Origin of the sequence: Bacteroides intestinalis (assembly GCF_003464595.1) — a bacterium.
GTDB classification, from domain to species: domain Bacteria; phylum Bacteroidota; class Bacteroidia; order Bacteroidales; family Bacteroidaceae; genus Bacteroides; species Bacteroides intestinalis_A.
The window spans coordinates 461,369-509,849 of record NZ_QRZF01000004.1 but is presented as its reverse complement, the minus strand read 5'-3'; the positions used below and the strand labels follow the sequence as shown (position 1 = coordinate 509,849).

The following is a 48,481-nucleotide window of genomic DNA, read 5'->3' as shown; positions in this document are numbered from 1 at the left end:
CGGTGAACATTACGCCGTTGGCGGCCATCTGGTCGATGTGGCGGGTTTGGATATGCGAGTCTTTGTTGTAGGCGGAGACATCTCCATAGCCCATGTCGTCGGCGAGGATGAAAATGATGTTCGGCTTTTGCTGGGATGCTGACTTTGCTTGTTCTGCGGTTTGTGCAGACACATGCTGTCCAAGGCAGAAGGGAACGGATAATAATCCGAGATAGGTGAGGTTTTTCATGATATGATGTTTGGGGTTTGATTTTACTTGGTTATTATGTACAAAATTAGCTGTTAGATGGAAAGGGCTTTATTAGTTCTGTCTCAAAAGTTTGAGATATTGTTGCAAATGCAGAGTGGTTATTACGAATTTAAACAAGGGAAGAATTCTGTTAATGTATTATTCTTTTTCTGATCCCATAAAAAAGCATTCTTCCTTTTGGCTATTCCCTGCAATTCATCTATCTTTGCATTAGCCGAAGAGAAATGCGGCGTGTTGAAGCTATTTTTGACAAGGAGAAAACTGGTAATTTTATTTAAGTCAAGAAACAGAACTTCAATAAAGATGTTTCACGCAGACCATATAGGGTCGGGCGTGCAAGCGTATTTATTGGTTCTGTGGGTATACCAGTACCTCTCCTTGGATAAATATGAACTATACGTCCGACTTCTTTTTGTATAAGGGGGATGAGGGCGATTTTAATATTTAAAATCCGAAGAAGACATGAATACCCCGAAGGATGAAATGATAACAGAGGCCATCCGCTGCATGGTAGAACAGAGGAAACACGAGATATGGGAAGTGCTCTACCCATTAAGTATAAAATATGGTTTTACGCTCGACTCCGACTATGCCAGCATCAAGCTGGAACCTCCCTGTAAAGACTTTCCGGAAGAAAAATGCGGATGTAAATTACCGCTTGATTCCGTGTACAGTGCCTTTGTGAAAGGTGATTTTCTTTATGTGATGTGCCGTGGGAAAGTGTATTTTATCCTCGATCTGGAAAGTGGTTTGTGGAGGCTGTATTTGCCAATGCACCGACCTCCAAGGCTGAAAGTACTGTGGTGGAGGATTCAAGAGACGGTAAGGGATTTGGTGTGGTTGGTGAGGCATTGGAAGGACTGAAATAATTCACTACATAGTCACACCTCTTCTACTCGTGCCAACTCCCATCCGGAGAACTGCATCACGATGCAATGCAGCGTTGTCCCTTGGCACATCAACTGTACCTTAGGGCCTTCGGCATAGCGGTGAATTTGTGCTACGGCATCCTTCCACTGGGCTTCGCCTTTGGCGTCATAGTCCTTGGCAGGAAGATATTTTAACTCCAGAATGTAGCTGTGTTCCACTTCGGGATAGCGTTGTAGGTCAGGCATCAGGAACAAATCACAAAAGCCGTGGTTCAACTCTACTTCGGGCGCAGTAAGGTAATAGGAATTGATGCTGAGATAGGCTTGGAAGAAGCCCTGAATGTTACGCTCGCCTTCAATCAGACTGCGTACGGAGGAATTCTCTTTGTAATCGTAGGCAATCTTCTCCATGGCAGGACGCCAGTCACCGTCGAAGGCCATGTTATCGTACAGGTTCTTCAGGTCGTTCAGGCTGATGCGCTCCTTATTCTGATATTGCTCCAGCATATAATCGTAGTATTGTTTACGTACATTATTATTAGGGATGCCCAGAATGAGACGGTCGCCACGGGTACCGATGATGGTAAGCATACCGTAGTAGAACAGTAGGCTGGTGAACAGTTCCGGGTTAACCAGGTCCTTGGCGGGAAAGGAGAGGGCTAAGTCTGCTACAATCTGTCCTTCTTCCGCGATACGGCGGATGACGCCTTTACGGTCACCGTCCAGATGGTCGAGGTTGAGGAGTTTTTTCATCTTGCTGTAGTCCGTGCGGGTATTGGGATCAATCATCTGCTTGGGAGAGTATCCCAAGTCTATTTTCTGTCTCAGATAATAAAGCACCATGTCGCAGTTGAACATCTTCGGGTCACGGTTCAGGCTCTCTTTAGAGAAGCAATAATTGTCATACCACGGCTTTATCTCAGTTATCATTTCGTCGATGTCACCCTTTAGTTGTTCGCAATCCTTGTAATATTGGAACATCTGGCGTACATCCGTTTCGGAGAATCCCAGCATGGTGTTGAATTGCTGTTTGGTACTAATGTTCCAGCCAATATTAAAGCCGCTTGTCAGGTCGTCCAGTGTGACGGGGCTGACGCCCATCATAAGGATGCGGTCGGAAGTACCCTTGAACTTTTTGAAAGCATTACGGTAAAAAACGTCGGCATGGGTGAGGGTGTGATAAACGTTTTCGCTATGCTCGTTCAGTACCACATTAGTGAAGTTGTCGTACTCATCGACGATGAGATAGAGGGGATAATTGCGTAGGTGGGCTTCTCCCAGTATCACTTGCAGCTTGGCCTCGAAGGTGGGAGCTGCTTCGAACTGAGCTCGGATGTGGTCGGAATAGAAGTCATGGTATTTGTTCATGAAGATGTTCAGCTCTCCGGTGCAGTAAATCTGAAAATTCACTTCCAATTGTTCCCTGCTACCTCCTACCCGTGAGAAGTCGAACGACATGATTTGATACGTCCCCTGCAAACGGGTGGGGTGACTACCTATCCAAAGGTTGCCGAAAAGACGTTCGAAATCATTCTTCCGGGCAATGTCATAGTATGCACTCATCATGCTCAAGAAGATACTCTTGCCGAAACGCCGGGGACGGATGAGGAACAAGTTACTGGGCTGATCCTCCAACAAAGGCAGGTACATCGTCTTGTCCACATAATACTGGTTCTGTTCAATGACATCCACAAAGTTGGACACACCGTAAGGTATTCGTTTAACTCCTTCCATGTACATCATAATTGTCGGGATAAATGCAACAACACTACAAAGATAGGAAAAGTTCCTGGAAATCGGGGAGCGGGTATGCCGGATTTTTCCGGTCTTATAAAAGAATACGGGGTCAGGAGCTTTCCCTGTCTATCAGTAACTCTTTAGTTTTTCCTGTATATCGGCAGCTCTTTCCCCAACTTCGTATGAACCACCTCGAAATTGACAAAGCCATTCACGGACTCCGGTTCTAACAGCGTTACCGCAAGGTTCGCATTTTTCTGTGAAAGACGAATGATGAAACAACCTGCCGGGAAGCTCTTCTTTTCCTTTACCATCCGTGTAGATACTGTGACCGGATAAATCTTTTCCCATTCCTTAGTAGCTTTCTTGTATCCGGTAACCATATACTTCTCTACAGTGGCGGTGAAGGGTTTTCCTATCTCTTCTACCTCTATTCCTAAAGCCCGCAATTTTTCTGCTTGCATCTGGCAGGTATCCGGCAGAATATATGCTTTGGGACGTTTGCGTACTAACTCAGCTTTCAGTTGAAGCGCATCGAAAGTAGGCAGAGGCTCCGTAAAACGTTCGTTCTTAGCAAGGTCAATAAAAGTAACGGGAAGCTCTGTCCGTGCAGATTGAAAAGTGACGGATATATCACTCTTTCCGCTGCAAGTCTCTTTCGCTGCCTTTCGTATCCCACTTCTTACTTCTTTTGAATGAAGAGCCGCTGTTTCCAAAAGACTGCGGGATACCAGAAAACCACATTCTGCACGACGGGTAAAACACGCTCTTCCCAATCCTATTCCACGGATTTCTATGAATAGAGATACCGCATTGGTGAGTCCCTGAAACGTGGAACTAGATTGTGGACTCTTAGCATCTTTCATTGCATACAAACTATCATTCCTGACATTGGGTGTAAAGTAAAAGCCTGAATGAGAACCGTTAGCCTCCAATGCTTTCTCTGCTTCTTCACGGAATAAGCCGTTGGAAAGTGTACGTATTCCGGCAGGGATATTCAAATGCCCGCTGGGTAGGAAAAGGACATCGGCGGCCGTAGCTGCTTTAGTACCCCGCAGCAATTCAAACTCCTTGCGGAAAGGATTGAATTCGTGGATGTCCAGCGCTATTTCGGGGTTCCATTTCTTGTACGCTTTTTTAAGAAGAAGAGTCACCGGATCGGCAAGTTTACTTTGATCCCGGTTCAAATCATAGCCATTGCCCGATTTACGGCTTTGCATGGCATAACCATCCGTATTGGCTACAGGTACAAGCGCAAGAGACACCTTTTTCAACAGTTCGGCACCTTCGGGTGTATTCAGTAAATAATCGACAAGCATACAGGTTGCTTCCGGCCCGGCAGGTTCGTTGCCGTGCAGTCCTGCTTGTATCCAGACTCTTATTTTCTTTTTCTCGTTGGGAGTTCCGAAATAGAGTACGGGGATATCCCTGCCCTGTGGAGTCTTTCCTATATCGGACAGCGTAACCTTATCGGGATGCCTGTCGGCTAAATCCTTCAAATACCTGTTTATCTCGAACAAGGAAGCCAGACCTTCTTCAAGCGGTTTGCCGAGGGTGGGAGTGGAATATTGCTGCTCTGGTTCGGGATAGAAACGGCGGGCTACCTCTTCCGGTTGTACCGTGGGCTGGATATTCCAGAGAGAAGGGTTGCTGAATACGGTTTCTTGTGCAATGCGTTGCAGATAGAGTGCTTCCTCTTCGGGTAGTCCGGCATAATAAGTACCTGTATAGGGTTTCTGAAAAAATACGCTACAGAATACATTGGCGACAAGATAAGAACCCTGTCGGGAAGGGTGGCTGTGATCGTTATTGTAAAGCGTGATGCTTGGATTTTCCGTGCGGACACGCTTCCAGGCTATGCCGACGGGGGCACACCAAGCATTCAGTTGTGCGGTCATCTCCAAATAACTTTCAGCCAGTCGTTGCTGCATTTCGGCATACGTGTCGATGTCGTGTCCCCAGGTCATGTAGAAGACGGTTTTTCCTTTCGGATTGTAGAGGCGGCGCAGGCTGTCGAGGGAATGGGCAGGCTTGTACACATTTTCCCGCACCCATTCCTTTTCGCGGGCAGGCGCTTTACTTTGGTCTTGCAGGATGACGAAATCCCAGTTTCCTTCACGAATGGCATCCAGGGTTTCAGGGTTGGCGGCATGTTTCTTCAATGTCCAGCCGCCGTGTTCCACTAATTTTACAGAAAGCTTGTGACCGGTGGAGGCGGCAAGGGCCTGCACTTGTCGGACTAAACGGTTGTATTGTGTGTAACTGTTACCTATGAACAGCGCACGGAGAGAGTCTCCCAACATGACAGGAACGGCACGTCTGCCCATTCCGGTGGAGTGGTGTCCGATGCCTTGTTCTTCTATTTTCTGCCAGTTGCAAGGCCAGTTGTGTTCGGCTGCTATCCGGTGGAGGTATTGGTAGAACTGATTGCCGCGCTCGTAACGGTTGCATCCCTGTGCTTCGGCTTCGGGAGTCTTCCTTAAATATGATTCACGGATGGTATCTCCCGTAGCCAGTTGGAGGATAATCGGTTTGGCAAGATACTTCCTGATTGTTTCGGGGGTGACATACGGAATGTTGCGTACTCCGTAGGGAAAATCTTGCGAAGCATCGGGGAAAGTGTACCATCCCGGACTGCCGATAACAGCTTTCTCCACATACGGGCTGTCATGGAAAAGCATGAAACGCTGCACAAACTGCCCTCCGGCTGAGTGACCGTAAATCATATATCCTTTCCGTTCACTACCTGAAGATTGGCGGACGTACTCGAAGATTTTATCAACCAGTGCCGGAGTTCGCTTTTCAGCCGGACGTATCGTATGATCCTTGTCGTCCATGACACCGATTTCCTGATAATCGGGTAAAGGAAACCTTTCCAAATCGAAGTGAGGAATGAAGACCATGAATTTATGCTTCTCTGCCTCCTGCTTCCAGGCTTTGAGTAGATAAGTGTAACCGCGGTCGGCACCTTCGAAGACAAAAACAATGGGCATACGGCGCACATCGCCCGAAGCCGGAATGTAGTAGTGCACATCTACCGGACGGTCGGCAAAGGGGGGATAGTCTTTGTAGGTGAACTTGCCCTCACCTACAGGAAGCACGGAGGCGGCACGGAGTCCGGTGCCCAGAAAGACAATAGCAAGAAGTAGAATTAATCTTTTCATTCTTCATACCTCCCTTTTTTAATGACTTCCTTGTCTTTTAGGACGAGTTTGCCGCATGCTATGACGTGCGTCAGTTGAAGTTCGGAATCAAGAAAACAAAGGTCGGCATCGAAACCGGCGGCTATTCTGCCTTTGGTGCGCAGTTTGAGGTTGCGTGCCGGATTGCTGGTGATAAGGGTCAGCGCCTGTTCCAGAGGCAGAAGGCCTTCTTTTACGAGCAATGTCATCTCCTGCAAGTTGAGGTGCAGGGGAGCGGGTCGATAGGTCGTTTCTCCTGTTTCGGGATTGGTGCGGCGCACTCCGCCACGGCCGTCACTGGAGAAGGTGATGCGGTCGAGGGGCACGTGGGCTTCGAGGGCTTTCATGACGCAGCGGTGGGGAGCGTCGAATTTGGTTCCTCCGGTGGAGAAATCTACCATACCACCCATGCAGGCAAATTCTACGGCTTGCCGGAATAAGGCTTCCGTGCGTATCAAGTGGGTGGGCGAGAGGTAGGAAATCAGCGTGGGATACTTGCGGGCGATATCCAGCAACGGGGCGATACCGTCGGGCAAGGCTCCCAGATGAATATGCAGGATACCTCCTTTGCCGGAAGTGAAACCGCCGAGGCGTACCTGGTTGATGAGGCGCAGTATCTCCAGTTCGGTGGGGAAAGCGCTGCGGTCGTCACTCATGGCGAGTTTGCAACCGATCACTTTGTCGATGAAGATGAGATCGTCGGCTACGCAGGACATCAGTGTTTTGGGAGGCAATCCGTAGAAACTGGTAAGCATGTAGGCACTGAGGCCATCGTCTTCCAGGGCTTTGGTTTTGGCGTAAAGGGTGGTCAGTTCTTTTACGAAACCGTCCGTGCCGAGTAGCCCTACCACGGTGGTGGTTCCACAAGCCACTAGTTCGCTCATGGAGACGTCGGGGACTAAGGAAGCATAGCCGGTTTGTCCGCCGCCACCGGTGATGTGGACGTGCTGGTCGATAAAGCCGGGGGTGACGGCACACCCGCCGGCGTCTATGGTATTCAACGGAATACCGGTCAATTCTATCTTCCGGTCTATGAGGGCTATTTTGTCATCTGCCAGTAGAACGTCGTTCATGCCGAGATGCTCCGGAGAGTATAAGTTTGCATTTTTAATGAGTGTGAACATGATTCGGAGTTGTTTTATAGTGTTATGAAATGATAAGCTATCAGGAACAGGATGCTGCCTATAAGGGGCAGGGTGTTTCTCTTTGCCAGTTCAATGGGCGATACACCCGCCACACCGGCAATGGCGACAATGATTCCCGCTATGGGAGATGCGGCACGCCCCATGCTGGCGGATAACTGCAAGGGAAGCACGAGAGAATAGGCAGGCATACCCAACTGTCCGGCAATTCCGGGCAGCAACGGGCCGAACGAGAAGAAAGCCGCGTTTCCGCTTCCCATCAGCATGGCCGCACAGAAGATTATCAGGGCGAAGACTGCTGCGATGGCAATGCCGGAAAGTCCTATATGCGTGGAGTAATCTACCAGTGAGTCGATGAAGCCGAGGCTAATCAGTCCTTTGGAGAATATCTCGGAGGCAACAATCAGTGTCACGACACTTCCGAAGACATTTCCCATCCCTTTCCAGAAGCTGGAGAAGGCGTCAAAGGTTTTCCGTATATTGCGTGTGTGGCAACCTACGAATACGAGTGAGACAAAGAGGGAAAATAGCATGGCGGTCGTTGTATTGAGCGTTATGGGAGGCTGGAACAGACCCACATAGGGCGAAAATACAATGAGAAGCGCAAGCGGAAGTATGGGAAGCATGGCGAATATCAATGGAATATCCGGTTTGGCAGAGGTCTGCGGGACTTCTGCTGTTTCGCTATTTTCCGTACTCTGCCTGGCGGCTTCTTTTTTATCGAAATACCTATTGTTGAAGTAAAACAGGGTCATGACTACCAAGGTGGTAGGGATAACCAATGGGAGTTGGTGGGTAATGAAATAAGCTACGTTGGTCTGGTCAATAAGTTCGGCGGCAAGGGCTGTATTTGCCGAGCCGGGGCCCTGGTCGAACAGCGTTGCGGCGGCAATGACGGATAATGCGGTGAGGCGGCTTACTCCCAATCCGATGAGGACGGGGTAAACGGAAGCGACAAGCAAGAGTCCTAATCCGGCTGCCGAGGGGGTAGTGATAAAGAGCAACTGGCCGATGGGAATGGTGACGGTAGCTGCCAGATAGGGATAACGGCGAAAGAAACCCAACGGTTTCATGGAGATGTGCACCAGGGCATTGGTGGCTTTTATGTGATTCATAAAGGCTACATAGCCGCCGATGGTCATAATCATCAGTCCTGCGCGGGACAGGTTGCCGATGAATGTTTCTTCCACCACTTTCACCAAATCGAAAACAACGCTGCCGGTGGATTTATCCGGAATGATGGGTTGGACATTGAGAATGAGGGCGAATGTCAACATCACAAGTCCGGCCAGCATCAAAACTCCTTGCGGGTTCAGTTTCCGGTAGAGGTAAATAGCGGTGACGGTGGTCACCAATATACAGAGGAGGAAGGCTACGACTGACATAATCTGGTTGGTTCTGGGTTATAAATTGTTTTTTGGGGGATTGATTTTTCTTGGGGATAAGGAGGAGGATGAATCAAATGATAATTTAGGGGCGCATAACGCAAAGTTAAAAACGTAAAGAATTAAGAGAAATGCCATATGTTCTGCTTTCTAAGTAATACATGCTCTATAGACTATTCTGAAGGGGGTAGGAGACTTGTGCTAAATGTCACTGATACTTGTGCTAAGTATCGGGCATACTTGTGCTAAGTGTCAGGGATACTTGTGCTAAGTGTCAACGACACTCATTTAGGTCTTCTCCCGTTTGTATCAGATGTCCGAATTTATTTAATTCTTATCGAATGCAAGCTATGGCAACTCTTTTAATTCATGGCGGCAGCCCGCTAAATTATCATTTCGTTCATTTCCGTACCATTCTTCTATAAGTACCCCGGATTATTCTCCAACTGGCGACCTGTATTGGAATCAATGAACTCTTGCGGAATCGGGAACAACACAGGCGTATCATACGAATTCATGCCTCGTGCCTCGCGTCCTGCAATCTCATTCAACTGCCGCATACGACGTTTGAAGTAATTGTTCACATCACGTTCATCTCCACCTTTCTCCTGACTTACGCGAATCAGGGTGTGGCGGCGTTCTTCTTCGGAAAGAAGTTCACGGCTACGTTCGTCCAGAATGAAATCTACGCCTCCTGCGGTGAGTTCAGCTTCTGTGATGCTGACTGCATTGGAACGATTGCGCACCTTATTAATCCATTTGATGGCTTCACCTGCCTGGTTGTTTTTCAGCAAGGCTTCCGCATAAAGCAAGTACGTGTCGGCGAGGCGGAGATAAACAATATCCTGATAACATCCATCCTTGTCACCATTTGCCAGTAACGGTGCCACGTAATCCCATTTGCGGGTAGTGGGCCAGTTATACTTCTTGATGGTTGTCTTATTATCATCCAGCATAGCGGCGGTTACAGTGGTGTCTACCACCATCTTACCGTTGTTAAGGAATTCCGTAATCTTGCCGTCGGCACCCTTCTCGTTAATAGTCCATACCACTGCATAATCGGATACACGGTCGTCCTGAGTTCCCTGATCTTTATAGTTGTAGAGACGGAAAGCACCCCTTGAAGGCACGCAACGTCCGGCACCTTTACCACCGTTGTTTATCCAGAACACCTGAGGCCAAGTGGCTGCACCGCTTGTATAGTCGGGATCGTACTTGTTGCTCTTGTTGATGACGCCGTCGTTGGAGTAATAGTTCTTATATGTACTCTTCATATAAACCTCGGCTGTACCGAAAGCACTGTTTTCCGGTTCCGTGTTGACAAAAGCGTATAAAACCTCCGTGTTTCCGTCCGCATACATCGGTGTGCGGAATACGTCGATGAACGGACAGCCCGGATTGGCGGAGTTCTTGCCGAAACGGTTGGTTATCAAACTGTATTCGGAACCTTCTGCCAGTGGCTTCAAAACTTCGACTGCCTTGGAGGGCTGGTCCATTGCCAGATATAGTTCACCCAGATAATGGCGTGCCATGGCTCCTGAAATCTTGCTGTTGCTTTCTTCACGCAACGGTAAATTGTTCATGGCGAAAGCAAAGTCCTGTTCCATGACTTCACGGATGGATTCTACGGAGTTGCGCTCCCAGTCGTTACGGTAGTTCATACCTGTAATTTCTTCGGTGGACAAAGGTACGGCACCGAATGAATACGTCAGATGGCGGTAAGCCCATGCGCGGAAGAAGCGGGCCTGTGCGATGATTTTATTCTTGTGGGCGGCAGCTTCGGTTTCGGTTCCTTTCCAGTCGATGCCACTGCCTTCGGCACGTGAAATCACCATGTTTGCCGTGTTGATGATGCGGTAACACCATTGGAAGATGTTTTGGAATATCTGCAAGTCCGTCTGGTTGATTTGCGACGGATAGTACATGTATTTAAAGTCGCTGTGTGAGTTATTACTCCATGAATTGTCCACACCGCAACCCCATGCAGAGTGCAGAACGAGCGGCAGACCGCCACCGAGTGCATCGGCACGGCGGTATTCGTTACGCATCATTCCGTAGAGGCTGGTTACCATGGATTGGAACCCGCTGTAATCTACTAACAGATTTTCAGGGTAGAGTGAAGCACGCGGATCTTCTTCCAGGAAGCTGGATTCATTGCATCCGGTCATGCAGAGCACGAGTAGTGCTATCAGTGTATATTTTAGCTTTTTCATACTGTTTCTCTTTGTTTTAGCGGTTTATAAATCAAGTTTCAGACCGAATGTGAATGAACGTACCTGCGGAGTGGACTGTTGGTCGCTGATAAATTCCGGGTCGAGGCCGGTCCAGCTTGTCCAGGTTGCCAGGTTCTTGATGTTCATATATACTTCGAGGCGGTTCAGGGAAATCTTCTTTAACCAACGCTGGGGAACACGGTAGGCCAGCGTGACATCCTGCACACGGAGGAAGTCGGTCTTTTCGTAGAAACCTGCGCTCATCGGGTTTACAGAAGTATCCAGTGAGTTCTTCGGGTACTTGTTGGTAGGGTTCTCCGGTGTCCAGAAGTCTACCATGAGGCGGTTCTGGCGATAGGAGTTGTGAGATACGTCGTAAAGCCAGTTATTGGCTGTCTGTCCCAGTTGGGCATTGAGGAATACGCTCAGACTGACATTCTTGTAGCGGAAAGTATTCGTCATACCCATTGTTACTTTAGGAATTGCCGAGCCGATGATTTCCTTGTCTGCCGGGGTGATGTCGTTCACACCGTCCTTGTCATGGTACTTCATATATCCGGGGATGGAGTAGCGATAGTTCGGGTCTTGCTGTCCGTTCGGATTGGACGGATCGGTGATCTGCCAGATACCGATGAAGCGGTAGTCGTAGTTCACGCTGATGGGCTGACCGATGAACCATCTGGAACCAATGTCATCCATGGGGTTGCCGTTGGCATCGTAGAGACCTACATTCACGATCTTTGTTTTGTAGTGAGATAGGTTGAAGGTAGTGGACCAGTCGAAATCTTTCTTGGCAATGTTGTTGGAAGTAATCTGCAACTCTAAACCGCGGTTCTTGGTCTCACCGATATTCTCGGTAATGTTTCCCGTACCGTTGATGGTGGGGATGGAGCGGTTCAGCAACAGGTCGCTTGTCTTCGACCAGTACATGTCGAATGTTCCCTGGATACGTCCGTTCCACAGTTGGAAGTCGATACCGGTATTGATGGATTGTGTAGTTTCCCATCCCAGCGAAGGAGAAGCCAGCTTGGAAGGATAGAAACCGTAGTTTGGGGTATGGTCATCTTTCAGATAATTGAAGGTGGAAAGGTCAGGCAATGTAGTGTAGGCGCCTACCGCTTCGTTACCGTTCTTACCCCATGACAGGCGGTATTTCAGGTTGCTCACCACTTTAGCCAATGGGCTTGCCTGGAAGAAATGTTCATTGGAAATGTTCCAGCCGATAGCCATGGAAGGGAATACACCGAACTTGGATTGGTTGCCGAATGCGGAGTAACCGTCACGGCGTGCAGTCAGTGTCAACAAGTAACGGCTGTCGTATGAGTAGTTCAGACGTGCCATCTGAGAGATGTGGTTTTGCTTGGTATAGCTGGAACTGCCGGACATGGTGGCGGCTTTGGAAATCTGGTAATAGTACATCACGTCGTTCGGAAAGTCTTTGCCTTCCATTCCGTTGCCTTCTTTCTCGTAGCTTTGTGCAGAATACAGACCGGTGAAGAAGATGCGGTGCTTGCCGAATTCACGGGTATAAGTGATGATGTTTTCCAGAATCCACTCTTGTGAATGCCAGTCGTCGGTGTTCAGAATACCGTTGGAGCGTGCGCCGTAGTAAGTATCCATTCCCTGGTACTGTTTCCAGCTACTGTTCTGGTACGTATAGCCGGTATTGAGCTTATAGCTGAGTCCGGGGACGAACGGCAACTTTATTTCTACCACGTTGTTGGTGATGACTTTAGAGCGTATGTCGTTGCTCTTGTTGTTGAGGCTACTTAAAGGGTTTACAGAGAAAGCTTCGCTGGAATCTTCCCAGGCGGCGGAACGGATGTTGCCTTCTTCGTCATAAGCTTCTGCCAGGGGATTCATGCGGAATGCTCTGGAGAAAGAAGCACTGCTGCCACTTCGGTCGTAGCGTCCCAACTGGGTGCTGGTAGAGAACTTAAACCAGGAAGTGAACTCCTGATCAAGGTTGAAACGGATGTTGTAGCGTTTGAATTGGTTGCCTATGGCAGTACCTTTCACATCGGTATAGTTCAGTGAGACAAAATAGTTGGTCTTATTGACGCCACCACGGAAAGAGATATTGTGCTGCTGCTTGAAACCGGTGCGAGTTGCCAGGTCCAGCCAGTCGGTATCCATGCCGGCTTCGTGCATACGCAATTCTGTAGCGGTCATAGATCCCATCCACGGTTCGGGATTGCTTTCAGTGGGCGGGGTGGTGTTGGCATCTTTCAATGCTTCCGTCTTATACTTCCAGAATTCTGCTCCATTCATGAGGTTGGGGAAGTTGATGGGATTGTCAATGGTGATGTAGGTGTCGTAGGATACGGTCAGTTTGCCTTTTTCACCTCTCTTGGAGCTGATGAGGATGACACCGTTCGAACCGCGTGCACCGTAGATGGCAGCCGAAGAAGCATCTTTCAATACTTCAATGGATTCGATGTCGTTCGGATTGATTTCGGACCAGGGACCATCAAAGGGGATACCGTCCAGAATAACCAGTGGTTTGTTGTCTGCCGTGATGGAGTTCTCGCCGCGGATACGGGTCTTGGTGGAAGAGCCTTCCGCATTGGTTCCGGTCACTGAGATATTCAGGCCCGGTACAGCACCTTGCAAAGATTGGATGATGTTGGTCTGCGGGCGATTCTCCAGTGTTTTGGTATTTACGGAAGCAACTGCACCTGTCATATCCGACTTGCGCTGCACACCATAACCTACCACTACTACCTCATCCAGCATCTTAGTGTCTTCCTTCAGGATAATGCTGACGGGTTTCGTGCCGTTGACTTTCACATCCTGGTTCAGATAGCCGATAAAAGAGATTTCAAGAGTGGCGCCATTCTGTATATTCGCCAATGAAAAGTCTCCTTCTACATTGGTGACACTTCCTGTACCAGTGCCTTTTACAATGACATTAGCTCCGATGATGGGTTCTCCCTTTTCATCTTTCACGTTTCCGGTAACAGTGACTTGCTGTTGTGCAAATGCATTTACCGAAATGAACAGTAACAAAGCGCAGCAGGCAAGAATGAGTCTGCATGAGCGTTTTTCTTTTCTTTTGTTCTTCATGATTCGTTTAATAGTTAACATAAGTTTTTAGTTTGGATCTCTGTGGCAAAGGTATGCGCAATAAGGGTTGCTTACTCTGCGAGGTAAACAGGCGAAGTAAACTGTTAAAACTGATAAGTGTTTGATTATTAGTGTTGTTTTCTGAAAATGAGAGGCTCGGAAGTAAACTCTTTAAGTGGAATCGGTAGTAGAGAGCAGGGCTTACGCTTTGTATTTTCCGAGCTTTTTCACTGCATTTATAAAATCTTCTTTCGGGATAATGGATTTATTCCGGGTGCGGAGCCGGTTGTTATAAACCGTTTGTGCGGAACAATGGAGGAAGTCCGCTATCTTCACGCTGTCTGTGATGCCGAGTCTTATCAAGGCATGTATGCGCAGTTCGGTATTAAGTAGTTCGCCTTCTTTCAGTTCGATGCGCTCTTCGGGTAGCAGTAAGGCGTTGAAGTCACCTACAAAATCGGGATAGAGATGCAGGAAGATGGTATCGAAATTCTGGTAGAACTCTTTCAGTTCGTTGGAGGCTGTTGCGGAAGAGTCCGTCATTGCTTTTACATCTTCTATCTGGCCTACTTTCAGTTTCCGGTTGATGTTCTTGCGAAACTCTTCCAGCTTGCTGATATAGGTGGAGCAGATGTTGAATACATAGCCGATATATTCTTCTTTTACGTAATTAGATTCCCGCAACTGGTCGTTGACTTCCTGTAATTGCGTATTCAAGTCTTTCAGTTGCATGTTTACTTCTTCCAGACGTTGATGTGCTGTAGAGAGGGCATCCATATTGACGGACAGCTTCTGGTTTGTACTGTCTAACTTCAAGTTGGCTTCTTTTAGCCGGCGCATTTGCTTGCGGATGAACAGGAAGGCGCCGATCAGTACGAGGAATAAGAAACTGACGGCAATCAGGGAGGCTTGAAGGCGCTTTTGCTGTGTGCGGCTCTGTTCCTGGTACGCTTTGTAGATTTGGTTTTGCAAATGAGACATTTTGACTATTCGTACCCGGTTGTGGAAAAGCATGGCTTTTTGAGAACAATAGAGGATGTAGTTATAGGCGCGGTCTATTTCTCCATGCTTAAATAGGTATTCCGCTATTTCCTGCAAAGAGCCGATATCTCCGTTGACAGACCGGATGTCTGCCATAGCCGAAAGAATGAGGTTCTCCAGATATTTGCTCTCGTTGTTTTCGCTCCGGTAAATGGCGGAGAGATTATAGGTAGCTATGGAATACTTGCGGCTGTCGTTAGACAATGTTTGCTTGTTTTCCTCAAATGCCTGTTTGACGGGCTCTATTTCCGGGGTTCCCAGGTAGAGCCATGCCCGGCAATTCCAGTAGCGCAATTCGTCGGGAGTGGCTGTGAGGTATACCGAGTCTCGGAAAGCCTTTTGGAGATTATTGTAATGTTCCGACAGTTGGGAGTTCTCACTGGAGTAATCTCGCAGGCGGGAATAGAGTGTACATAACCTGCCAAAATACTCGGAACGGAGATTTTGGGGTAATTCTTCCGGTTGAATGTCACTGACGGCTTTCAAGGCTTCGGTCAGTAGTCCGGAGGAGGTGAGGACAAATGATTGTTCGAGCAAAGAGACCACTTCCCAGGTACGGTTGTCGGTCTGTTGTGCCAGTTGTATGTTCTTGTTGATGTAATGCAGGGCGGAATCCGCATCATAAACCCGATACTCCAAATAGACCATTCTATTCATGGCATAGAGTTCCTTTACATCTTTGACCCGGCTATACTGCATTTTCAGTTGCTTGATGCGCTCCTCTTTTACTCTGACAAATAGATCCTGCTGTTCCAGCAGGCTATCTAAAGAGTGAAGCAATTTCCTGTTTTCTTCTAATGCATGTTTAGAAGTGTCTGCACAGACGTAGGTAGGAAAAAGAAGGCATACAATGAGTATAAAGAGGCCGCTTTTCATGGCGCTACAATCCTAAAACGTCCGTTTGTCTTGGCTGATTGTCGTATTGTCCGCTGATTCCTTGGATTTCTTTAGGGTTCAACTCCAATCCTTTCTTCATATCTTCTGCAGAGCCTGCCGTGTCACCATTTAGCAACTTGGCGCGACCGCGTTCATGATAGGCTTGTGCGAAATTAGGGTTCAGTTCGATGGCTTCGTCAAAGAGTGCGATAGCTTCGGGATACTTCTTCTGGACGATATAAAGTTGTCCCAGGCAAAGAAAAGCCTGTTCGTTGAATGGATTCAATTCTGTTACATAGCGATAATCGGTTTCGGCTTCTTCCTGCTGTCCTGCTGCTTCTTTCACTTTACCGCGGAGTAGTAATGCAGCTTCTTCATCGGGATCTTGGGAGAGTATAGCGTCGATATCTTCGGTAGCTTCCTTGTATTGCTGCATCTTGATTAAGGCTTCGGCACGCAGCAGGCGGGCTTCGGTGAAGTCGTCTTTCAGTACAATGGCTTTGGTGAGATGGGCAATGCTCATGATACCGTCGTCCATACCTTGCTTGGCTCTACCCAGAAGATAGTGTGCCATGGCATTTCCTTCTTCTATTTCAATAGCTTTTTGTGCGGCGTCTGCCATTGCCTGATAGTCTTCTTGCAGGTAGCATACGTTGGCAAGGGTGAGGAAAGTGGAGGTGTGGTCCGGTTCCTGTTTTGCCATGCGTTCCAGCAGTTCATGCGCTTCGCTGAGGGCATTGGTTTGAATGTAAACCTGGCTCAGATAGCTCATGGTTTCAAAGTCTTCCTGAAGGGCGAGGGCTTCCGTGAAGCATTTGATTGCATAATCGGGACGCCCCATGCGTTGTGCACGCATGCCGTCATACTTGAATATCTCGAAGTTCTTTTGATCGTTTTTCTGTTTCTCAGTTTCCGGTTTCTCTTGTTTGCCGGAGAAGAAAGATTTAAAGAATCCCATAATCTGTATTTCTTAGGTGTTTTGTTTTTATTCTTTTTGCAAACTTACATAAAAATCTTGTTTCCATACCAAGAACTCCGTCTAAAAAGAAAAAACATCCGTGTTATTATTGATGGTATCATTTAAAATTTGTTCTTTTGCGACACATTTACCAATTATATTAATTAATCATCATTTCTAAATTAAAAACACAAGAATGAAAAAGATTTTCATGAAGTGGGCCTTCTTTATGTTATGTATGGCCGTGACAATGCCTGCAATGGCTCAGTTTAATGTAAAAGCACTGAAAGGTGCGGCTAAAGCTGTTAAAGCTGTTACTCTGACTGACGCTCAGATGGCAGAATATGTAAAAGAGTATATCGACTGGATGGATAAACACAATCAGGTATGTGCCGACGATAATGAGTATACAATTCGTCTGAAAAAGCTGACTGAAGGCTTGACGGATGTAGAGGGAATTCCTTTGAACTTCAAAGTTTATTATGTGATAGATGTCAATGCATTTGCTTGTGCTGACGGTAGTGTGCGCATTTTCTCGTCTTTGATGGATATCATGACGGATGATGAATTGCTGGGTGTAATCGGACATGAAGTAGGTCACGTGGCACACAAGGACTCTAAGAATGGGTTTCGTACGGCATTGCTGACTTCAGCTTTGAAGGATGGTATTTCTTCACAAGGTGGTACGGCAGCTAAGTTGTCTGATTCTCAGTTGGGTGATCTGGGTGAGGCTCTGGTAAACTCTACATATTCACAGAAGCAGGAGAGAAGTGCTGATGACTATGGATATGAATTCCTGAAAAGTCATGGTAAGAATCCCTGGGCAATGGCTTTATCTTTCCAAAAGCTGAAGAAATTGCAGGAAGAAGCCGGTGCGCAGAAAAGTAGTAAGCTGAATCAATTGTTCTCTACTCATCCTGATTTGGATGCCCGTATCCAACGTATGGAAGAACGTGCAACCAGTGAAGGTATTGAGAAACCGGCGGTAGCGGAATAATATTTTGATATAATAAGAAGAAGGGCGTGCAATTCACTGTACGCCCTTTCTTATGCCTTCAGGCTTATGATGCCGTTCTCCGCTTTCAGATCTTCATCTTCCAGCAATTCGCGGATGCATTGAGAGATGATTTCTTTATCTGCTTCTATCTGTGAGGCAATATCGGCAGGTGTCAGAGGTTGTTTGCGAAGCAATTCTTTAATTTCTTCTTTTATTTGTTGGGAGGAAAGCTCGGGAGTCTCGGCACGGTGGCTGAGGCAGACATCGCATATTCCACAGTTATGTTCATTCTTCTCTCCGAAATAGCGTAGAAGCATACGGCTGCGACAAACGGTTTCGGTCGTTACATAATCTACCATTGCCTGAATGCGGGCTTCATAACGTTCCTTACGCTCCTCGTATATACTGCGGGAGATTTGCAGATGTTGCCTGTCTACGCGTTCGCGCGTGTATATGATATAAGGTGTCTTTTTATGTGGAATATAGTCGATGACACGCATCTTGGATAGACGTATCAGCAAGTCGTACACCCGTTGTCGCGTTAATCCGCTACGTACCGCAAGTGAATTCTCGTTGATAAAGGTGTAATCCGTGAATACTCCGGTGTAAGAGCGCAGAACGATTTGAATAAGTTTGTCCATGTCCTCTCCCAGTTCGCGTAATTTATACAGTTCATCACGGCGGACGGTGAAGTAAAGACGGGAGGCATTGTCCTGTTCGTCGGTATATTCCAGGTATCCTGCTTGCGTCAGAATCTTCAATGCACTGTCGGCAGGTACAGGGAAGTATTTGAATTTCCGGCAAAAGTCTTCCAGATTGAATTCTCTGACACATCCCAAACCGTCTCCCATTGCCATCTGGTAATAATATTGCAGATGTTCATACACCTGTTTGATATAGTCTTTCTCCGGAAAGGTGTCCGGGATACGTTTATGAAGGGTGACTTTGTCCGATTTGGCATAGAGTATTACGGCATACGCTTTGTTGCCGTCACGTCCTGCACGTCCTGCTTCCTGGAAATAAGCTTCGGGAGAGTCCGGTAAATCGAGGTGGATTACGATACGTACATCGGGTTTGTCGATACCCATGCCGAAAGCATTGGTGGCAACCATTACACGGCTTTCTCCTGTCTGCCAGCGATGCTGACGTATATCCTTGGTGGCATCATCCAGACCGGCATGGTAGAAGTCGGCGGTAATCTCTTCGTTAATTAAAAGTTCGGTGATTTCTTTGGTTCGCCGACGATTGCGTACGTAAATAATGGCACTACCCGGCATACGGCGTAGGATGTGAAGAAGTTCTCCGGTCTTATTTTCTGTTTTGCGGACTATGTAGGCAAGGTTCTTCCGTTCAAAACTCATGCGGAAAACATTTTCCTGCCGGAAGCACAGCCGCGCCTGGATGTCCTTCACGACTTCCGGAGTAGCGGTTGCAGTCAGTGCCAGCACAGGGACACCGGGTAGGAGATCACGTATTTCGGCTATCTTCAGATAGGCAGGACGGAAATCATATCCCCATTGTGAAATGCAATGGCTTTCGTCAACGGTTATCATGCTGACGTTCATTTTCCGTAGCTTGGTGCGGAAGATTTCCGTATCCAACCGTTCGGGCGATATATACAGGAATTTATAATTGCCGAAAATACAGTTTTCCAGCGTGACGATAATCTCTTGCCGGGACATTCCGGAGTAGATGGCAAGTGCTTTGATTCCTCTTTTTTTCAAGTTCTGTACTTGGTCTTTCATCAGAGAAATCAGGGGAGTAATAACTATGCAAAGCCCCTCTTTGGCAAGTGCAGGCACCTGAAATGTGATGGACTTTCCGCCGCCCGTAGGCATCAGCCCCAGGGTGTCTTTGCCTTCGCCAATGCTATTGATGATATCTTCCTGTATGCCCCGGAAGTTATCATATCCCCAGTACTCTTTGAGAAGTTGAGAGTTGAGAATGGAGAGTTGAGAGTTAGGCTGCGCAGTCATAGGGTGTGGTATTATGGGAAGTTGAGAGTTGAAGGTGGAAAGTGAGTAGTCAAACCGTATGGTAACTCTCAACTCTCCATTCTCAACTCTCAACTTCTCCAACTAATTAGGTTGAATATCCTCTATCTGCAACTGTACCTCGCCCCGTTTATGGGTATTCTCTTCAATGGTGTAGCAGATATCAAACGAACGCTTGGTTTTGATGAAACGTACATGCGAACTTTGTCCGAAGGCGATGCCGTTCATTACATTATTCGATTTGTTGTCTACCAGTTCCAGCTTGATATGCTCCTGATCACGCCCCACTACTTTACTGGTACCGTAATCATAGACATTATGTGTACAGAATATCGGTTTCGGATTATCCGGACCATAAGGATTGAATTTCTTCAGGTCATTAAAGAATTTCGGAGAAATATCCCTGAAATCTATCTCTGCATCGATATTTATGACCGCACTTGTCTGTTCCGGTAGGATGTTCTGTGAAACGAATTCCTCGAAGCGTTTGGTAAAGGCGGGAACATTCTCCACTTTCATCGAAAGACCGGCTGCATAGGTATGACCACCGAAATTTTCCAGCAGATCACGGCAATATTCAATCGCCTTATACACGTCAAAACCGGATACGGAACGGGCGGAACCTGTTGCCATATCGTCCGTACGGGTCAGCACTACTGCGGGGCGATAATAAATTTCCGTCAGGCGGGAGGCAACGATACCGATAACACCTTTGTGCCAATCTTCGTTGTATAGCACGATAGAACGGCGTTCGGCAAGTCCTTCCAGATCAGCTACAATCTGGTTGGCTTCCTCGGTCATGGTCTTATCGAGATCTTTCCGGGTTTCATTGTATTGATTGATTTGATTGGCTTTTTCCAAAGCCATGGAGAAATCCTTCTCAGTCAGCAGGTCGACGGCTTCTTTTCCGTTCTGAATACGTCCGGAGGCATTGATGCGCGGGCCTATCTTGAACACGATGTCGCTGACGGTAATATCCTTTTCTGTCAATCCGCATACGTCGATAATCGCTTTCAAACCTACGCTGGGATTACTGTTCAACTGTTTCAATCCGTGGAAAGCAAGTATCCGGTTTTCTCCCATGATGGGAACAATGTCCGAAGCGATACTTACGGCAACCAGGTCGAGCAGTGGAATGAGGTGATGGAACTCGATGCCATTACTGATGGCAAATGCCTGCATGAATTTGAAGCCTACGCCGCAACCGGAAAGGTGCTCGTAAGGATACGTATTATCTAAACGCTTGGCGTTCAGGATAGCGGCGGCAGGTGGAAGTACATCGTCGGGCACATGGTGGTCGCAGATGATAAAGTCAATGCCTTTTTCTTTGGCATAGGTTATCTCCTCTACAGCTTTGATGCCGCAATCCAGTACGATAATCAATCCTACACCGGTTTCTGCGGCATAGTCTACCCCTTTGGTAGATACCCCGTAACCTTCGTTGTAGCGGTCGGGGATGTAATAGTCAATGTTCGAATAGAACTGTTGAATAAACTTGTAGACCAGTGCCACTGCGGTAGTGCCGTCTACATCATAATCACCATAAATCAGAATACGCTCTTTCTTTCCCATTGCCTTATTAAGGCGCTCCACGGCCACATCCATGTCTTTCATCAGGAATGGGTCGTGCAAGTCGGGCAACTGCGGGCGGAAAAACTTCTTGGCATCCTGTGCCTTCGTTATTCCCCGCTGCACCAATAATCCGCCAAGAATCGGGCTAATCCCTAATTCTTGGGCCAACTTTTGGCTTGTCTCTGCCTGTTCGGGTGTAATGGGTTGATAATTCCATTTGTGAGTCATTTTATATATTGTTTTTTCCTTTTTTCAGTCTCGTGGTTGGAAGAGGTTTCGTTTCTCTCGGGAAAAGCCTGTATTTTTCCAACAAGGCGTAAAAGTACGAAAAAGTATGGAAACAGAGGAAGGTTATGCGGAAAAACTTTGCGCAAAACTTTTTCATGCGAGCATGAAAGTTCTACATTCGATTTGTATTATCTTTGTTTCCTAAAAAACTTTGAACGTGATATGTTGACATTCATCTCTTGTGCCAAAACGATGACGGCACGCACATCTGTAGGAGTCCCTGAAATAACTGTTCCGTACTTTCAGGCGGAAGCAGTACAGAATGCCTTGGATATGGGGCAATTTTCAGCTGCTGACCTGGAACGTCTGTTACGTATAAATTCCAAGATTGCCGCTGAGAATTATCTGCGCTATCAGGATTTCTTTTCGGAGGCAAATTCTGCAATGCCCGCTATCTGTGCCTATACCGGTGCGGTGTTCAAACGTATAGTACCGAAAGATTTTTCCGAAGATGATTTTCGTTACGCTCAAGAACACATGCGCATCACTTCCTTTCTGTACGGACTGCTTCGTCCGTTGGACGGGATAAAGCCTTATCGTATGGAAGGAGATATACGCCTGCCCGAAAGGGGAGGGATGACTATGTTTGATTACTGGAAACCTTTGCTGACGGATTATTTTATAGCGGATATCAAACGTCAGGGTGGCATACTCGTTAATCTTGCCAGTGGTGAGATGAGAGATCTGTTCGACTGGAAGCGAGTAGAAGAAGAAGTCCGTGTCATTACTCCCGAATTCCAGGTATGGAAAGGCGGGCAGCTAAAGACAATTGTGATATATGCCAAGATGTGCCGCGGAGAAATGCTACGCTATATTATTAAAAATCGCATTGAAAATCCCGAAGACTTGAAAGCATTTACGTGGGAGGGCTTCGCATACGATGAAGGACGCAGTACGGATGAACATTTGCAATTTACGCTGGTGTGACCAGCGAAGGTAGTTATGATTGCAGAAACTCCATATATTCTTCGTAGCTGATATATCTTCCTCCCATCGATTTCAGATGGGGAGTTTCGAACTGGCAGTCTATCAGTACTCCGCCATGCTCTCCGAAGAATTGTGCCAAGTGGATGAGGGCTAACTTGGATGCACTGGGAACCAGTGAAAACATACTTTCACCGAAAAAGCAGCGCCCCAAGGTGACTCCATAGAGTCCGCCTACTAACTGTTCCCCTTCCCATATTTCCACGCTGGCGGCAAAGCCCTGTTCATGCAGAAGTGTGTAAGCCTCTATCATCTCCGGACCGAGCCAGGCGCCTTCCATATCCATCCTCAGTTCTCCGCACTTACGGATGACTTCATCGAAAGCCTGATTGATAGTGACATCGTACTTCCCTTTGTTTATGAGCGTTCGCATGGAGTGGGAGATATGGATTTCGTCGGGGAAAATGACGAAGCGTTCCAGCGGGCACCACCATTGTATCATTCCCTCCTGAAAAGTGTACCAGGGGAATATCCCGTTGGAGTAAGCCAGGATGAGGCGGTCGGTCGACAGGTCACCGCCTACTGCCAGCAATCCGTCCGGATCGCCGTAGTGCGGATCGGGAAATGTAATTTCGTCAGTTAGTGCAAAGACCATAGTATCACTTTGTTGAAAGTTGTAAGACTAATTGATCTTTGTCTGCCTGTATGCAAGTTTTACCACCGGATTTTAAGGAACCGAATAAGATTTCACGCATCAGGAGTGGTTTCAGATGCGAAGCTATCACACGGTCCATTTCGCGGGCGCCATATTCGGGCAGGAATCCACGTTGCAATAACCAGTTGCGGGCTTCCGGGCTCAGTTCCATCTCTATCTGGCGTGCGGCAAGCTTGCTGCTCAGTTCCCCAAGCTTCTTGTCGAGGATCAGTGAGGCCATTTCCCGACTCATATCGTGGAAAACGACAGTAGCGGACAGACGGTTGATAAACTCCGGCTTGAAGGTCTTCTTGACCTGTTTCAACATGGCTTCCCCGGCTGTAATCTGACTGCTGAATCCGATAGATGCCTGACGGGCAAATTGTGCACCGGCATTTGAAGTCATGATAAGTACAACGTGGCGGCAGTCGGCTTTTCGTCCTTTATTATCCGTAAGAACAGCATAGTCCATTACTTGTAGCAGAATATTGAATACATCGGGATGGGCTTTCTCAATTTCATCAAGCAGCAGTACGCAGTTGGGAGTTTTGCGAATGGCATCGGTTAATAAACCACCGTCTTCATAGCCTACATATCCGGCGGGTGAACCGATTAATTTGGCTACGGTATGCTTTTCGGTATATTCGCTCATATCGAAACGTTGCAGGGAAATACCCAGTTCGGAGGCCAGCACTTTGGCTACTTCGGTTTTACCTACTCCGGTAGGACCGACGAAGAGCAGGCTTGCCAGCGGTTTGTTTTCATCCAGCAGTCCGGCTTTGGACATTTGTACGGCTTCCACCACTTGGCGCACTGCCTCTTCCTGGCCGTAAATTTTGGCACTGATACGTGCATGCAAAGTTTCCAGTGAGGTGGTATCTTCTTCTTTCATGGCGAGTGCATCTACTTTGCAGATACGGGCGAGTACATCGGTTATCAATGTCTTGTCTACAATTTGCTCTCCGGAAGGTATAGGGTGAATTTCGCGGTAAGCTCCTGCTTCATCCACCAGGTCGATAGCCTTGTCGGGCAGAAAGCGGTCGCTGATGTAGCGGACACTCGCTTTGACGGCGTAAGGGATTACATCAGGATGATAGGTTACTCCATGAAATTTTTCATATTTTTCTTTTAGTCCTTCTACAATATGGATGGTTTCCTCAATGCTTGGTTCAAGTATATCTATTTGTTGGAAGCGACGCACCAATCCCTTGCTGCGGGCAAAGTAACGGTTGTATTCCTCGTAAGTGGTAGAGCCGATGAAACGGATGTCTCCGCTTTCCAGATAAGGTTTCAGCATGTTGGATGCATCCATGGAACCGTCTCCTGTACGTCCGGCACCTATCAGATTGTGTATCTCGTCGATATAGATGATGGCACGTCCTTCATTACGGACACCTTCCATAATGGTTTTCAGGCGTTTTTCAAAGTCACCCCGGTATTGCGTACCTGCCAGTAGAGTACCTAAATCCAGTTCGTAGATACGGCAGTCGAGGAGTCGTTCGGGGACCTCACGTGCTTCGATGCGGGCAGCGAGTCCGTAAGCGAGGGAGGTTTTGCCAACGCCCGGTTCGCCTACATGCAACGGATTGTTTTTCTCTTTGCGACAGAGTACCTGGATGGTTCGTTCCAGTTCAGCTTCCCGTCCGATGAGTGGATTGTGGTCTTGCAGACAGTCATTCAGACAAGTTACAAAGTTTCGCCAGGGTTCGCTTTTTTCCTGTGGAGAGGTTTGCAGATCGTCTTCTTCCTCCACTTCTTCATATCGGGAGATGAGTTGGCTGATAAATTCGGGTAGTTCTTCTTCAAGAGCTTCTTTCAGAATATGGCATGCCCAGGAGTCTTTGAGCTGAAGCATGCTTTGCACTAAATGGGGGACGTTCAATGCTTCAGCACTTGAATAGTCTATCATCAGATAGGCATGTTGTATCAACTCGTTGAGCTGGGTTGAAACTTCCAGTTCATAATCCATGTCTGCGGGAACGCTTTCCAGTTCTTCCGTGAAATAATTCTCTAAAGAGAAAGCAAGTTCCTGGGCATCACAGAAACACATATTTAAAGCATTGGCAAAGGGACTCTGTTCCAGAAATGCACTCAGCAAATGCTCAGGTGTGATAAATTCATGGCGATAAGATATTGCCTTTTTTTGTGCATAGGTGAATGCGCTGTTCACATGCACTGTATTTTGTATATCCATAATCTTCTCCTAATTCTTATTCTTCTTCCGGCACAACGGTGAGCCGGAGTGGAAAATTCTCTTCGCGTGCCATACGGGTGGCTTTCTGTACTTTCGATTGTGCAATGTCGTATGTATAGATGCCTACCACTGCTGATTGACTCTTGTGTACCTGTAGCATCAGCGTTTCTGCTTCTGCTGCCGATTTAAAGAATATGGTAGTAAGTATCTTGACGACAAACTCCATCGTGGTGAAGTCATCGTTATAGATGATCACCTTGAAGTGCTGCGGTTCGCGTAGATCTGTACGTTCCTTTTCTTTGAAAGATGATTGTTGCTGTTCCATAATGGGGGCAAATTTATAAAAAAAGAGGCAGATTAAGGCTGTAACGAGTATTAAACTTACTGTAGCAATATGTCGATTATTGCCTGTGTATTCATATCTGTATAGAACTAAATTAAATATTACTGATGAGATTTTATAGTTTGTTGATAATCAATTGATAACATTTACCTGTTGTTTGCTTCAAGATGTAAAAGCATTTACTGCCGCATGTAACGGTCTTTACCCCTTATTGTAACGCCATTTACCTCGGTATGTAACGACCTTTACCTCGGTGTGTAAATGGAGTTACCGTGTGGGGTTAACTCTATGGTTATACAAAGTGAATGATTTAATGACTCTTTAATCAAAAGTGTCTCACTTGATGATTTTTTTGTTTTGATATTTGATTTACGATTTTTGCATATATTAAAAATGGTATTTGCATGATTCCTATTGCCCAGATAATGAAGCAAACGGTAGTAAATGCGAATACTATTTGCTGGATTATATGAATATCGAAAGTCTGAATTCTAAGAAAACCGGAAAGGGGAATTAGAATGATTGGAAGCACGAAGCATAGCATACTCCATTTCCAACAGAAACTGAACAATTTTCTATGGATTTCATAATTTCTTCCAAGATCCGTCCATGCGGCTGCAATGGCAATTGTACCAAAAATGTTAGTCAGATAAAGGCCGATTCCTGCACATTCAAGATAATTTCCACAGTCTGCTACTCTTGCCCAAAAGAGATAGCTGAAACATGTTGGAAGCAGACATGAGTAACATGTAAAAAGGGGAATCTTTTTTATGAGTTGAATAAATATGTTGATGAAGATAAAGAAGAGAATAACATAGAGCACTATTCGGTAATAGTCGAAAATTGAACCTGCCGGTGGGAATGTGTTAGTCATTATTCCTGTATCACTCACTGTTTGTACAGGCATATTGATAAGACTGAATTCTCCTCTTAAAGACTCTTGTGGTGATGTGATGTTTAGCCAAGGCAGTAGGCAACTGATAAATAAAATGGCAGAACAACCGGCTTGCAGCAGTGTGGAAAAGGAAAGTTTTTGTTTTTTCATAATATTAGTCGCTTTTATGTCATATGCAGTATGCGTACAACAAAACTATACAATATATTTGTGTTATCCAAATTAATGATTTGTATGGGATTGACTAATAGTGTTTTATTAGAAAACAGGAGTTTGTCGCTATGTATAAGAAATCCCCTTCACATGCAGTCCTTATGTATAAAGGAATGGTGCAGTAGAAGGGGACTTCTTGTATTCTATTTTTTTTATTTTTTCTTTCTTAAATCCCTTCCTTCGTATTTACAGATTGCCCGAATCCATTCTTCCTCCAGAGGTTTAGATTCATGCTTCTCAAGATTGAAAGCTACCATAATGGAGGTGCATATGCACTTGACCTCCTGTGTTTCCGTATCAATCACCCGCTGTGCGAGATGAAAACTTTTGGTGCCGATTTCAGTAACGGCTGTTTGTACAGCGATATGATCCGAGCCATAAATCTGTGCAAGAAAGTTCGCTTCTATATGTACGACGACAATGCCGTCTTTCTCCCAATCGACGTCCGGGCATACGGAAGCAAAGTACTCGGTTTTTCCCAAATCATAGAAAGAGAAATAAACCGTATTATTCACGTGGCCGAACTTATCGACATCATTAAATCGTAGTTGTATGGGCAGGGTGTGGTTAAATTGAATTTCTTCCATTGTTTTCTCTTAAACTTTTCTATTAATCCGTGCAAAAATAGTACTTTTGCGTGTTAATCACTGTATTTATACACCAAGAAATGATAGAAGATATTAAAAAAGCCTGTCAAGTGATGAACGAAGGCGGAGTCATTCTGTACCCCACCGACACCATTTGGGGCATAGGTTGTGACGCTACCAACGAAGAAGCTGTGCGGCGAGTGTATCAGATAAAGCAGCGTTCGGACAGTAAAGCGATGCTTGTGTTGGTCGATTCTCCTGTAAAGGTGGACTTCTATGTGCAGGATGTGCCGGAAGTAGCCTGGGATTTGATTGAGGTGGCAGACAAACCGCTGACAATCATTTATTCCGGTGCACGAAACCTGGCATCCAACCTGATTGCCGAAGATGGCAGTGTAGGTATCCGGGTGACGAATGAAGAATTCTCAAAACGTCTCTGTCAACAGTTTCGTAAGGCGATTGTTTCTACGTCAGCTAATATCAGCGGGCAACCTTCACCGGCAAATTATAGTGAGATCACAGAAGAACTTAAGTCCATGGTCGACTACGTGGTAGGCTATCGACAAGAAGAAATAGGACATCCGAAACCATCCAGCATTATAAAACTGGATAAAGGTGGAGTTATAAAAATTATTCGGGAATAAGATAACGGGCTATAAGCTATTGTTGGTCTTATCTCTATAAGTTCACTTATGCTCTGAGCTTGTCGAAGAATTTTCTCTCTTATTAAATAGATATGAGAGTAAATTCTTTATTTCGTTTAGAATGGTAAATATAGGTATATGGAAAAAGAGAAGAGAAGTTTGTTTCAGCGTTTCCTTTTATGGCGTGAAAAGAATATAAAGGAAAAACAGTTTATCCTGATACTCAGTTTTCTGGTAGGTATTTTTACGGCTGTTACAGCTTTGATACTGAAGATGTTGATACACTGGATACAAAATTTCCTGACGAATAATTTCAATACAACGGAGGCCAACTACCTTTATTTGGTTTATCCGGTAGTGGGAATTTTTCTGGCAGGCTTGTTTGTACGTTATGTCGTGAAGGATGACATCAGTCATGGAGTTACAAAAATCCTTTATGCCATTTCCCGTCGGCAAGGGCGGATTAAGCGACACAATACATGGTCGTCTGTGATTGCCAGTTCCATAACCATTGGTTTTGGTGGTTCGGTAGGAGCGGAGGCACCTATTGTACTGACAGGTTCTGCTATTGGTTCCAATCTGGGAAGTGTCTTCAAAATGGAGCACCGTACTTTGATGCTTTTGGTGGGTTGTGGTGCTGCCGGTGCCATTGCAGGTATTTTCAAGGCGCCTATTGCAGGATTAGTGTTTACGCTGGAAGTGCTTATGATAGACCTGACTATGACCTCTCTGCTTCCGTTGCTGATTTCTGCGGTGACAGCTGCAACGGTTTCTTATATCACTACCGGAACGGAAGCAATGTTTAAGTTCCATCTAGATCAGGCATTCGAGATGGAGCGCATTCCTTACGTTATTATGCTGGGTATTTTCTGCGGACTGGTTTCACTCTACTTTACCCGTGCCATGAATTCTGTAGAAGGTGTTTTCGGCAAACTGAAAGGCCCTTACCAGAAACTGGCTTTAGGTGGTATTATGCTGAGTATCCTGATATTTCTTTTTCCGCCGCTCTATGGTGAAGGTTACGACACCATTGAATTATTGCTGAACGGTACTTCCAATGCGGATTGGGACACAGTCATGAACAACTCATTCTTTTATGGACACGGTAATTTGCTACTGCTTTATCTGATGCTGATTATCTTGTTTAAGGTGTTTGCGTCTAGTGCCACAAACGGTGGTGGAGGTTGCGGTGGTATTTTTGCACCTTCTTTGTATCTGGGTTGTATTGCAGGCTTCGTCTTCGCCTTTTTCAGCAATAAGTTTGATTTCTCGTACTATTTACCCGAAAAGAATTTTGCCTTGATGGGTATGGCAGGGGTGATGAGTGGTGTCATGCATGCCCCGCTGACCGGAGTCTTCCTGATAGCCGAGCTGACGGGAGGATATGATCTTTTCCTGCCGCTGATGATTGTAGCTGCCAGTTCATATCTGACGATTATAGTTTTCGAACCTCATAGTATTTATTCCATGCGTTTGGCCAAAAAGGGAGAATTGCTAACCCATCATAAGGATAAAGCGGTACTTACCCTGATGAAAGTAGAGAATGTCGTGGAGAAAGATTTTGTTGTGGTTCATCCTGAAATGGATTTGGGTGAGTTGGTGAAGGCTATTTCGGCTTCACGGCGTAATATATTCCCTGTAACGGATAAGAGTGGGATACTAATTGGAATTGTCACCTTAGACGATATCCGGAATATCATGTTCAGACAGGAACTATATCATCGTTTCACAGTAGGGAAACTGATGACGGCTATCCCCGCACGTCTGTATGATACGGATAGCATGGAGCAGGTGATGCGTACGTTTGATGATACGAAAGCATGGAACCTTCCTGTAGTAGATGAAGAAGGACATTATTTGGGATTTGTCTCCAAGTCTAAGATATTCAACTCATACCGTCAGGTATTGGTACATTTCTCTGAAGATTAAAAAGTTTTTATATGATGAAGAAAGAAGATTTACGGATTGTTTACATGGGTACTCCGGATTTTGCAGTGGAGTCCTTGCGTTGTTTGGTAGAAGGTGGATATAATGTAGTAGGAGTCATCACCATGCCTGATAAACCGGCGGGTAGGGGACATAAACTTCAGTTCTCTCCTGTGAAGCAATATGCACTGGAACAGAATCTTCCTTTATTGCAGCCGGAAAAACTGAAAGATGAGGCTTTTGTCGAAGCTCTGCGTGAGTGGAAAGCCGATTTGCAGATAGTGGTTGCTTTCCGTATGTTGCCCGAGGTGGTATGGAATATGCCACGTTTGGGAACTTTCAATCTTCATGCTTCTCTTTTGCCCCAATATCGGGGAGCCGCTCCCATTAATTGGGCAGTTATCAATGGTGATACAGAAACGGGGATCACGACTTTTTTCCTGCGTCATGAGATTGATACAGGCGAAGTGATTCAGCAAGTGCGTATTCCTATCGCAGATACAGATGATGTAGGCATTGTGCACGATAAACTGATGATGCTTGGTGGAAAACTGGTAACTGAAACGGTAGATGCAATCCTGAATGATGCAGTGAAACCTATTCCACAGGAAGAAATGGCGGTTGTAGGTGAGTTGCGTCCGGCACCGAAGATATTTAAAGATACATGTCGCATCGATTGGAATCAACCTATCAAACGTATTTATGATTTTATCCGTGGTTTGTCTCCTTATCCGGCAGCCTGGTCAGAATTGGTTCAACCCGATGGAGAAGCGGTAGTTATGAAGATATTTGAGACGAAAAAGATATTTAAGTCCCATGAGTTAGTTCCCGGTACTTTGCTGACAGATGGCAAAACTTATATCCATGTGGCTGCGACAGATGGTTTTATCGATATACATGCCTTGCAGCTTCCAGGCAAGAAACGCCTGAAGACAGATGAACTTCTGCGTGGCTTCCGGTTGACCGAAGAATTCAGAATGAAATAGTTACGGGCTACAAGCTACAGGCTACAAGTAACAAGCTACGAGCTACAAGTGTTATGCAGAGTGATAGCGCAACAACTTGTAGCTCGTAGCTTGTAGCTTGTCACTTAATAATTGCTTATATTTTTGTTCCTTTCCCAAAAATTTCCTTTCTTTGCGTATTATTAACTACTAAACATTGAATGCCTATCGGAATACATTACGCTGAAATCTAAAAACACACGTAATGAAAAAGCAAACAAATGCTGCTGACGAAACGTTGGTAGCCCTTTATGCACAAGGTAATAACGAGGCATTCGATATCCTGTTGAACCGTTATAAGGACCGTCTTTATGCGTATATCTATTACACGGTACGTAATGAAGAACTGGCGGAAGATATATTCCAGGAAACTTTCACAAAAGCTATTGTCACTATTCAGCAAGGGCGTTACAATGAAAATGGCAAATTTCCTGCTTGGTTGACCCGTATTGCCCATAATCTTATTATCGACTGTTTTCGTCAGGAAAAACAGGAGAATCTGGTATCCTGTGATGAGGAAGAACGGAATTTACTAAATAATATCCGTTTATCCGAAGGGACGGTTGAATCTGAAATCGTAAACCATCAGATCCTCTCAGATGTGCGTCGTCTGATAAAACACTTGCCGGACGAACAACGTGAAGTTGTACATATGCGTTTTTATCAAGACCTCAGTTTCAAGGAGATAGCCGAGATGACTGGAGTCAGTATCAATACTTCTTTGGGGCGGATGCGTTATGCTATTTTAAACCTGAGACGGATGGCGGAGAAGCATGGAATCGTGTTGACGATAGACTAAAATATACATACTTTAATGAATTTTTCTTTTTTCCGGGTGCAGTATTTATGACATGTGCCCGTTTAACCTAATGTACGTACAACCTTAATTATGTGAATTATTAATTTTATTATTTACTAGACTAAACTTATTAAAGTAATGAAAAAAGTACATTGTTTAAAGCGTTTCGTGTTTCTTGTAATGACCCTTGGTTTGATAACTACTTTCACATCTTGCGATGATGACAATGAACCTAAACCTAACGATCCCGTATTGACAGATGTAGTAGGTGATTATACCGGTAAACTGCAAGTAGTGGCTCCGGTACCGACTGCAGAAGAAGGTGAAGAAGCTCCCGAAGGTACGGATGTAACCGCAGAAGTAACCAATGAGAATGTATCATTCGAAAAGTTCCCGGTAGAAGATTTGATTAAGGCCATTGTGCCTGAAGAAGCTGCTCCCGGAATCATCGAGGCTGTGGGTGACGTGAATTATAAAGTAAAGTACACCCCTGCTTTCAATGATGACAAGACAGCTATTAGCATGACATTTGCTCCCGAACCGTTGATTATCGAATTCAACCTTCCGACTGTAGAACCTACTAAAGGTGAGGGCGAAGGTGAAGGAGAAACTCCGGACATGAAAGTAGAAGTGACAATTGCAGCACCCGAAGCAGGTAGCTTTATTTATGCCGGCAGCAAATTGGCTTTCAAACTTCAGGTAACTGGTGTGAAAGTGAATGGTGAACCTATTGAACTTCCTGCAGCAACTTTCTCATTCGGCTTAGCCAAAGCAAAATAAATCTCCTCATTACAATCAAGCTTATAGCCCAAGCGCAGTGCTTTAGTATTGCCTTGGGCTAAATTATATATTTTCTTTACGTTTTTTACAGCTTATTGTATACTATTTCTCTCTTTCTCCCGTTCTATAACATACAGAGTTACTCCTGCATTTTTTATAGCAGTTTGTAATTTTGATTATAACTAATTCAATAAGCCTATGGATAAAAAAACTACTCCTTCTTTTTCTTCTTCATCCGTAAAACCGCGTACATCCGATGATACAATATCCGGTGAACGTCCGCAACCTTCCGAGAAAACTTTAGATTTTCTTCGTAGCCTGGCCCGTAATTACCGGGCTGTATCTCAGCTTCCGCAAGGCTTGCAGGGGATAATATTAGGATGAATGAAATCTTTTGTCTACATTTGTACGTTATATCTATATATAATCTGTAAAATGTAGTGTATTATGAAACCAATCATAGCTCCTTCAATCCTGTCCGCAGATTTCGCTTATCTGGCAAAGGACCTGGAAATGCTGAACCGCAGTGAAGCCGACTGGGTACATATTGATGTTATGGACGGTGTGTTCGTTCCCAATATATCTTTCGGCTTTCCCGTATTGAAGTACGTGGCAAAGATTTCAAAGAAGCCTTTGGATGTACATCTGATGATAGTACAACCCGAGAAATTCATTCATGAAGTGAAAGCGTTGGGGGCACACACCATGAACGTGCATTTCGAAGCATGTCCGCACCTGCACCGGGTAGTGCAACAAATACGTGAAGCTGGTATGCAACCAGCTGTCACGCTGAATCCTGCTACTCCTGTAGCTATGCTGAAAGATATTATCCAGGATGTATATATGGTGCTGCTGATGAGTGTAAATCCCGGCTTTGGCGGACAGCAATTCATAGAACATACCATTGAGAAAGTACGTGAATTGCGTGCTCTGATAGATAGTACCGGTTCAAAAGCGCTGATCGAGGTGGATGGCGGTGTGAACCTGGAAACAGGTGCCCGTCTGGTGGCTGCCGGTGCTGATGCACTGGTTGCAGGAAATGCGGTCTTTGCCGCTCCTGATCCCGAAGGGATGATACATTCGTTAAAAGAACTCTAACTTTACATTCAGTTGATAAACAACACCCTGCAGCGGCATCCTTTCTTACGACTTTTGATGCCGTTGACAGGTGGTATTATATGCGGAGATGCATACTTCTTCCATCAGCGTGCAGAGCTTTCCTTAAATATTCCCGAAGAGACATCTTATTTGTTTTCCACGTTTTCTCCTGTATGGATTTGTTTGACAGGTTTCCTTTTACTCCTTCTCGCTTATTTTCTTTCCGGTAAATATCGAATTCATTGGTTGTATGGTCTTTCTGTATTTCTTTGTTGCTTTGGTTTGGGTGCCGGCATATCAGGGGAACATTTACATCGTATGGATTTTCCTTTTTCAGGTGATGCAGCAGTCTACCAGGCAGTTATCAGTGAACAGCCGGAAGTGAAGGAAAAAAGTCTTTTATGTCGGGTTCAGTTAGAAGGGAGAGTGGAAAAAGGAGCTGTGCAGAGAAGTGATCATGAGCATACTTTCTTGTTCTATTTCCCGAAGGATTCTACTACTGCTTCATTGAGCCGGGGAGATAGATTGTGGGTGCACACCCGACTTACTCCCCCGGTTAATAATGGCAATCCTGATGAATTCGATTATATACGTTATCTTGTCCGTAAAGATGGTACTGGTACGGCTTATATCCCTGCCGGACATTGGCGGATAGTGGGACATGATGCTTCTCGTACTCTCCGTCAGATAGCTTCGGATTATCAGAAAAAAGTGGTGGGACTCTATCATCATTTAGGTTTTCAGGGAGATAATCTGGCTGTACTTTCCGCCCTCACTGTTGGAGACAAAGAAAACCTGAGTGAAGACATCCGGGAGACTTATTCAATAACAGGTGCCAGTCATGTGCTGGCTCTTTCGGGGCTCCATATCGGTTTTTTGTATGCTTTACTCTTTTTTCTTTTGTCTCTTATATGGAAGCGTTGGAGTTACTTTAAGTCTTTCGGCCTTTTTCTGATTATTCTTTTTTTATGGGGATTTGCCTTCCTAACGGGACTGTCTTCTTCTGTGGTACGTTCTGTTATCATGTTTTCTTTGTTAGCGATATCCAGTCTGCAGCCGGAGAAACCGTTAACACTGAATACTCTGGCTGCTACTGCTTTTCTGATGCTGCTTTATAATCCGCTTTGGTTGTTTGATGTCGGTTTTCAATTATCTTTTGTTGCAGTAGCTTCTATCTTACTCATTCAACCCAAACTTTATAATTTACTTTCCGTACGACATCGTATTCCTCGTTACATTTGGGGCCTGCTGACAGTTTCTATTGCTGCGCAAATTGGTACGGCTCCTTTGGTTATTCTTTATTTCTCCCGTTTCTCAACTCATTTTCTGCTAACGAACTTGTGGGTAATTCCTATGGTAACGTTGATTTTATATTCTGCTGTTTTTATGCTTATTCTTACTCCTTTCCCTTTTCTACAGCAAGGATTTGCATCTGTTGTCAATATATTACTAAGTAGCCAGAATAATGTTCTACGCCGTATAGAACAATTTCCCGTGTCTTCCATTGATGGACTCTGGACGGAATGTTGGGAAATAATGCTGTTTTATATTTTTCTTTTGTCTCTGTTCAGGAGTTTTTCTGTTCGTACCTCCCGTAGTATCTATTTTTCTTTGTGTTGTTTGCTTCTTCTTACTACTTATCATGCAATTTTGGTTAGTTTGTCTGTACCTCAGTGCAGTATTGCCTTTTATAATGTGCGTAACTGTCCTGCTGTTCATTGCCTTGCCGCTAACGGGAAGTCCTGGTTGGCCTGTGCCGATAGCTTACCGGATGTGTCCCGTTTGTATCGTGCGCTTTCTCCGAATTGGAATCATCAGCGTCTTTCCGCTCCCGAAGTATTAACCGGTGATTACGCTACCTCCGGTTTTGCTTTCCATAACCATATTGTTTCTTATGGCGGCAAGCGGATTTGCTTGCTTCACGATGCCCGCTGGCGGAATAAAATTTCGAGCCATCCTTTATCTATTGATTATCTATATATTTCTAAAGGCTATAAAGGGCGCATCAAGGAATTAACTACCTTGTTTCGTATCAGGGCTGTTATTCTGGATACTTCCCTTTCTGATTATCGTGGTGACATCCTCAAAGAGGATTGCTTCCGTTTGGCTATTCCTTGTGTCTCTTTGAAAGAGAGGGGAGCACTTTGTATTCGTTTGTAGAGAGTCTGAGTCATTTTTTCGTATTCCAATAGAATAAAGACGACTGAGCGATGAATAATCTCTTTCTGATACCTCAACTATTGAGATTGATACGCGTACACTATTAGCCACACTATAACCGTCGGCACTACGAAAACTGAGATATGCTACCAGTTCATCGTCCTGCCAATTGGTCGGAAGTGCCAGTTGGGTACTTTGGTCTTGGCGAAGACCGGCTTCAGTGTCATATACAGCCTCTTCTTTATCTTTGTTGTACACCAGTACCATGGCTATGTCTGTGCCCTCTGCATTCCCCATGCCACTGTTATCTTTCCAATTGAAAATCATTTTATTGTCAGATACAGTAGCTTTACTCTCAAATACAGGCATCAGGCTTCCCGTGGATATCAGTACCCGGTTAAAGTCAATAATGATTTCATTCCCATCGCCTACTACTGCTCTCTTCAGCATATAAGACATGGCAGCATTAAATGCTGATTTCTTTTCCGCAAACTCTTTGAAACCGATACGTATAAATGGTTTGATTAGTTTTAGAAAGCTGAATGCTGTTGCAAATTTACCCCGCTGTTCCTGTTGTTTCTTTGTACGTGGATTGCTGACTTTGGCAGCATGTGCACGTATATAATATTTTGACTTCCAGTGGCATCCTACTATTGGCCCCACTTTGCCGGAAAAGCCTCCCAAAATGCCTTGATTGATGATTCCCATGCTATCGTGTTTTTTAATTCTTTATTTTCATAATGTCGTAAAGGTATAGAAAAACTTTCTCTTTCACCTAACGATTTTAGCGTTTATCTTCATATTTGTGATTTTTGCGTCCGTTTGCAGTCATTTGCTTAGATGTGCTGAATTTGTCGGAAAGATTATTCTTCCGATAGGTTGCATAGCCCTCTTCTTATCTGAAATACACTTGCTCCGTATCAACTCCGTGTTTTCTCCGTGTAGAGGTACCTCTGAGTGGAGTTGGTACGGAGCAAGTATGTCCCGGGTATTGTTCAAGTGGGGAGCAGACTTCCTTTTAGGAATCGATGAATCATTAACTTGCTACAAAATTTCATTCACATTTCTCATCCGAAAGTAGAAGTTGTAAGAAAATAAATGATATTTTTACAGGCATTATTACGACAAAAGAATTTATGAATACTGAGAATACTACATTTATTGGCAGCCGTTGGTTTTATGCCATCTGTTTTATCGGACTGTTTATTGTTGAAACGCTAATAGCTCTTTTTGTTCGCGATGCATTTATACGTCCCTATATGGGTGACGTGTTGGTAGTGATACTGATATACTGCTTTGTGCGTATATTTATCACTGAACCTTTGCGCGGACTACCATTGTGGATATTCCTGTTTGCTTGTTGCATTGAAGTGTTGCAGTACCTTCAACTTATTACTGTACTGGGATTACAAGATTGTACATTGGCAAAAGTAGTATTGGGTACGTCATTCTCATGGTGGGACATTGTTTGTTATGCAGTGGGGTGTGTGCCTCTATTCTTTATAAAGAAGTAGTGGCCATTCCTTTTGAATCCCTCTTTTAATTGGACTTTTTAGTTCTTTAACGATAAAATTTAGTTTTGAAACTAAAAATATTAGTTTATTTGCGGAGATGTTATAAATGTTGAATTTGAAAACACACTAAGAATTATGAAAAAAGGATGGTTATACGCCGCAGGTCTGGTTTGCCTGATGGCTGCTTGTACCGGTACTCCGCAATCCTCTGCAGATGGATTATACTCGATTGATGTGGCAGGTGCTATGGAGAAGCCTGCTGAGTTGAAACTTTCGGAATTGGGAAGTGATGTGCGTTATGTTTTGTTGGAAACTACTGATTCATGCTTGATAGGTGGAAGTCCTAATATTCTATTGCTGGATAAGCAAATTGCAGTTGTTTCAGGAAAAAACTGTTTTTTGTTTGATAAGGAAACAGGCAAGTTCTTAACTAAGGTTGGTCATGTGGGAGAAGATCCGGAGGCATATTCAGGACCGGCACCTACGTATAATGATGTGGACGGACTGCTTTACTTTATGCGTCGCCCTGCTACTTTGCAAAAGTATGATATGCAGGGAAAGTATCGCGGTAAACTGACTATTCCTACCCCTCCGGCCTCACCGGGAGATTTCTGTTTTACAGATTCATTGGTGATCGGACATTATAATAATCTGGCTATGGGATACAATGCCCGTTCGCTGCTATTTTTCAACGAGGCGGGCGAACAGGTGGATACGGTTCCCAGTCTATTTCCGATATTGCCGGAAAAGGGCGTGCAGGATATTGCCAGCATCAGTGTGATCAAGCAAGGCAATGCGGCTATTGTTTTGAGTAACTTTAAAGGTGGGGAGAATTCGGCAAGTATTACAGGTATTCCCTTCTTATGGAAGAGTGATGGAAAAGTACGGTTTAAAGAGAGTTTTAATGATACGATCTATACCGTAGAAAGGAATGGTCTGGTTCCTTATATTGCATTCGCTACCGGTAAATGGCATTGGGGAGCAGAGGCGCGTACCGATTCTAAAGACAATGAAAATCGCTTGTTGGTAGGTTGTATTTTTGAAACAAAAGATAATGTCTTCTTCCAGTGTATCCAGGGATTGTATTCAGATCCCAAGACATTCAATGGTATTTATGACCGGAAAGCAAAGACTACCCGTATGTATGCCGAAGCAGATGGTATAACGGATGACCTGAACGGATTTATGACTTTTCGTCCTAAAGCATGTAGCATGAAGGGAGAATATGGAATGATTATAGACTCCGGCACTGTATTGGAATGGCTGGAAGAAAATCCCGAAGCAGCGGAAAATGACAAGCTCTCAGTACTGAAAGAATTGACGGATGATTCCAATCCGATAGTCGCTATTACAGTACCCAAATAAAAAATGGCATGTATTCTTGTCCACCCCTTTTGGGGTGGGCAAAAATGTATTTCTTTGATAATTAGAAAAATAATAGTTTAAGAGCTATCTGTTTTTGTCCATATACCTATAATGGTTCGTAACAGGAAAACGACTAATTTTGCATACATTAAGTGTAAACGGAAAAACTAATATCGAATGATAAAGACACAGAACTATCGGCTTTTGCTCTGCCTGGCACTATTTGTACTGGCAGCATGCTCCGGTGCGAAAAAAGAAGAAGCTGCCGACGAAGGAGTGGCAACCGTATTGCCGGATGAGAAAAATGAAGTGACAGTGACGACCTTAAAACGGCAAACGTTCAACCATGAACTGGTAAGTAACGGTAAGGTTGTGGCCGGAGGAATGGCAGATTTGCGTTTTGAAAGTTCGGGGATCGTGGCACAGATTTATGTGAAAAACGGTGACCGGGTGCATAAAGGACAAAAACTGGCAGAACTGGATAAATTCCGTTTAAAGAATAAGACCGCTCAAACCAAGGATGCTTTGGAGAAAGCGAAATTGGAATTGCAGGATGTATTGATTGGTCAGGGATATGCGGCAGATGCTACAGCCAAAGTGCCCGATGATATTATGCAATTAGCACGAGTAAAGAGCGGTTATGATCAAACCCTTTCCCAATATGAACTGGCTAAATATGAAGAAGAGCATGCCACGTTGGTTGCTCCTTTCGATGGAGTGGTAGCTAATCTTTTTTCTAAACCATACAATGCTGCTAATACTTCCGATACCTTCTGTTCCATTATCGGTACACAGGGCATGGAAGCAGATTTTACTGTATTGGAGAGTGAACTTCCCCTTATTAAGAGTGGAGATAAAGTCGTTGTGACTCCTTATGCCGATCCTTCCGCGAAATATGAGGGCCGTATTTCGGAAATAAATCCCCTGGTGGATGACAAAGGTATGGTAAAGGTGAAAGCCATTGTCAGCGGACAGGGCAAACTGTTTAATGGCATGAATATTCGGGTGAATGTGCACCGCTCGCTTGGCGAACAGTTGGTAATTCCTAAGAGTTCCGTGGTGCTGCGTTCCGGTAAGCAAGTGGTCTTCACGTTGAAAGATAATAAAGCCAAATGGAATTACGTGCAGACAGTATTGGAGAATTCAGAGAATTATACCATTGTGGAGGATGAGGTGCATGAAGGAGACGTGGTGATTGTGACGGGTAATGTAAACCTGGCTCATGAGGCACCGGTGATAATTAAAAATTAATAATTAAAGGGGGATGGTTAAGTTTCTGGTACATCGGCCCATTGCCGTATTAATGGCGTTTACCGCATGTTTTATTGTCGGTCTGGTGACGTATTTCACGTTGCCGGTATCTTTGTTGCCGGACATTGCCATTCCGGAGATTACAGTACAAATCTCGGCGCAGAATACTTCAGCCCGTGAGTTGGAGAATACTGTAGTAAAACCGTTGCGGCAACAGCTGATTCAGGTGGCACGCCTGAAAGACATGGACAGTGAAGCGCGGGATGGGGCAGGACTTATCCGCCTGAGTTTTGATTTTGGCACGAATACCGACCTGGCTTTTATAGAGGTGAACGAGAAGATCGATGCTGCCATGAACTACCTGCCTAAGGATACTGAACGCCCTAAAGTAGTGAAGGCAAGTGCTACTGATATTCCGGTATTTTACCTTAACCTCACTTTAAAGAATGACAGTGCTTACGGACAAACCGACGAAAGGGCATTTCTTGACTTGTGTGAGTTTGCTGAAAATGTTATTAAGCGTCGCATCGAGCAACTGACAGAAGTAGCAATGGTGGATGTCACCGGCTTGGTGGAACGGCAATTACAGATTGTACCGGATAAAAATAAACTTGCAGTTCTGGGACTTTCCATTCAGGATGTAGAAACAGCACTTGCGCAGAATAATGTGGAACCGGGTAGTATGACCGTACGTGACGGATATTATGAATACAATATCAAATTCTCTACTTTGCTGCGCACGGAAGATGATGTGAAAAATATCCTTATTAATAAAGAAGGCCGTATTATCCGCCTGGAGGAATTTTGTGAGATCGGCGTTGTTTCCGTTAAGGAAAAAGGAATCTCTATGAGCAATGGTAAACGGGCAGTGACACTGGCCATTATCAAGCAGGCAGACGAGAATATGGATGACATGAAGGAGGCTATCGGCGGCACTATGGATTATTTTCAAAATGTATATCCGGATATCGAGTTCAGTGTCAGCCGCAACCAGACGGAATTGCTGGATTATACCATCTCCAATTTACAACAGAACCTTTCGTTGGGTTTCCTCTTTATCTGTATTGTAGCTGTCCTCTTTCTGGGGGATGTCAAATCACCGTTCATCATCGGGTTGAGTATGGTGGTTTCCATTGTAATCTGTTTCCTCTTCTTTTATCTGTTCAAGATGTCTTTGAATATCATATCCCTTTCCGGACTGATTCTGGCGTTGGGTATGATGATTGACAGTTCCATTATTGTAACTGAGAATATTTCGCAATACCGGGAGCGGGGGTATTCGTTGAGGCGTGCATGTATTGCAGGTACCAGTGAGGTGGTTACGCCTATGCTCAGTTCCTCATTGACTACGATAGCGGTATTCGTGCCGTTGATTTTCATGAGTGGTATTGCCGGAGCTATCTTCTATGACCAGGCTTTTTCTGTAACGGTCGGATTGATGGTATCTTATTTTACAGGTATCATGCTGTTGCCGGTGCTCTATATGTTGGTATACCGCACGGGTTTGCGTAAGTCATGGTTCTCGCGCATCCACATTAATAATCCTATTAAGGAGCATACGCTCGACCGTTTCTACGATGCAGGAGTCGATTTTATATTTGCTCATAAGACAGCCAGTGTAATATTCTGCATTATCTCCGTTCCTTTGTGCGTATTTATGTTCTATTTCATTGGCAAGGAGCGTATGCCTGAGATAGATCAGAACGAATTGATAGCCCGTGTGGAATGGAATGAGAATATCCATGTGGACGAGAACCGCCACAGAGTAGACGCTCTGTTTGGTACATTGAGAGAAGAGACAGTAGAACAAACTGCTGCTATCGGACAACAAGACTATCTCCTGAACCGGGAACAAGCACTATCCTCTTCGGAAGCTGAATTCTATTTCAAAACAAAGAATTCATCGGAGATACCTCCTTTACAGGAAAAGGTCTATCGCTTGCTCAAGTCAGAGTATCCATTGGCTGTTGTCTCTTTCTCGCCTCCTGAAACGGTATTTGAGAAACTGTTTGTGACGGGAGAAGCTGATATTGTGGCTGAACTCTATTCCCGCAATAAGGAAAAAGTGCCGACTGCTGATGAATTGCGTGGTCTGGAGAATGAATTTATAGCTCGCACGGGATATGCACCTACAGGTATTGCTTTTGAAAATCAGTTGAATATCCGCATTAATAAGGAAAGACTATTACTGTATAATGTTTCGTATGATGAGCTGTATCGCGTACTGAAGACTGCTTTCAAAGAGAACAGTGTGGCGACTCTTCACTCTTATCAGCAATATCTTCCGATCAGTATTGTAGGAGAGGAGCAGACCGTGAATACTATTTTGCAGGAGACACTGGTGCAGACACGGGCGGACAAGGACGGTGTTGAATATCTGCCTTTGCGTGAACTGGTATCGGTGGTGACGGCGGAAGACTTGAAGGCCATAACTGCAGGACGCAACGGAGAGTACGTTCCTTTCCGCTTCTACGAGGTGCAAAAAGCAGAACCACTGATGCAGCAAGTGAAAGAAGTTGCGGATGTTACCGGAGATTGGGATACAGCTTTCTCAGGGAGTTTCTTCTCCAATCGCAAGATGTTGGATGAGCTGGTAGTCATTCTGTTTATTTCCATTCTGTTGATGTATTTTATTCTGGCGGCACAGTTCGAGAGTTTTGTGCAACCGCTTGTCGTACTGCTTGAAATACCAATAGACGTAGCATTTGCCTTGGTACTGTTGTGGATATGTGGACATACGCTGAATCTGATGTCTGCTATCGGCTTAATCGTAACGTGCGGTATCATTATCAATGACTCTATCTTGAAACTTGATGCGATCAATGAATTGCGTAAGACGGGGATGCCGCTTCTGGAAGCCATCCATGAGGCGGGAAGGCGCAGGTTGCGTCCCATCATTATGACCTCACTGACCACTATCTTTGCCATGGTGCCGTTGCTGTTCTCTTTCGATATGGGATCGGAATTGCAGAAACCGCTTTCCATTGCTATGATTGGGGCGATGTTTATCGGTACGCTGGTCAGCCTGTTCATTATTCCTTTGATATATTGGTTTATTTACCGGAACAAAAAAGCTTGATACAATGAAGAAACTTAGTTTGATAATTCTATTCGGACTTTCTCTGACGCTTCCTGCCATTGCGCAGCAGCAGATAACGCTGGATTTGCAGCGAACCATCACCATGGCAAACGACAGTTCGCTGGAAGCTTTCCGTACCAAAAATATGTACCTGTCCGGTTATTGGGCGTACCGCACTTATAAGGCAAACCGTTTGCCGAGCTTGACTCTGAATATGACCCCTGCACAATACAACCGTGACATCACAAAACGTTATGACTCTGAACAGGACTTGGATATTTACCGTAGTCAACAATCTTTCTATGCTTATGGTAATCTGGCCATTAAGCAGAATTTTGACTTGACGGGTGGTACGTTCTATCTGGATACAGAGTTGGGGTATATGCGTAGCTTTGGTTCTAATAGTTATACCCAGTATACCAGTGTTCCTATACGTGTAGGTTATTCACAAAGTCTGGTAGGCTATAATCCTTTCCGTTGGGAACGGAAAATAGAACCGTTGAAATATGAAAAGATAAAGAAAGAGTATATTTATAATGCCGAACAGGTTTCCGAACAGGCCACTACCTACTTCTTTGAACTAGCTATGGCGCAGGCCGAATATGATCTGGCAAAAGAAAATGTTGCTTCTTCCGATACGCTTTATCGCATCGGCATGCAACGCCTGAAGATTGCCTCTATCAGTCGTGCAGACCTACTGACACTGAAACTGGACGTTGTGAATGCCCGTAATACTTTGCAAAATGCAGAAAGTTCATTGAAGCGTGCTATGTTCTCATTGGCCTCTTTCCTTAATTTGGAAAAGAATACAGAGATACGGCTTGTTCTTCCCAGTCGTCCCGGAGAACTGACTATTCCGGTAGATGCGGCTTTGGATGCTGCGCGTACAAACAACCCTAATTTTCTGGGTTTGCGTCAGGATGTATTGGAGGCTGAACAGAGTGTAGACAAAACCAGAAAAGAATCCCGCTTCAATGCCAGTATCAATGCCAGTGTTGGTTTCAATCAGGTGGCAGAGAAGTTTGGTGAAGCCTACAACCGCCCTATGCAACAGGAAATGGTTTCTGTCAGTGTTTCTATTCCTTTAGTAGACTGGGGGGTGCGCAAGGGTAAATACAATATGGCTCGTAATAACCTGAATGTGATAAAGACTTCTTCCCGCCAGAGCGAAATCAGTATTGAAGAAGAAGTCATTATGACTGTAAGCGATTTCAATGTCCAGCAAGATTTGGTGACGAGTGCCGAGGAAGCTCTTGACCTTTCTATCCTGGCATATAATGAAACCCGCCAGCGTTTCATCATCGGGAAAGCTGACATCAGCAGCCTCACCCTGTCATTGAACCGCCAGCAAGAGGCTCAGCGCAATTATATATCGGCCCTGAAGAACTACTGGCTGAACTACTACAAGATCCGTAAACTGACCTTGCATGATTTTGCCAGCGGCTTCTCCCTCTCCGATAAGTTCGACTACAGCCATTAATCCTGCGTTGATCGTGTTTTTTAATTTTTAATTATTAATTTTTAATTATGCAACGCCTCTCCCCTTTCACCCTCATCGTCACCTTTGTCTATCTGGCACTGGTGGGTTTGGCTCTGGTTCCGATGCTTCCGGTCAAGCTGAATCCATCGCGCACATTGCCGGGCTTCACGGTGCGCTTCAGCATGCCGGGCACTTCGTCGCGGGTGGTGGAGATGGAGGCGACGAGCAAGCTGGAATCCATGTTGGCCCGTATCAAAGGGGTAAAGGCCATGTATTCTACTTCCGGCAACGGTTATGGTTATATAACAGTGGATCTGGATAAACACGCTGATGTAGATGCAGTACGTTTTGAAGCTTCCACAATCATTCGACAGACGTGGTCGCAATTACCTTCCGGAGTGAGCTATCCGTACATCGATATGAAAGTACCCGATGAGAATGCATCACGCCCGTTTCTTTCGTTTACACTGAATGCGCCATCCACGCCTATACTGATACAGCAATATGCGGAAGAGCATATCAAACCCCGGTTGGCTCAACTACGAGGTATATATAAAATTGATTTAAGCGGTGCTACTCCGATGGAATGGCGGTTGGAGTATGACAGTGAACAATTACGGATATTGGGTGTCAGTATCTCGGATATCCGGCAGGCCATCCAGTTACACTATAACAAGGAATTTCTGGGTACACACAACATGGATACACCCGAAGGCAAACAATGGATACGTCTGGTATTGGTGCCCGATGGAGTCAGTGGGCAGTTCGACCCTTCGGATATCACTGTGACGGCTTCTGACGGAAAAATCATCCACTTAGATGAACTCGTAAAGGTAGCTCACGTGGAAGAAGAACCTCAAAGTTATTATCGGATCAATGGTCTGAATTCCATTTATATGTCGATTACAGCGGTGGAAACTGCCAATCAGTTGCAACTGAGCAATGAAGTAATGGCAGAAATGGAAGACATACGTCTGACATTGCCTCCCGGCTATGAGGTGCATACCAGTTATGATGCTACGGAATATATTCGTGAGGAACTTAATAAAATTTATTTCCGTACCGGATTGACGGTGCTTATTTTGCTGGTGTTTGTCTGGATTATCACATTGAATCTGAAATATCTGCTTCTCATAGTCACCAGTTTGGCAATAAACATTGCCGTTGCAGTTATTTTCTACTATATGTTCGGTCTGGAGATGCAATTGTATTCATTGGCAGGGATTACTGTGTCCTTAAATCTCGTGATAGACAGCACTATCGTTATGACTGACCATATCTTGCACCGACGGAATCTGAAAGCTTTTATGTCCGTGCTTGCAGCTACTTTGACCACGATGGGAGCTTTGGTCATTATCTTCTTCCTGGACGAGAAGATCCGGTTGAATTTGCAGGATTTTGCTGCTGTAGTGATTATTAACCTGGCAGTTTCTCTTTTTGTTGCTCTTTTCTTTGTACCGGCTATGATTGAAAAAATTGGCCTGGTGAAGAAATCTTCAAATAAGACCTCGCGGCACAAAAACAGGCGAATGTTATTTCGTCCTTATCAGTGGTTGCAGAATGCGAAGCAATGGATGCGCCGACATATACGTATTCGCAGGTTGACTGTTTATTTTACCCATTTCTATCAGGTGCTTATTCGTTTTCTTCTCCGTTGGCGGGTGGCGGTGTGCATTGTGCTGCTGCTGGGGTTCGGATTGCCGGTCTTCCTTCTTCCTGAGAAGTTGGAAGGAGAAGGTAAATGGGAGGAAAGGTATAATAAGACATTGGGCTCTTCTACCTATAAGGAAAAAGTGAAACCTATAGTGGATAAGGCTTTAGGCGGAAGCTTACGGCTGTTCGTTCAGAAAGTGTACGAAGGTAGTTATTTTAGTCGTAATGAGGAAGTTGTGCTTTATGCCAATGCCAACTTGCCAAATGGAAGTACGCTGGAGCAAATGAATACATTGGTGAAGCGTGTAGAGACTTATCTTAGTGGTTTTAAGGAGATCAAGCAGTTTCATACTTCTGTGTATAATGCACGTAGAGGGAATATTCAGATTTATTTTAAGAAAGAATATCAGCATAGCGGTTTTCCGTATACACTGAAAGCAAATCTGATAGGTAAAGTTTCTGAACTGGGTGGCGGTAGCTGGGATGTATATGGCTTGCAAGATCAGGGATTCAGTAATGACGTTCGTGAAAGCGCAGGTTCTTATCGTATCAAGATGTACGGGTACAATTATGATGAACTCTACGCATGGGCCGATAAGTTGAAAGAAGTATTGCTTTCGCACCGGCGCATTAAAGAGGTATTTATCAAATCGGAATTCTCTTGGTGGAAGGATGATTACCAGGAATTCTATTTCAACCTGAATAAGGAGCGCATGGCGCAGGAAGAAATTGATGCACAACACCTGTTTGCAGCTATTCAGCCGATATTCGGTAAGAACATGCAGGTGGGTTCGGTTATGACGGAAAGTGGCACGGAAAGTGTGAAACTTTCTTCACGTCAATCACGTGATTATGATGTGTGGGCTATGCAGTTCTTCCCGTATGGTGCGGATGATGGAAAGCACTATAAGCTTTCCGAATTGGCTACGGTGGAAAAGGGGCAGATGCCGCAGCAGATAGCTAAAGAAAACCAACAATATCGCCTTTGTCTGCAATATGAATATATCGGTTCGTACGAACAAGGTAATAAGATACAGAAGCGGGACTTGGAAGAGTTTAATAAGCTGCTTCCAATGGGATATACAGCCGAGTCGGATAGCCAATCGTGGGCATGGAACAAGAAAGATAATAAGCAATACTTGTTGCTGTTGGTTGTGATTGCTATTATTTTCTTTACGACGAGTGTGCTGTTCAATTCGTTAAAACAACCTTTAGCTATCATTTTCGTCATTCCGGTATCTTATATCGGTGTATTCCTCACATTCTACTGGTTCCGCCTGAATTTCGACCAGGGAGGTTTTGCATCCTTTGTATTGCTTTGTGGTATTACCGTGAATGCCAGTATTTATATTTTGAATGAGTATAACAGTATTCGCCGCCGCTTTCCGCGTCTTTCCATGCTTCGTGCTTATACCAAGGCATGGAATGCCAAAATATTACCTATTTTCCTTACTGTAGTTTCCACGATTTTGGGCTTCATACCTTTTATGGTCGGGACGGACAAAGAGGCTTTCTGGTTTCCATTGGCGTCGGGTACTATCGGTGGGTTAATCATGTCTATTATCGGTATTTTCTTCTTTTTACCGGTATTTTGTCTACCGAGAAAGAAGATACTCAAATCAAAACTGCATAAGGTTTAAAGGGAATTCATCTACAGAAATACTAAAACATACTGGCAGAAATGTAAGTTTGAAATGGATGATGTTTATGAAAATCAGTATATTTGTAGCATCATACATGAATAATAACCTATGCATATTATATTGAAACTGCTATTGCTACGGGAACGGCTGTTTTGCTTGTTATTTCTTTTCGGGATGACTGTACTTGCAGCATCTTGTCAGTACCCTGAAAGGGAAGTTTCTGTTCGTCGCACTACGACTTTAAGAGCTGCCGACACAGTACAAAGCCCGTCGTTGAAGGCTTTCATTTATTGCTATTATGGTCGTCGAGGCTTAAATGGGGGACACTCTGAGGATGCGTTGCACTACTTTTCGCAAGCAGCCGGGTTATTCAAACAGAAGTCTTTGACAGGGTCTTATGCCAATGCTTTACGAAATATGGGGCGTGCCCATCTTTTGTCTTCCCGTCCGGATAGTGCTTTATATTGTTACTTGCAGGCGCAAGAGGTTGTAGCTGACTTCGATCCCATCTTATTTATGGATATTTCTACCGAATTATCTGTTATATGTCAAAATGTGGAAGATTGGGAAGAGGCTAAACGGCAAATGCTTCAATATCGTAGAAGATCGGCAACGGACGAACTTCCGATGCGACGCTCTTCTATAATAGGGATGTTCCTGATAAA

At 44.9% G+C, this 48,481-nt stretch carries 34 protein-coding genes and 1 pseudogene (1 of these 35 only partly in view); 18 read left to right on the top strand and 17 right to left on the bottom strand.

What is annotated here, in order from left to right; all coding sequences use genetic code 11:
- Positions 1-229 (bottom strand): sulfatase-like hydrolase/transferase (locus DWW10_RS26390; protein WP_259320444.1); only part of this gene is annotated, 229 nt, incomplete at its 3' end.
- A 483-nt stretch (positions 230-712) separates the two neighbouring features.
- Between DWW10_RS26390 and DWW10_RS08630 the strand changes: the two genes are divergently transcribed.
- A complete protein-coding gene (locus tag DWW10_RS08630; RefSeq protein ID WP_259320443.1) occupies positions 713-1,114 on the top strand; it encodes a hypothetical protein in 402 nt (133 codons plus the stop codon).
- 17 nt (positions 1,115-1,131) lie between these two features.
- Here DWW10_RS08630 and DWW10_RS08625 read toward each other — a convergent pair whose 3' ends face one another.
- The 8 genes from DWW10_RS08625 to DWW10_RS08590 form a co-directional block, all read right to left on the bottom strand.
- Positions 1,132-2,853, bottom strand: coding sequence for an ATP-binding protein (locus DWW10_RS08625; protein ID WP_182021371.1), 1,722 nt, complete (start codon positions 2,851-2,853; stop codon positions 1,132-1,134).
- Positions 2,854-2,996: 143 nt separating this feature from the next.
- The gene (locus tag DWW10_RS08620; protein ID WP_118421189.1) at positions 2,997-6,020 is read right to left on the bottom strand and encodes a M14 family zinc carboxypeptidase; all 3,024 of its coding nucleotides are present in this window, start codon (positions 6,018-6,020) and stop codon (positions 2,997-2,999) included.
- Positions 6,017-7,162 (bottom strand): beta-aspartyl-peptidase, encoded by a 1,146-nt coding sequence (iadA, locus tag DWW10_RS08615; protein ID WP_022394212.1) that lies wholly within the window; start codon positions 7,160-7,162, stop codon positions 6,017-6,019. The genes DWW10_RS08620 and iadA overlap by 4 nt, the downstream gene beginning before the upstream one ends.
- A 14-nt stretch (positions 7,163-7,176) precedes the next feature.
- Positions 7,177-8,565 (bottom strand): C4-dicarboxylate transporter DcuC, encoded by a 1,389-nt coding sequence (gene dcuC, locus DWW10_RS08610; protein WP_022394211.1) that lies wholly within the window; start codon positions 8,563-8,565, stop codon positions 7,177-7,179.
- A gap of 419 nt (positions 8,566-8,984) precedes the next feature.
- A complete protein-coding gene (locus DWW10_RS08605) occupies positions 8,985-10,778 on the bottom strand; it encodes a RagB/SusD family nutrient uptake outer membrane protein (RefSeq protein ID WP_022394210.1) in 1,794 nt (597 codons plus the stop codon).
- 24 nt (positions 10,779-10,802) lie between these two features.
- Positions 10,803-13,844 (bottom strand): SusC/RagA family TonB-linked outer membrane protein, encoded by a 3,042-nt coding sequence (locus DWW10_RS08600; protein ID WP_259320442.1) that lies wholly within the window; start codon positions 13,842-13,844, stop codon positions 10,803-10,805.
- 201 nt (positions 13,845-14,045) lie between these two features.
- Complete coding sequence (locus tag DWW10_RS08595; protein WP_022394207.1) at positions 14,046-15,761, bottom strand: DUF6377 domain-containing protein; 1,716 nt, start codon at positions 15,759-15,761, stop codon at positions 14,046-14,048.
- 4 nt (positions 15,762-15,765) lie between these two features.
- Positions 15,766-16,722, bottom strand: a complete 957-nt coding sequence (locus tag DWW10_RS08590) for a tetratricopeptide repeat protein (RefSeq protein WP_181991735.1) — start codon at positions 16,720-16,722, stop codon at positions 15,766-15,768.
- Between the two features lie 193 nt (positions 16,723-16,915).
- Between DWW10_RS08590 and DWW10_RS08585 the strand changes: the two genes are divergently transcribed.
- Complete coding sequence (locus DWW10_RS08585; protein ID WP_022394205.1) at positions 16,916-17,716, top strand: M48 family metallopeptidase; 801 nt, start codon at positions 16,916-16,918, stop codon at positions 17,714-17,716.
- Positions 17,717-17,766: 50 nt separating this feature from the next.
- Here DWW10_RS08585 and DWW10_RS08580 read toward each other — a convergent pair whose 3' ends face one another.
- The gene (locus tag DWW10_RS08580; RefSeq protein ID WP_022394204.1) at positions 17,767-19,692 is read right to left on the bottom strand and encodes a RecQ family ATP-dependent DNA helicase; all 1,926 of its coding nucleotides are present in this window, start codon (positions 19,690-19,692) and stop codon (positions 17,767-17,769) included.
- 102 nt (positions 19,693-19,794) lie between these two features.
- Positions 19,795-21,510, bottom strand: a complete 1,716-nt coding sequence (recJ, locus tag DWW10_RS08575) for a single-stranded-DNA-specific exonuclease RecJ (RefSeq protein WP_007210108.1) — start codon at positions 21,508-21,510, stop codon at positions 19,795-19,797.
- 222 nt (positions 21,511-21,732) lie between these two features.
- Here recJ and yaaA point away from each other — a divergent pair, with 222 nt between their 5' ends.
- A complete protein-coding gene (yaaA, locus tag DWW10_RS08570; protein ID WP_022394203.1) occupies positions 21,733-22,497 on the top strand; it encodes a peroxide stress protein YaaA in 765 nt (254 codons plus the stop codon).
- 13 nt (positions 22,498-22,510) lie between these two features.
- Here the strand turns inward: yaaA and aat are convergent, their stop codons facing one another.
- From aat to DWW10_RS08545, 5 genes are all read right to left on the bottom strand, one after another.
- Complete coding sequence (gene aat / locus DWW10_RS08565) at positions 22,511-23,149, bottom strand: leucyl/phenylalanyl-tRNA--protein transferase (RefSeq protein WP_007210110.1); 639 nt, start codon at positions 23,147-23,149, stop codon at positions 22,511-22,513.
- A 4-nt stretch (positions 23,150-23,153) separates the two neighbouring features.
- Entirely contained in the window at positions 23,154-25,382 is a 2,229-nt protein-coding gene (locus tag DWW10_RS08560; protein WP_022394202.1) for an AAA family ATPase, read from the bottom strand.
- 16 nt (positions 25,383-25,398) lie between these two features.
- On the bottom strand, positions 25,399-25,707 hold the full coding sequence (locus tag DWW10_RS08555) for an ATP-dependent Clp protease adaptor ClpS (protein ID WP_022394201.1): 309 nt from the start codon (positions 25,705-25,707) through the stop codon (positions 25,399-25,401).
- Between the two features lie 343 nt (positions 25,708-26,050).
- Positions 26,051-26,770 carry a hypothetical protein gene (locus DWW10_RS08550; protein WP_022394200.1) on the bottom strand — a complete coding sequence of 240 codons (720 nt, stop codon included), beginning with the start codon at positions 26,768-26,770 and terminating at the stop codon, positions 26,051-26,053.
- Positions 26,771-26,985: 215 nt separating this feature from the next.
- Positions 26,986-27,420 carry an acyl-CoA thioesterase gene (locus DWW10_RS08545; RefSeq protein ID WP_022394199.1) on the bottom strand — a complete coding sequence of 145 codons (435 nt, stop codon included), beginning with the start codon at positions 27,418-27,420 and terminating at the stop codon, positions 26,986-26,988.
- 80 nt (positions 27,421-27,500) lie between these two features.
- On the opposite strand from DWW10_RS08545, the gene DWW10_RS08540 reads away from it, so the two are divergent.
- The 8 genes from DWW10_RS08540 (at position 27,501) to DWW10_RS08505 (ending at position 35,831) form a co-directional block, all read left to right on the top strand.
- Positions 27,501-28,064, top strand: a complete 564-nt coding sequence (locus DWW10_RS08540; RefSeq protein WP_118421274.1) for an L-threonylcarbamoyladenylate synthase — start codon at positions 27,501-27,503, stop codon at positions 28,062-28,064.
- Positions 28,065-28,202: 138 nt separating this feature from the next.
- Positions 28,203-29,993, top strand: a complete 1,791-nt coding sequence (locus tag DWW10_RS08535; RefSeq protein ID WP_022394197.1) for a chloride channel protein — start codon at positions 28,203-28,205, stop codon at positions 29,991-29,993.
- Between the two features lie 11 nt (positions 29,994-30,004).
- On the top strand, positions 30,005-30,976 hold the full coding sequence (gene fmt, locus DWW10_RS08530; protein WP_118421191.1) for a methionyl-tRNA formyltransferase: 972 nt from the start codon (positions 30,005-30,007) through the stop codon (positions 30,974-30,976).
- 223 nt (positions 30,977-31,199) lie between these two features.
- Positions 31,200-31,793, top strand: a complete 594-nt coding sequence (locus DWW10_RS08525; RefSeq protein ID WP_022394195.1) for an RNA polymerase sigma factor — start codon at positions 31,200-31,202, stop codon at positions 31,791-31,793.
- Positions 31,794-31,931: 138 nt separating this feature from the next.
- Positions 31,932-32,573, top strand: coding sequence for a DUF4840 domain-containing protein (locus tag DWW10_RS08520; protein WP_022394194.1), 642 nt, complete (start codon positions 31,932-31,934; stop codon positions 32,571-32,573).
- Positions 32,574-32,771: 198 nt separating this feature from the next.
- Complete coding sequence (locus DWW10_RS08515) at positions 32,772-32,957, top strand: hypothetical protein (RefSeq protein ID WP_022394193.1); 186 nt, start codon at positions 32,772-32,774, stop codon at positions 32,955-32,957.
- A gap of 63 nt (positions 32,958-33,020) precedes the next feature.
- Entirely contained in the window at positions 33,021-33,671 is a 651-nt protein-coding gene (rpe, locus tag DWW10_RS08510; RefSeq protein WP_007659779.1) for a ribulose-phosphate 3-epimerase, read from the top strand.
- 57 nt (positions 33,672-33,728) lie between these two features.
- Positions 33,729-35,831, top strand: coding sequence for a ComEC/Rec2 family competence protein (locus DWW10_RS08505; protein ID WP_118421275.1), 2,103 nt, complete (start codon positions 33,729-33,731; stop codon positions 35,829-35,831).
- A gap of 63 nt (positions 35,832-35,894) precedes the next feature.
- On the opposite strand, the pseudogene DWW10_RS08500 reads toward DWW10_RS08505, so the two are convergent.
- Positions 35,895-36,539, bottom strand: a pseudogene (locus DWW10_RS08500) (DUF6266 family protein); the annotation flags it as partial.
- A 428-nt stretch (positions 36,540-36,967) separates the two neighbouring features.
- On the opposite strand from DWW10_RS08500, the gene DWW10_RS08490 reads away from it, so the two are divergent.
- The 7 genes from DWW10_RS08490 to DWW10_RS08460 form a co-directional block, all read left to right on the top strand.
- Positions 36,968-37,345, top strand: coding sequence for a ribosomal maturation YjgA family protein (locus tag DWW10_RS08490; protein ID WP_022394190.1), 378 nt, complete (start codon positions 36,968-36,970; stop codon positions 37,343-37,345).
- A 135-nt stretch (positions 37,346-37,480) separates the two neighbouring features.
- A complete protein-coding gene (locus tag DWW10_RS08485; RefSeq protein ID WP_022394189.1) occupies positions 37,481-38,710 on the top strand; it encodes a DUF4934 domain-containing protein in 1,230 nt (409 codons plus the stop codon).
- 177 nt (positions 38,711-38,887) lie between these two features.
- Positions 38,888-39,961, top strand: a complete 1,074-nt coding sequence (locus tag DWW10_RS08480; protein WP_022394188.1) for an efflux RND transporter periplasmic adaptor subunit — start codon at positions 38,888-38,890, stop codon at positions 39,959-39,961.
- Positions 39,962-39,974: 13 nt separating this feature from the next.
- Positions 39,975-43,040 carry an efflux RND transporter permease subunit gene (locus DWW10_RS08475; RefSeq protein WP_022394187.1) on the top strand — a complete coding sequence of 1,022 codons (3,066 nt, stop codon included), beginning with the start codon at positions 39,975-39,977 and terminating at the stop codon, positions 43,038-43,040.
- 4 nt (positions 43,041-43,044) lie between these two features.
- Positions 43,045-44,520, top strand: a complete 1,476-nt coding sequence (locus DWW10_RS08470; protein ID WP_022394186.1) for a TolC family protein — start codon at positions 43,045-43,047, stop codon at positions 44,518-44,520.
- Positions 44,521-44,567: 47 nt separating this feature from the next.
- Positions 44,568-47,813, top strand: a complete 3,246-nt coding sequence (locus DWW10_RS08465) for an efflux RND transporter permease subunit (RefSeq protein ID WP_022394185.1) — start codon at positions 44,568-44,570, stop codon at positions 47,811-47,813.
- Positions 47,814-47,990: 177 nt separating this feature from the next.
- Positions 47,991-48,481, top strand: partial view of a hypothetical protein gene (locus DWW10_RS08460; RefSeq protein WP_259320441.1) — the 5' end (the start) only. 886 nt of this gene lie beyond the right edge of the window; the window shows 491 of its 1,377 coding nt (coding positions 1-491); the start codon lies at positions 47,991-47,993; its stop codon lies off the right edge, out of view.

Excerpts from the sequence above, each read along its gene's own strand:
- DWW10_RS08605 (WP_022394210.1), bottom strand. The coding sequence starts at position 10,778 with ATGAAAAAGCTAAAATATACACTGATAGCACTACTCGTGCTCTGCATG.
- DWW10_RS08540 (WP_118421274.1), top strand. The coding sequence starts at position 27,501 with ATGATAGAAGATATTAAAAAAGCCTGTCAAGTGATGAACGAAGGCGGA.
- DWW10_RS08515 (WP_022394193.1), top strand. The coding sequence starts at position 32,772 with ATGGATAAAAAAACTACTCCTTCTTTTTCTTCTTCATCCGTAAAACCG.
- rpe (WP_007659779.1), top strand. The coding sequence starts at position 33,021 with ATGAAACCAATCATAGCTCCTTCAATCCTGTCCGCAGATTTCGCTTAT.
- dcuC (WP_022394211.1), bottom strand. The coding sequence starts at position 8,565 with ATGTCAGTCGTAGCCTTCCTCCTCTGTATATTGGTGACCACCGTCACC.
- DWW10_RS08485 (WP_022394189.1), top strand. The coding sequence starts at position 37,481 with ATGAAAAAAGGATGGTTATACGCCGCAGGTCTGGTTTGCCTGATGGCT.
- recJ (WP_007210108.1), bottom strand. The coding sequence starts at position 21,510 with ATGACTCACAAATGGAATTATCAACCCATTACACCCGAACAGGCAGAG.
- DWW10_RS08620 (WP_118421189.1), bottom strand. The coding sequence starts at position 6,020 with ATGAAAAGATTAATTCTACTTCTTGCTATTGTCTTTCTGGGCACCGGA.
- DWW10_RS08555 (WP_022394201.1), bottom strand. The coding sequence starts at position 25,707 with ATGGAACAGCAACAATCATCTTTCAAAGAAAAGGAACGTACAGATCTA.
- DWW10_RS08560 (WP_022394202.1), bottom strand. The coding sequence starts at position 25,382 with ATGGATATACAAAATACAGTGCATGTGAACAGCGCATTCACCTATGCA.
- DWW10_RS08550 (WP_022394200.1), bottom strand. The coding sequence starts at position 26,770 with ATGAAAAAACAAAAACTTTCCTTTTCCACACTGCTGCAAGCCGGTTGT.
- DWW10_RS08600 (WP_259320442.1), bottom strand. The coding sequence starts at position 13,844 with ATGAAGAACAAAAGAAAAGAAAAACGCTCATGCAGACTCATTCTTGCC.
- DWW10_RS08490 (WP_022394190.1), top strand. The coding sequence starts at position 36,968 with ATGAATACTGAGAATACTACATTTATTGGCAGCCGTTGGTTTTATGCC.
- DWW10_RS08595 (WP_022394207.1), bottom strand. The coding sequence starts at position 15,761 with ATGAAAAGCGGCCTCTTTATACTCATTGTATGCCTTCTTTTTCCTACC.
- DWW10_RS08470 (WP_022394186.1), top strand. The coding sequence starts at position 43,045 with ATGAAGAAACTTAGTTTGATAATTCTATTCGGACTTTCTCTGACGCTT.
- yaaA (WP_022394203.1), top strand. The coding sequence starts at position 21,733 with ATGTTGACATTCATCTCTTGTGCCAAAACGATGACGGCACGCACATCT.
- fmt (WP_118421191.1), top strand. The coding sequence starts at position 30,005 with ATGATGAAGAAAGAAGATTTACGGATTGTTTACATGGGTACTCCGGAT.
- DWW10_RS08630 (WP_259320443.1), top strand. The coding sequence starts at position 713 with ATGAATACCCCGAAGGATGAAATGATAACAGAGGCCATCCGCTGCATG.
- DWW10_RS08525 (WP_022394195.1), top strand. The coding sequence starts at position 31,200 with ATGAAAAAGCAAACAAATGCTGCTGACGAAACGTTGGTAGCCCTTTAT.
- DWW10_RS08535 (WP_022394197.1), top strand. The coding sequence starts at position 28,203 with ATGGAAAAAGAGAAGAGAAGTTTGTTTCAGCGTTTCCTTTTATGGCGT.
- aat (WP_007210110.1), bottom strand. The coding sequence starts at position 23,149 with ATGGTCTTTGCACTAACTGACGAAATTACATTTCCCGATCCGCACTAC.
- DWW10_RS08475 (WP_022394187.1), top strand. The coding sequence starts at position 39,975 with ATGGTTAAGTTTCTGGTACATCGGCCCATTGCCGTATTAATGGCGTTT.
- DWW10_RS08520 (WP_022394194.1), top strand. The coding sequence starts at position 31,932 with ATGAAAAAAGTACATTGTTTAAAGCGTTTCGTGTTTCTTGTAATGACC.
- DWW10_RS08545 (WP_022394199.1), bottom strand. The coding sequence starts at position 27,420 with ATGGAAGAAATTCAATTTAACCACACCCTGCCCATACAACTACGATTT.
- DWW10_RS08625 (WP_182021371.1), bottom strand. The coding sequence starts at position 2,853 with ATGGAAGGAGTTAAACGAATACCTTACGGTGTGTCCAACTTTGTGGAT.
- DWW10_RS08580 (WP_022394204.1), bottom strand. The coding sequence starts at position 19,692 with ATGACTGCGCAGCCTAACTCTCAACTCTCCATTCTCAACTCTCAACTT.
- DWW10_RS08465 (WP_022394185.1), top strand. The coding sequence starts at position 44,568 with ATGCAACGCCTCTCCCCTTTCACCCTCATCGTCACCTTTGTCTATCTG.
- DWW10_RS08480 (WP_022394188.1), top strand. The coding sequence starts at position 38,888 with ATGATAAAGACACAGAACTATCGGCTTTTGCTCTGCCTGGCACTATTT.
- DWW10_RS08585 (WP_022394205.1), top strand. The coding sequence starts at position 16,916 with ATGAAAAAGATTTTCATGAAGTGGGCCTTCTTTATGTTATGTATGGCC.
- iadA (WP_022394212.1), bottom strand. The coding sequence starts at position 7,162 with ATGTTCACACTCATTAAAAATGCAAACTTATACTCTCCGGAGCATCTC.
- DWW10_RS08505 (WP_118421275.1), top strand. The coding sequence starts at position 33,729 with ATGCCGTTGACAGGTGGTATTATATGCGGAGATGCATACTTCTTCCAT.